Origin of the sequence: Streptomyces sp. NBC_00490 (genome assembly GCF_036013645.1) — a bacterium.
GTDB lineage: Bacteria > Actinomycetota > Actinomycetes > Streptomycetales > Streptomycetaceae > Streptomyces > Streptomyces canus_F.
In genome coordinates, this window is record NZ_CP107869.1 from 1,531,319 (window position 1) to 1,588,989 (window position 57,671).

48 protein-coding genes (2 of these 48 running past the window's edge) are annotated in these 57,671 nt (G+C 71.6%); 18 read left to right on the top strand and 30 right to left on the bottom strand.

Features of this window, described 5'->3' with window-relative positions:
• Both OG381_RS06940 and OG381_RS06945 read right to left on the bottom strand, forming a co-directional pair.
• Positions 1-438 carry the 5' portion of an arginine deiminase gene (locus tag OG381_RS06940; protein ID WP_327715222.1) on the bottom strand. It extends 819 nt beyond the left edge of the window, so 438 of the gene's 1,257 nt are visible here — the first part of the coding sequence; it begins with the start codon at positions 436-438; its stop codon lies beyond the left edge, outside the window.
• A gap of 30 nt (positions 439-468) precedes the next feature.
• Positions 469-1,887: a basic amino acid/polyamine antiporter gene (locus tag OG381_RS06945; RefSeq protein ID WP_327715223.1), complete on the bottom strand. Its 1,419-nt coding sequence runs from the start codon at positions 1,885-1,887 to the stop codon at positions 469-471.
• Positions 1,888-2,058: 171 nt separating this feature from the next.
• Here OG381_RS06945 and OG381_RS06950 point away from each other — a divergent pair, with 171 nt between their 5' ends.
• Complete coding sequence (locus OG381_RS06950; RefSeq protein WP_327715224.1) at positions 2,059-3,156, top strand: baeRF3 domain-containing protein; 1,098 nt, start codon at positions 2,059-2,061, stop codon at positions 3,154-3,156.
• 14 nt (positions 3,157-3,170) lie between these two features.
• On the opposite strand, the gene OG381_RS06955 is transcribed toward OG381_RS06950, so the two are convergent.
• On the bottom strand, positions 3,171-3,584 hold the full coding sequence (locus OG381_RS06955) for an SsgA family sporulation/cell division regulator (protein ID WP_327715225.1): 414 nt from the start codon (positions 3,582-3,584) through the stop codon (positions 3,171-3,173).
• A gap of 480 nt (positions 3,585-4,064) precedes the next feature.
• Here OG381_RS06955 and OG381_RS06960 point away from each other — a divergent pair, with 480 nt between their 5' ends.
• A complete protein-coding gene (locus tag OG381_RS06960) occupies positions 4,065-5,492 on the top strand; it encodes a PP2C family protein-serine/threonine phosphatase (protein ID WP_327715226.1) in 1,428 nt (475 codons plus the stop codon).
• Between the two features lie 43 nt (positions 5,493-5,535).
• Here OG381_RS06960 and OG381_RS06965 read toward each other — a convergent pair whose 3' ends face one another.
• A complete protein-coding gene (locus tag OG381_RS06965; protein ID WP_327715227.1) occupies positions 5,536-7,026 on the bottom strand; it encodes a DNA-binding protein NsdB in 1,491 nt (496 codons plus the stop codon).
• A 253-nt stretch (positions 7,027-7,279) separates the two neighbouring features.
• Here OG381_RS06965 and OG381_RS06970 point away from each other — a divergent pair, with 253 nt between their 5' ends.
• Together OG381_RS06970 and OG381_RS06975 are read left to right on the top strand one after the other, a co-directional pair.
• A complete protein-coding gene (locus OG381_RS06970; RefSeq protein ID WP_327715228.1) occupies positions 7,280-8,419 on the top strand; it encodes an aminoglycoside phosphotransferase family protein in 1,140 nt (379 codons plus the stop codon).
• Between the two features lie 274 nt (positions 8,420-8,693).
• Complete coding sequence (locus tag OG381_RS06975; protein WP_327715229.1) at positions 8,694-10,649, top strand: N-acetylmuramoyl-L-alanine amidase; 1,956 nt, start codon at positions 8,694-8,696, stop codon at positions 10,647-10,649.
• Positions 10,650-10,703: 54 nt separating this feature from the next.
• Here OG381_RS06975 and OG381_RS06980 read toward each other — a convergent pair whose 3' ends face one another.
• The 10 genes from OG381_RS06980 to OG381_RS07025 all read right to left on the bottom strand — a co-directional run bounded on the left by OG381_RS06980 (position 10,704) and on the right by OG381_RS07025 (position 22,948).
• The gene (locus OG381_RS06980) at positions 10,704-12,932 is read right to left on the bottom strand and encodes a glycoside hydrolase family 95 protein (protein WP_327715230.1); all 2,229 of its coding nucleotides are present in this window, start codon (positions 12,930-12,932) and stop codon (positions 10,704-10,706) included.
• A 208-nt stretch (positions 12,933-13,140) separates the two neighbouring features.
• Complete coding sequence (locus tag OG381_RS06985) at positions 13,141-13,638, bottom strand: hypothetical protein (RefSeq protein ID WP_327715231.1); 498 nt, start codon at positions 13,636-13,638, stop codon at positions 13,141-13,143.
• 150 nt (positions 13,639-13,788) lie between these two features.
• On the bottom strand, positions 13,789-16,671 hold the full coding sequence (locus OG381_RS06990; protein ID WP_327715232.1) for a helix-turn-helix transcriptional regulator: 2,883 nt from the start codon (positions 16,669-16,671) through the stop codon (positions 13,789-13,791).
• Between the two features lie 172 nt (positions 16,672-16,843).
• Complete coding sequence (locus OG381_RS06995) at positions 16,844-17,443, bottom strand: CGNR zinc finger domain-containing protein (protein WP_327715233.1); 600 nt, start codon at positions 17,441-17,443, stop codon at positions 16,844-16,846.
• A 30-nt stretch (positions 17,444-17,473) separates the two neighbouring features.
• Positions 17,474-18,409 carry a universal stress protein gene (locus tag OG381_RS07000; RefSeq protein WP_327715234.1) on the bottom strand — a complete coding sequence of 312 codons (936 nt, stop codon included), beginning with the start codon at positions 18,407-18,409 and terminating at the stop codon, positions 17,474-17,476.
• 129 nt (positions 18,410-18,538) lie between these two features.
• Complete coding sequence (locus OG381_RS07005; RefSeq protein WP_307034554.1) at positions 18,539-18,781, bottom strand: DUF397 domain-containing protein; 243 nt, start codon at positions 18,779-18,781, stop codon at positions 18,539-18,541.
• Between the two features lie 106 nt (positions 18,782-18,887).
• Complete coding sequence (locus OG381_RS07010) at positions 18,888-20,054, bottom strand: thiolase domain-containing protein (protein ID WP_307034552.1); 1,167 nt, start codon at positions 20,052-20,054, stop codon at positions 18,888-18,890.
• Complete coding sequence (locus OG381_RS07015; RefSeq protein ID WP_327715235.1) at positions 20,051-21,094, bottom strand: thiolase domain-containing protein; 1,044 nt, start codon at positions 21,092-21,094, stop codon at positions 20,051-20,053. The genes OG381_RS07010 and OG381_RS07015 overlap by 4 nt, the downstream gene beginning before the upstream one ends.
• Positions 21,091-22,032: a Zn-ribbon domain-containing OB-fold protein gene (locus tag OG381_RS07020; protein ID WP_327715236.1), complete on the bottom strand. Its 942-nt coding sequence runs from the start codon at positions 22,030-22,032 to the stop codon at positions 21,091-21,093. The genes OG381_RS07015 and OG381_RS07020 overlap by 4 nt, the downstream gene beginning before the upstream one ends.
• Positions 22,033-22,147: 115 nt before the next feature.
• The gene (locus OG381_RS07025) at positions 22,148-22,948 is read right to left on the bottom strand and encodes a crotonase/enoyl-CoA hydratase family protein (RefSeq protein ID WP_327715237.1); all 801 of its coding nucleotides are present in this window, start codon (positions 22,946-22,948) and stop codon (positions 22,148-22,150) included.
• A 165-nt stretch (positions 22,949-23,113) separates the two neighbouring features.
• Between OG381_RS07025 and OG381_RS07030 the strand changes: the two genes are divergently transcribed.
• Complete coding sequence (locus OG381_RS07030) at positions 23,114-24,724, top strand: acyl-CoA synthetase (protein WP_327715238.1); 1,611 nt, start codon at positions 23,114-23,116, stop codon at positions 24,722-24,724.
• Positions 24,725-24,881: 157 nt separating this feature from the next.
• Positions 24,882-26,636 carry a sulfatase gene (locus tag OG381_RS07035; protein WP_327715239.1) on the top strand — a complete coding sequence of 585 codons (1,755 nt, stop codon included), beginning with the start codon at positions 24,882-24,884 and terminating at the stop codon, positions 26,634-26,636.
• Here the strand turns inward: OG381_RS07035 and OG381_RS07040 are convergent.
• The gene (locus OG381_RS07040; RefSeq protein WP_327715240.1) at positions 26,614-27,330 is read right to left on the bottom strand and encodes an alpha/beta fold hydrolase; all 717 of its coding nucleotides are present in this window, start codon (positions 27,328-27,330) and stop codon (positions 26,614-26,616) included. The two genes, OG381_RS07035 and OG381_RS07040, sit on opposite strands and share 23 nt — an antisense overlap.
• A gap of 37 nt (positions 27,331-27,367) precedes the next feature.
• On the bottom strand, positions 27,368-28,222 hold the full coding sequence (locus tag OG381_RS07045; RefSeq protein ID WP_327715241.1) for an alpha/beta fold hydrolase: 855 nt from the start codon (positions 28,220-28,222) through the stop codon (positions 27,368-27,370).
• 197 nt (positions 28,223-28,419) lie between these two features.
• On the opposite strand from OG381_RS07045, the gene paaK reads away from it, so the two are divergent.
• The gene (paaK, locus tag OG381_RS07050) at positions 28,420-29,715 is read left to right on the top strand and encodes a phenylacetate--CoA ligase PaaK (protein WP_327715242.1); all 1,296 of its coding nucleotides are present in this window, start codon (positions 28,420-28,422) and stop codon (positions 29,713-29,715) included.
• A 10-nt stretch (positions 29,716-29,725) separates the two neighbouring features.
• Here paaK and OG381_RS07055 read toward each other — a convergent pair whose 3' ends face one another.
• Positions 29,726-31,225: an acyl-CoA synthetase gene (locus OG381_RS07055; RefSeq protein ID WP_327715243.1), complete on the bottom strand. Its 1,500-nt coding sequence runs from the start codon at positions 31,223-31,225 to the stop codon at positions 29,726-29,728.
• 107 nt (positions 31,226-31,332) lie between these two features.
• Here OG381_RS07055 and OG381_RS07060 point away from each other — a divergent pair, with 107 nt between their 5' ends.
• Positions 31,333-33,726 carry a penicillin acylase family protein gene (locus tag OG381_RS07060; RefSeq protein WP_327715244.1) on the top strand — a complete coding sequence of 798 codons (2,394 nt, stop codon included), beginning with the start codon at positions 31,333-31,335 and terminating at the stop codon, positions 33,724-33,726.
• Between the two features lie 99 nt (positions 33,727-33,825).
• Here OG381_RS07060 and OG381_RS07065 read toward each other — a convergent pair whose 3' ends face one another.
• Together OG381_RS07065 and OG381_RS07070 are read right to left on the bottom strand one after the other, a co-directional pair.
• Entirely contained in the window at positions 33,826-35,379 is a 1,554-nt protein-coding gene (locus OG381_RS07065; RefSeq protein ID WP_327715245.1) for an acyl-CoA synthetase, read from the bottom strand.
• A complete protein-coding gene (locus OG381_RS07070; protein WP_327715246.1) occupies positions 35,376-36,485 on the bottom strand; it encodes an NAD(P)H-dependent flavin oxidoreductase in 1,110 nt (369 codons plus the stop codon). Before OG381_RS07070 ends, OG381_RS07065 begins: the two co-directional genes overlap by 4 nt.
• Positions 36,486-36,570: 85 nt before the next feature.
• On the opposite strand from OG381_RS07070, the gene OG381_RS07075 reads away from it, so the two are divergent.
• A complete protein-coding gene (locus OG381_RS07075; protein WP_327715247.1) occupies positions 36,571-38,328 on the top strand; it encodes a serine hydrolase in 1,758 nt (585 codons plus the stop codon).
• A 194-nt stretch (positions 38,329-38,522) separates the two neighbouring features.
• Here the strand turns inward: OG381_RS07075 and OG381_RS07080 are convergent, their stop codons facing one another.
• The 6 genes from OG381_RS07080 to OG381_RS07105 all read right to left on the bottom strand — a co-directional run bounded on the left by OG381_RS07080 (position 38,523) and on the right by OG381_RS07105 (position 45,629).
• Positions 38,523-40,091, bottom strand: a complete 1,569-nt coding sequence (locus OG381_RS07080; RefSeq protein ID WP_327715248.1) for a phytoene desaturase family protein — start codon at positions 40,089-40,091, stop codon at positions 38,523-38,525.
• A 62-nt stretch (positions 40,092-40,153) separates the two neighbouring features.
• The gene (locus OG381_RS07085; RefSeq protein WP_327715249.1) at positions 40,154-42,391 is read right to left on the bottom strand and encodes a serine/threonine-protein kinase; all 2,238 of its coding nucleotides are present in this window, start codon (positions 42,389-42,391) and stop codon (positions 40,154-40,156) included.
• A gap of 57 nt (positions 42,392-42,448) precedes the next feature.
• Entirely contained in the window at positions 42,449-43,291 is an 843-nt protein-coding gene (locus OG381_RS07090; protein ID WP_327715250.1) for an oxygenase MpaB family protein, read from the bottom strand.
• A gap of 10 nt (positions 43,292-43,301) precedes the next feature.
• Positions 43,302-44,480 (bottom strand): acyl-CoA dehydrogenase family protein, encoded by a 1,179-nt coding sequence (locus tag OG381_RS07095; RefSeq protein WP_327715251.1) that lies wholly within the window; start codon positions 44,478-44,480, stop codon positions 43,302-43,304.
• A 140-nt stretch (positions 44,481-44,620) separates the two neighbouring features.
• Complete coding sequence (locus OG381_RS07100) at positions 44,621-45,382, bottom strand: CbtA family protein (protein ID WP_307034516.1); 762 nt, start codon at positions 45,380-45,382, stop codon at positions 44,621-44,623.
• A 25-nt stretch (positions 45,383-45,407) separates the two neighbouring features.
• A complete protein-coding gene (locus OG381_RS07105) occupies positions 45,408-45,629 on the bottom strand; it encodes a CbtB domain-containing protein (protein ID WP_327715252.1) in 222 nt (73 codons plus the stop codon).
• A 287-nt stretch (positions 45,630-45,916) separates the two neighbouring features.
• Here OG381_RS07105 and OG381_RS07110 point away from each other — a divergent pair, with 287 nt between their 5' ends.
• Complete coding sequence (locus OG381_RS07110) at positions 45,917-46,495, top strand: histidine phosphatase family protein (protein ID WP_327715253.1); 579 nt, start codon at positions 45,917-45,919, stop codon at positions 46,493-46,495.
• A 12-nt stretch (positions 46,496-46,507) separates the two neighbouring features.
• On the opposite strand, the gene OG381_RS07115 is transcribed toward OG381_RS07110, so the two are convergent.
• Positions 46,508-46,882, bottom strand: coding sequence for a ferredoxin (locus OG381_RS07115; protein WP_266896596.1), 375 nt, complete (start codon positions 46,880-46,882; stop codon positions 46,508-46,510).
• Positions 46,883-46,988: 106 nt separating this feature from the next.
• Here OG381_RS07115 and OG381_RS07120 point away from each other — a divergent pair, with 106 nt between their 5' ends.
• The 4 genes from OG381_RS07120 (at position 46,989) to OG381_RS07135 (ending at position 49,507) form a co-directional block, all read left to right on the top strand.
• Positions 46,989-47,354, top strand: coding sequence for a DUF6479 family protein (locus tag OG381_RS07120; protein WP_327715254.1), 366 nt, complete (start codon positions 46,989-46,991; stop codon positions 47,352-47,354).
• A gap of 110 nt (positions 47,355-47,464) precedes the next feature.
• Entirely contained in the window at positions 47,465-48,457 is a 993-nt protein-coding gene (gene dhaK, locus OG381_RS07125; RefSeq protein ID WP_327715255.1) for a dihydroxyacetone kinase subunit DhaK, read from the top strand.
• Between the two features lie 47 nt (positions 48,458-48,504).
• On the top strand, positions 48,505-49,104 hold the full coding sequence (gene dhaL / locus OG381_RS07130; RefSeq protein ID WP_327715256.1) for a dihydroxyacetone kinase subunit DhaL: 600 nt from the start codon (positions 48,505-48,507) through the stop codon (positions 49,102-49,104).
• A complete protein-coding gene (locus OG381_RS07135; protein WP_327715257.1) occupies positions 49,097-49,507 on the top strand; it encodes a PTS-dependent dihydroxyacetone kinase phosphotransferase subunit DhaM in 411 nt (136 codons plus the stop codon). The genes dhaL and OG381_RS07135 overlap by 8 nt, the downstream gene beginning before the upstream one ends.
• Before the next feature lie 2 nt (positions 49,508-49,509).
• On the opposite strand, the gene OG381_RS07140 is transcribed toward OG381_RS07135, so the two are convergent.
• Positions 49,510-50,211 (bottom strand): glycoside hydrolase family 75 protein, encoded by a 702-nt coding sequence (locus tag OG381_RS07140; protein WP_327715258.1) that lies wholly within the window; start codon positions 50,209-50,211, stop codon positions 49,510-49,512.
• A 431-nt stretch (positions 50,212-50,642) separates the two neighbouring features.
• Here OG381_RS07140 and OG381_RS07145 point away from each other — a divergent pair, with 431 nt between their 5' ends.
• On the top strand, positions 50,643-51,593 hold the full coding sequence (locus OG381_RS07145) for a fibronectin type III domain-containing protein (protein ID WP_327722406.1): 951 nt from the start codon (positions 50,643-50,645) through the stop codon (positions 51,591-51,593).
• Between the two features lie 166 nt (positions 51,594-51,759).
• Positions 51,760-52,284 (top strand): hypothetical protein, encoded by a 525-nt coding sequence (locus tag OG381_RS07150; protein ID WP_327715259.1) that lies wholly within the window; start codon positions 51,760-51,762, stop codon positions 52,282-52,284.
• On the opposite strand, the gene OG381_RS07155 is transcribed toward OG381_RS07150, so the two are convergent.
• Positions 52,272-52,820: a PadR family transcriptional regulator gene (locus OG381_RS07155; protein WP_327715260.1), complete on the bottom strand. Its 549-nt coding sequence runs from the start codon at positions 52,818-52,820 to the stop codon at positions 52,272-52,274. The genes OG381_RS07150 and OG381_RS07155 overlap by 13 nt on opposite strands.
• Before the next feature lie 23 nt (positions 52,821-52,843).
• Positions 52,844-54,859 carry an NADPH-dependent 2,4-dienoyl-CoA reductase gene (locus tag OG381_RS07160; RefSeq protein ID WP_327715261.1) on the bottom strand — a complete coding sequence of 672 codons (2,016 nt, stop codon included), beginning with the start codon at positions 54,857-54,859 and terminating at the stop codon, positions 52,844-52,846.
• Between the two features lie 118 nt (positions 54,860-54,977).
• Between OG381_RS07160 and OG381_RS07165 the strand changes: the two genes are divergently transcribed.
• Positions 54,978-56,114 (top strand): M20 family metallopeptidase, encoded by a 1,137-nt coding sequence (locus OG381_RS07165; protein WP_327715262.1) that lies wholly within the window; start codon positions 54,978-54,980, stop codon positions 56,112-56,114.
• 28 nt (positions 56,115-56,142) lie between these two features.
• Here the strand turns inward: OG381_RS07165 and OG381_RS07170 are convergent, their stop codons facing one another.
• Positions 56,143-56,505: a hypothetical protein gene (locus OG381_RS07170; RefSeq protein ID WP_327715263.1), complete on the bottom strand. Its 363-nt coding sequence runs from the start codon at positions 56,503-56,505 to the stop codon at positions 56,143-56,145.
• 302 nt (positions 56,506-56,807) lie between these two features.
• Here OG381_RS07170 and OG381_RS07175 point away from each other — a divergent pair, with 302 nt between their 5' ends.
• Positions 56,808-57,671, top strand: partial view of a SpoIIE family protein phosphatase gene (locus OG381_RS07175; RefSeq protein WP_327715264.1) — the 5' end (the start) only. It continues 1,215 nt past the right edge of the window; the window shows 864 of its 2,079 coding nt (coding positions 1-864); it begins with the start codon at positions 56,808-56,810; its stop codon lies off the right edge, out of view.

Genomic DNA, 57,671 nt, shown 5'->3' on the forward strand with positions numbered 1-57,671 from the left:
GGCGAGTTCGAGGTAGGGCGTGCGGAAGTCGTCGGGCAGGTCGGTCGTCGCGAGACCGCCGATCAGGTACTTGGCCAGGCGCTCCGGTTCGAGGGACTCGAGGAACGCGCGCGTAGTGTCGACCAGGCCGAGGCCGACCTCGTTGGCGACGATCTTCCGGTCCAGGAGCCAGTCCCGAGCGCCCGGGACCGCCATGGTCTGGGCGAGCAGGTCGTGCAACTCGACCACGTCGACGTCGCGTTCGCGCAGTTTGTTGACGAAGTCGGCGTGGTCGCGCTGGGCGTTCTCCACCCACATGACGTCGTCGAAGAGCAGGTCGTCGGAGTTGGTGGGGGTGAGTCTGCGGTGGGCGAGCCCGGGCGCGCAGACCAGCACCTTGCGCAGTCTGCCGACCTCGGAGTGGACGCCATGGGCGGGACGGCTGTCTTGACTGGTCACGGTGGGGCACCTTTCCGGACGACTGGGAGGTCAGAGGCTGATCCAGCCGAGGGCCAGCGCGACGATCCCGAGGACCGCGCCGGCCACCGAGACGGCGAGGATGACGTACTCGCGCGGCGAGAACAGCGCTCTGCCCTGCTCCCTGCGCGCCATCACGAACAGCACGGTGGCGGGGGCGTAGATGATGAAGGAGACGAGGACGAACTTCAGCCCGGCCGCGTAGATGAGGAACGCGGTGTAGACCGTGGCGAGGGCGGCGATCATCAACTGCCCCCGCTGCCCGCCCCAGCCGATCTTCACCGCGAAGGCGGCCGCCAGCAGGAACGGGATCAGCGTCAGCGCACTGGTCAGATCGAGGGCGAAGTTGAACGCGTCGTCCGAGAACAGTGTGATGACGAGGAAGATCTGACTGAGCAGCGTGGACATCACGAGGGCCGGCACGGGCACGTCGGCCGGCGTCGCGCGCTTCAGGAACCGCGGCATGTCGTCGTCCTTGGCGGCCACGTACAGCACCTCGGCGGCCATCAGCGTCCAGGCGAGATACGCGCCGAGGACGGAGACGATCAGGCCGACGCTGACGAAGACCTGGCCCCAGTTGCCGACGGCGTGCTCCAGCACCCCCGCCATGGAGGGCTGACGCAGTTCGGCGATCTCGGCCATCGGCATCAGGCCGTACGACACGATGGTCACCGACGCGAAGACCGCGAAAACGCTGAGGAATCCGAGGATCGTGGCCCGGCCGACGTCCGCACGGCGTTTGGCGTGCCGGGAGTAGACGCTGGCGCCCTCGACGCCGAGGAAGACGAAGACGGTGGCCAGCATCGTGCCCTTGACCTGGTTGAACAGGGAACCCGCGTAGTCGGCGCCGCCGAAGTTGTCGGCGAAGACGCTCGGCTCGAGGTAGAAGAGCGCGAGGATGACGAAGACGATGATCGGCACGACCTTGGCGACCGTGACGATCCGGTTGATCGCCGCCGCCTCCTTCACGCCCCGGCTGATGAGCGCGAAGAACAGCCACAGCCCCACGGAGGAGAGCACCACCGCGAGCACGGTGTCGCCGTCGCCGAGCGCGGGTGCGATCGCCCCGACCGTCGACATGATCAGCACCCAGTACGTCACGTTGCCGACGCAGGCGCTCGCCCAGTAGCCGAACGCCGAGAAGAAGCCGAGGTATTCGCCGAAGCCCGCCTTGGCATAGGCGTACACGCCCGCGTCGAGGTCGGGTCTGCGCACCGCGAGCGTCTGGAAGACGAAGGCCAGCATCAGCATGCCGGTGCCGGCCACGGCCCACGCGATCAGGGCACCGGCGACTCCGGTCTCCTGCGCGAACCTGCGGGGCAGGGAGAAGACGCCGGCACCGACCATCGAGCCGACCACCATGGTGGTGAGCGTCGGGAGGGAGAGTTTCGCGGCGGGGGGAGCCTGGGTCTGTGTGTCGGCCTGGGTCATGTGCGTCCTACGACGGTGGGAGCACCACCGTCGTGCGCGGCACAGGGCCGTCCCTCGGTGATGCGGAGAACGTCATCCGGCGACTCAGGCGACGCTAACAGCGAATCACCCTGAATGCCCGACTTGGTTGCCCCTAATGCCCTATCCGGCAATCAGTCCTATCGTGCTGATATGGAGCACGCACTCAGTCCCACGACCCTCACAGAGCTGCGGCGCCCGCGCCCCTATCCGGCCGTGTCCGTGCTGACGCCGACACATCGCCGGGAGCCCGAGAACACCCAGGACCCGGTCCGGCTGCGCAATGTCGTGGCCGCGGCCAAGAAGCAGTTGGAGGCCGATCCCGCGGTCAGCCGGGAGCGGCGCGCCGATGTCGAACGACAGCTCGACCAGGCCCTCTCCGAGGTGGACCTGGCCCATGCCGAGGACGGCCTGGTGATCTTCGCCGCTCCGGGTGAGCACCAGGTGTGGTCGCTGGCCCGCGCCGTACCCGAACGCGTGGTCCTCTCGGACACCTTCCTGACCCGCAATCTCGTCTCCGCGCAGGCCTCCGAGCGGCCGTTCTGGGTGCTCTCGGTCTCCGCCGACCAGGTCACGCTGTGGAACGGCGGCACGGACCGGGTCACCGAGCACCGCGCCGGCGGCTTCCCGCTGACCAGGAGCCGGGAGAACTTCGACGCCGAGCGCCAGGAGCGGATCGGCGATCTGCCGAGCACCTTCCGCGACGAGGACACCCGTCACTTCCTGCGGGATGCCGACACCGCGATGGGCAGACTCCTGCGAGAGGACCCGCGGCCGCTCTACATCACGGGCGAGACCGCGGCGCTGTCCGCGCTGGACGAGGTCGGAAGCGCCACCAAGGACGCCGTCCACGTCCCGCACGGCGGCCTCGCGCACGGCACCCCGGACGCGGTGTGGCAGGCCGTACGACCGCTTCAGGAGGCCGAGGCCCGCAAGAACACCGCCGCCGTGACCCGCGAGCTGGAGACGGCACGCGGTCGCCGGGCCTTCGCGGCCGGCGTCGACGAGGTGTGGCAGAGCGCCCGGGAGGGCCGCGTCCGCTTGCTGGCCGTCGAGGAGAACTACCGGGTGACCGTCCGCGACGAGGGCGGCGACCATCTGGTCCCCGCGCTGAGCGGCGATCTCGACGCCCGCGAGGACATCGTGGACGAGATCGTCGAGCAGTGTCTGGAGACCGGCGCCGAGGTCCGCTTCGTACCGGACGGCACGCTGGGCGACGCGAGCGGGATCGCGGGGGTTCTGCGGTACTGAAGACCGGAGCGCCCTCACACACTTCCGAAGAGGGCGCTCAGACCGCGGTCCACCTCCGCACTCAGATCCTCCTCGCCGGCCGCGACCACGGCGTACGTCCGCAGCAGGAAGCGGTGCAGCGCGGAGGTGTCGAACTGCAGCAGGGCCAGCCCGTACGGCGAGTGGAGCTCCACGACCGTACGGGCGCGTCCGCACGGCCACAGGTGCACGTCCCCGGCGCCCGCCGGGCCGCGCAGCCCCGCCTCCAGCAGGGAGCGGGCGAAGGTCCAGCTGACCACCTCACCGTCGAGCGCGACCTCGGGCGGGAAGTCGAGGTGCACCGCGAGCGGGTCCGCGGAGGTGTAGCGGAGCGTCGTGGGGACGGGCAGTTCCTGCTCGTCGCCGGTGATCAGGCGGCCGTGGGCGGACTGTTCGAGGTCGATGTCCATGGTCGGTCTCCACTACGGGTCGGAGGTCGGCCGTATTTGCCGATGTCTGTACGAGCTCGCAGATGCCGTTTGCATTACGCCGAAGCCCGCATCAATTGATGTGACCTGCGTCACTCGCCAAGCGGTGTGAGCGGTTCTTCGCCCGCCGAACCCGCCCATCGGGACCCCTGCGCGCGACGCCCCGGCACCGTCCGGTCCCCGCCTGCCGACCCATAGAACAGGGGGCCGTCGAACACATAAATGAATGCTGACCCGGAGGCCCTCAGGATCCGTCAACTCACGTACCCTGACTACGACTTGCCCCATCGGGTGACGTACGCCAATCGCACGGGGAAACCCCTCCGTGAAGACTGTGGCATATGCCAGAAGCACCACCGTATCGTGTGTTGCCGAATCCCTTACAGGGCGTCGCGGGCTGTGCCACAGTCGTAACGGTCCCTCCGCCAGCCTTGGCCGTATCTCCCCGCATCGGAGCGCGTCATGCCGTCCCATCTCTCTGCGGACCGCCCACCCGCCCAGCCGCCGGGCGGCGGCTCGGTCGACGCGCTCATATCGCAGACGCGACGGCTCAAGGGCGACGTGCACGCCGTACGACGGGACGCCCAGGACGACGGATCGGACCCGCAGGGACGCTGGCAGCGCGCGCTGTACGACCTGGCGCTGCACCAACTCAACGACCTGGACGAGCACTTGGCCCAGCTGCGGGAGGGCCCACCCGCGCCCGCGGTGGTCGAGCCGGCCCCCGCCACCGGAACCGCGCCGACCGCTCCCCGGCGCGACTCCCTGCTCAGCAGGGTGGGCAGCGCGGAGTGGAACCTGCTGACGGACGAGGCCAGTTGGTCCGGCGAGCTCTACCAGATCCTGGGCCGCGATCCGCAGACTCCCCCGCTCACCCTCGACGAACTGCCGTCCCTGGTCCTCGACGAGGACCGGCCGAGGCTGACGTCGATGGTCACGGACTGCCTCGTCGACGCCAAGCCCATCGACGGGGAGTTCCGCGTCCTGCGCCCGGACGATGCCGTGCGCACCGTGCACATGATGGGCGAGCCCGTGCTCGACGCCGACGGCAGCACCGCGTCCATGTGGGCCGTGCTGCGGGACGTCAGCGAACTGCGCCGCAGCCAACGGGTGGTGAGCGAGACCCGTGACTCGCTGCAGCACCACCAGCACCGCGCGCAGACCGAGCACCGGCTCGCGGTCGAGCTGCAGGAGGCTGTGCTACCGCCGTGGCGCGGCTCCCTGCGGCTCCCGCGACGCAGCCCCGAGACCCTCGATCTGGCGGCGCGCTATCTGCCGTCCTCGACGAGCGCGATGATCGGCGGCGACTGGTACGACGCCCTCGAACTCGCCGACGGCGACATGCTGCTCAGCGTCGGCGACCTCACCGGCCACGGCGTCGCCGTGACCTCGGGCATGGCGACCCTGCTGGGTGCCGTGCGCGGCATGGCCATGGCGGGCACCCAGCCGGGACAACTGCTGTCCTGGCTCAACCAGTTACTCGACGCCACCGTGCAGCCCGCGCTCGGCAGCGCGATCTGCTGCCGCTACCGGCCCGAGACCCGCACCCTCGCCTGGGCGCAGGCCGGACACCCCGCCCCGCTGCTGTTCCGCGACGGGACGGGGCGCAGGCTGAGCGCACCGGACGGCGTCCTGCTCGGCGCGACCTCGGGCGCCTCCTACGAGCAGGCCGAAGAGCCCCTCGAACCCGGCGACCTGCTCGTGCTGCACACCGACGGGCTGGTGCCCGGGCACGACAGCATGGCGGCCGTGAACCGTCTCCTCGACCTGGCCCCGCGTTTCGACGAGGCGCGCACCGCACAGGACTGTGTACGGATGGTCGTGGAGGAGTTCGGCGGGACCGAGCGCGAGGACGACGCCTGCGTGCTCATCGCCAAGGTGACCGGCTGAGAATCGGCCGCCTGAGAATTCGGGGTTCCAGCGCACAAACCCCCTATGCCCGTGCGCTGTTGCCGCCCTTGGCCACCCTCGGCAGGGCCAGCTTGATCTCCTCCCTCAGCTCGTAGATCTTCGGGTAGCTGGAGTACTCGGCGGTGAGCCGGTACATCTGCCGCAGCCGGTCCCAGGTGCGGTGCGAGGAGTTGGATCCCATCGACACCAGAGCCAGCCGGGCGTACCGGTCCGCCTGTTCCGGGTCGTCCGCGATGAAGCAGGCCGAAGCCATCGACAGGAAGTCGAAGATCTTCGACCGCTGCCGTCCGTCGACCCGCAGCGCCAGGGCCTTCTCCGCGTAGTGCTGGGCGTGCACGGCCGCGGTCGGCTCGTGCTCCGCCAGCGTGCGGTAGGCCAGGGCCTGCATGCCGTACAGATCCTCCTCCTTGAAGGTCTGCATCCAGCTGGGCGGTGGCACGTCGCCCTGGTCCGAGACGAAGAGGTCCTCCGCCTGTCCGAGGGTGCGGCGCATCGCCTGCCCCTTGCCCATGGACGCCTGTGCCCAGGCCTCGATGGTGTAGAGCATCGCCCTGGTGCGCGGCAGCACCTGTTCCCCGGAGCCGGACTGGGCGAGCTTCATCAGGTCGAGTGCGTCGTCGGGCCGGCCCAGGTGCACCATCTGGCGAGCCGCTCGGGAGAGCGCCTCCCCGGCGCGGGGCCGGTCGCCGCCCTCACGGGCCGCATGGGCGGCGATGACGAAGTACTTCTGGGCCGTGGGCTCCAGGCCGACGTCGTGCGACATCCAGCCCGCGAGCACGGCGAGGTTGGCGGCGACGCCCCACAGGCGCCGCTGCAGATGATCGGGGTGTCGGTAGGCGAGCATGCCGCCCACCTCGTTGAGTTGGCCTACGACCGCCTTGCGCTGCAGCCCGCCGCCGCGAGCCGCGTCCCACGCCCGGAACACCTCGACGGAACGCTCCAGTTCCTCGATCTCCTGCGATCCGATGGGGGCGGCCTCGTAGCGGTCGAACCCAGCGGGGTCGGCGTGCAGGGGATCGTCGAATCTGGGGGCGTCGGCCGTCAGGGACGGATCGGAGTGCAGCCAGTCGTGCATGGCGCTGCTGAGTGCGGATCCTGCGGTGAGCGCGACGCCCGCACCCACCAAGCCGCGTCGGTTGAGCATGAGGTCCATTCCCGTGAATTCGGTGAGGACCGCCGCGGTCCGCTCGGGCGCCCACGGCACACCGTCGGGATGTTCCACACTCCCGGCGTCCTGCCGTTTCCCCGTACGCCCGTGCCGGACCAGACCGAGGTCCTCGATGGTCACGACACGGCCGAGACGCTCGGTGAACAGGGCAGCCAACACACGGGGCACCGGATCGCGCGGGATCTCTCCCGTGTCGATCCAACGCCGCACCCGTGAGGTGTCGGTCGACAGCTGGGGGTGACCCATGGCCGCCGCCTGCCGGTTGACCAGCCTCGCGAGTTCACCCTTGGACCAGCCGGCCAGGCCGAACAGGTCCGAAAGGCGGGTGTTGGGTTGTCCGCTCACGTCAAGCCCCCAGGTTCTCGGCTGAGTTGACAGTAGCCCGGTGGGAGGTGCCGAGCGACTATTCGCCAGGGTTCGCCAGGGTGCGCCAGATGGTGTGCCACTGGGCCATGGGTGTCAGGTAGGAACGCGCCACCCCGACCCGGCCGCTGCCATATGACGGGAGCACTCCCCAGGGTGCACCTCGGGCGGTCGGGCCGGGTCAGCGCACTGCGCAGACATGCACTGCAGGCACACGAAGGGATCTGTTTCGCCCATGTACGCAGCATCGTCCTCCGTGTCCGCCCCGCCCCGGCCGCTGCACCCCCGCCCGGCGGGCAGCGGTCCTTACCTCGACCCCGCTCGCCCGGCGGCCCCCGTGCTCGGTGCCGGCAGGACGCGGCGCGCTCCGGGGCTCGGCACCCAACCGCTCAGCGGGAGACTCGACTTGTCCGGCCCTCAGGGCGCGCAGCTGCGTACGGCGATCGCGTCGGTGCACCGGATCTGTCCGGAGTTCGCTCCGGTCCAGGTGTTGCGCCGCAGCGGTCGCTCCGTCCTCCTGGTGGGGACGACCGGGCGCAGCACGGCCGTCGCGAAGTGTTTACTGGACCACTCCCCCGCGTGGGCGGAGCGGATCCGCCACGAGATAGCGGCATACCGCTCGTTCGTCCGGCACCGCCCGCCCGTGCGGGTGCCCCGGTTGATCGCGGCGGACCCGGACAACTGCACCCTGGTGATCGAGCGGATGCCGGGACGCGTGGCGGCGCTGCACCGGCACCCGGCGGAGGCCCCGCCGCGGGCGGACATCCGGGCGGCGCTCGGCGCGATCTGCCGGCTGAACGCCTGGCGGCCGCCGGCGGGCACCTTCGACGCCCCGCTGGACTACGCGGCCCGTATCTCCCGCTACCACGAGCTGGGGCTGCTCACCGACCGGGACATGGGTGACCTGCAGAAGCTGCTGCACGGCATCGCGACGACCTCGGGCCGGCACGGCATGGGACAGTTCTGCCACGGCGACGCACTGCTCTCGAACATCCTTCTGTCACCGGCCGGTCCAGTGCTGGTGGACTGGGAGCACGCGGGCTGGTATCTGCCGGGGTACGACCTGGCGACGCTGTGGTCGGTGCTCGGGGACGCGCCGGTGGCCCGTCGTCAGATCAGCCAGATCGCGCAGTCGGCGGGCCCGGCCTCGCGCGACGCGTTCCTGGTGAACCTGATGCTCGTGCTGACCCGTGAGATCCGCACCTATGAAACGGCCGTGCAGCGTTCGATGCACGACACGACCCCGGCGGCACCGGGAGTGGCCCACCCCGGTGCTGCGCCGTCCGGCGAGGAGCAGCGCCTACTGCTGAGGCGGCTGCACGACGACTGCCAGCTGGCCCGACGGGCCGTACGCGCGGCGGTCGGCACTCGCTGACGGGGACGAGGGTCCGCGGTGCGCCCGAGACAGCGGCGCACCGCGGACCTTCGTATGTCCGCCCTCGCACGGCCGCTCGCAAACAGCCCATTGGTGTAAGCCACTGACGCCCCGCAGGCCCGCAAGGTGCCGCCACGAAACTCCCGGGACACCCGCTTGACAAGGGAATTCGTCTTTCCCTGGGCATGATTGACGGATCGTCGGCCAGCCGGTACCACTGACGCACGCCCGGCCCCGCACGGCTCATCGCGACCGACCGTCCCAGGAGGCTGCAATGCGAGGATCCGACCCGACCAGCGCCTCCGGGCACAGACATACGCGAGCCGCCGTCGGCGCGGTCGCCACCGCGGCACTGCTGCTGCCCCTGCTCGGCGCGACCCCCTCCGGCGCACAGAGCTCGGCGAACAGCCTCCAGCTGGCGTTCGCCTCGGCGGCCGCCCGGTACGAGGTCCCGCAGAGCGTCCTCCTCGGCGTCTCCTACCTTCAGTCCCGCTGGGACGCGCACGCCGGGGCACCGAGTGTGACCGGCGGCTACGGCCCGATGCACCTGACCGACGCCCGGACCGCGCTCGCCGAGGCCCCGCACCACAGCGAGGGCACGGAGGACGCGCGCGGCGACAGCGCCCGGGCGGCCCTGCTGCCCGAGACGGAGGTGCCGGCGCCGAAGGAGTTCCCGGCCCGGCTCACGACGTTGCCGAAGGCGGCGGAACTGACCGGGCTCAGCGCCGAGGAACTGCGGACCGATCCCGCGGCGAACATCGCCGGCGGCGCCGCACTCCTGGCCGACGCGCAGAAGGACCTGGGCGAACCGCTCAGCGATGACCCCGCGGATTGGTACGCGGCGGTGTCCCGCTTCTCGGGCGCCGACGACACCGCGACGGCGACGGCCTACGCCGACGACGTGTACGACGTGATCCGCACCGGCGAGGAACGCGCCACGGACGCCGGCCAGCTGGTCGCCCTGGCGGCCCAGCCGGACGTCACCCCCGACACCTCCGCCATGAAGCGGGCCGGTCTCCGCACGCTCGGCCGCGGGGCCACGCAGTGCCCGAAGTCGGTGTCCTGCGAGTGGATCCCGGCACCGTACGAGGAGTTCGGCGACAACGACTACGGCAACCACGACCTGGGCGACCGCCCGACGTCACAGAGCATCAAGTACATCGTCATCCACGACACCGAAGGCACCTGGGAAGGCGTCCTCAACCTCGTCCAGGACCCCACCTACGTCTCCTGGCAGTACACACTGCGCTCCACCGACGGGCACATCGCCCAGCATGTGAAGGCCAAGGACGTGGCCTGGCACGCGGGCAACTGGTACGTCAACGCCAAGTCGATCGGTCTGGAGCACGAGGGCTTCCTGGCCAATCCGGACGCCTGGTACACGGAGGCGATGTACCGCTCCTCGGCGCGGCTGGTGAAGTACCTCGCCAAGAAGTACGACATCCCGCTGGACCGGCAGCACATCCTCGGCCACGACAATGTGCCGGGCCCGACCACGGCCACCGTCGGCGGCATGCACACCGACCCCGGGCCGTACTGGGACTGGCGGCACTACTTCGAGCTGCTCGGCCACCCCTTCAAGGCCGCCGGCGGCAAGGAGGCCGCGCTGGTGACGATCCGGCCCGACTACGCGACCAACCAGCCGGAGTACACGGGCTGCGTCACCAAGGGCGAGCCGTGCGCGGCGCACGGCTCCAGCGAGGTACGCCTGTACTCCGGGCCGGGCAGGAGCTACCCCCTGATCAAGGACATCGGTCTGGGCACGGTGCCGGGCACCGGGGTGAACGACATCTCCTCGCGGGTCTCCACCGGTCAGCAGTACGCGGTCGCCGGGCGCGACGGAGACTGGACGGCGATCTGGTACCTGGGCCAGAAGGCCTGGTTCGAGAACCCGAGCAAGGACCCGGCCGCGGTCAGCGCGAAGGGCCAGGTGGTGACGCCCAAGGCCGGCGTGGAGAGCGTCCCGGTGTACGGGCGCGCGTACCCCGAGGCCTCCGCGTACCCGGCGGGAGTGCCCGCGCAGGCGGTGTCGCCGCTGCCGTACAAACTGCCCAAGGGCCAGAAGTACGTGGTCGGCGACAAGGTGCCGGGTGAGTACTACTATGCGGTCACGTTCACCACGGACTCGCACCAGGTCGTGGTCGGCAAGGATCTCTACTACGAGATCCAGTTCGGTCACCGGGTGGCGTTCGTGCGGGCGGCCGACGTCGACGTGCAGGTCTCCCGGTAGGGAACGTCCGGCGGTTGGCGGCGCCACTCCTCGGTGAGAGGCGGTCGCGGAGGTTCAGGCCTTCCAGGTGTAGTGGCGGCCCGCGACCGCCTTGAACGTCAGCTCGCCGCTTGCGAACAGGTCACTGCGCAGGGTCAGTTCACGTGTCCGTACCGCCGCCAGCGCGATCCGGGTCGCCCGGCCGCCGACCCACTCGACGTCGACGGTGGCACCGCCACGGGCCCGCAGTCCGCGGACCGAGCCGTCGGGCCAGGCGGCGGGCAGGGCGGGCAGCACCTCGATCACGCCGTGCTGGCTCTGCAGGAGCATCTCCACGATCCCCGACGTGGCACCGAAGTTGCCGTCGATCTGGAACGGCGGGTGGGTGTCCCAGAGGTTGGGCAGGGTGGAGAGCCGGAGTTGTTCACCGAGCATGAGGTGGGCGTGGTCGCCGTCGCGCAGCCGGGCCCAGAAGTTGACCTTCCACGCCTTGGACCAGCCGGTACCGCCATCACCGCGGGCGGTGAGGGAGACCTTGGCCGCCTCGGCCCACCGGCTGCCGGGCTCGATCTGGCGTCCCGGGTGGAGGGCGAACAGGTGGGAGACATGGCGGTGTTCGTCGGTGGGATCGTCCAGGTCGGCCTTCCACTCCTGGAGTTGTCCCCAGGAACCGATGCGCAGGCCGGGGTCGAGCCGCCCGAGCGTCTCTTCCAGACGGCGGCGGAAGCCGGGTGAGTCACCGAGGATCCGGGCCGCTTCGAGGGTGTTGGTGAACAGGTCGTGGACGATCTGCTGCGACATGGCCGCACCGGCCGTGAAGTCCCCGTGCTCCGGCGAGTAGCTGGGCGTGACGACGAGGGTGCCGTCGCGCGGGTCGGTGCGCAGGTTGTCCAGCCAGAACTCGGCGGCCTCCTTCAGCACCGGGTAGGCGGTGGTGCGGAGGTAGGCCGTGGAGCCGCCGAACCGGTAGTGCTCGTAAAGCTGTTGGGTGAGCCAGGCCGCCGCCTCGGGGAACCAGAACGCGGTCGCCCAGTCGTGCACTCCGGTGAAGCCGTACGGATTGGTCTCGTTGTGCACGACCCAGCCGCGCGAGCCGAACATCTCCCGTGCGCTGCGGCGTCCCGGAGCGCGCAGCGCCTCGACGAAACGGTCGTAGGGCTCCGTCGTCTCGGCGAGGTTCGCGGCCTCGGCGAGCCAGTAGTTCATCTGCAGGTTGATGTTGACGTGGTAGTCGGCGGACCAGGGCGGCGAGGTGCTCTGGTTCCAGACGCCCTGGAGGTTGGAGGGCAGGGAGCCGGGGCGTGAGGAGGCGATGAGAAGGTAGCGGCCGTACTGGAAGAAGAGGGCTTCCAGGGCGCGGTCGGCCGCGGTCGGGCCGGCGGTGTAGGCGGACAGCAGCCGGTCCGTGGGGACGTCCGCGGGCGGTTCCTGGCCGATGTCGAGGGCGACCCGGCGGAACAGAGCGCGGTGGTCACGCAGATGGCGGCGCAGGAGCGCCCGGTGGTCGGTGCCCGCCTGCTGGACGGTCCGGGTGACGGTGGTGTGCGGGTCCGCGCCCCGGTAGTCGGGGTAGGTGTCGGCGTAGTCGGTGCCCGCGGCCAGGACGAACCAGGCGCTGTCGGCGCCGGTCACGGTGACGGTGCCGTCGGTGCGGGAGCTGAGGGTGCCGCCCTGGCTGTGGACCCGGATCCGCGCCTCGAAGCGCAGACCGTTGTCGGTGAGCGCGCCCCGCACGGTCAGGGTCCCGTCGGCCGCGGTGGTGGTGAAGTCGGCGCGCGGCGAGGTGTACCGGAGGGTGAAGGTGACGCTGCCGGGCCGGTCGGCGCTCAGCCGGCCCACGATCGCGCCGTCGGGGTGGGAGGCGAAGAACTCCCGCCGGTGGCGCACCCCTTGGTCGGTGTACGTGACGGACGCGACGGCCTTGTCGAGGTCGAGCTCGCGGCGGTAGTCGTCCGGGGTGGTGGCCGGTGCGCCGGGGAGGTCGAGGTGGAGGTCGCCGAAGGTCTGGTGGGCGCCGTAGCCGACGCGGCGCTGGCCGAGGCGGGCGGCGACCGCGTCGGGGTCGAGGGTGGTCCGGGCGTCGAGATCGTCCTGGACGGCGGTGACGGCGCCGGGGCGGGCGTCGCGCCAGTTGCCGTGGTCGTAGCCCTGGGCCGAACCGGGGCCGCCGGTCCACAGGGTCTTCTCGTTGAACTGGAGCCGTTCGGAGGCGAGGGTCCCGAAGATCATGGCGCCGAGTGCGCCGTTGCCGATGGGGAGGGCTTCGCGTTCCCAGTCGGTGGCGGGGGTGGCGTACCAGAGCACCAACGGCTGCCCCGATACATCGGAGGAATCGGCGGCCGCTTCTCCGACACCGGCCCCTAACGCGAGCGCACCGGCACCGCTTGCCGCGGCCTTTAACGTCGTTCTTCGAGTGATCTCATACGACATGACCTTGACGCTAGAGGTCCGATGACTTGGCGACAAGGGTCATGACAAGGCGTGCGGGATCCCGAACAGGGAGGGGTCGGGGTCAGCCCTGCTGGAAGAGCTCCGCCGGCAGCGGCTTCAGGAGGGCGTACAGATCGTCGGTGATCGGGCGGTCCCACGCGGCGATGGTCACCAGGACGTTGTCGCTGCGGTCGAACTGCACGCAGGAGATCCGGCCCTCGGAGAGCTTCAGGCGCCGCACCACCAGGAGGTTGTCGCCCTGCATCACCGGCACGTCCTCGGCGCCCACGACGGTCACCTCCTCCTCGTTCTCCAGCGCGATCAGCAGCTGGGCCACCTCGAAGGGGACCTCGCCCTCGGCGAGCTCCCGGGCCGGGGAGCCCTCGGGGAGGTTGCCGATGATCATCGCGGGGCCGCGGCCGCCGAACAGGTCGTAGCGCAGGAAGACACCCTGGCAGGTGCCGTCGGGAGCGGGCAGCAGACCGGCGCCGAGGTTGCCGGGCCAGTCGCCCGGGTCCATGGCCAGGACGTCGAAGTCGGGGCCGGCGGGAGTTGCGCTGCGGCGGCGGAGGAACGACATGCGCCCATGGTACGGGGTGCCGTTCGACGATGGGCACGTGCGGTCCTGGGGTGCTTCGGTCGATATCCGGGTGCGGGTGGGTGGGAGCTGGGCGCGCCCGCGCGGCGGAGCCGTCCATCGACACGGCCCCGCGCCCCTTGGTGGGTGGGGCTACGTCGGTTCGAGAGCCGACGCCAGTCCACTGTGGTCGGTGCCCAGCTTTCGGTAGACCGCCGAGAGCAGGCGGGTGACCGCCGGCTCGTCGATGCCGAGCCCGTCGGCGATCTCACGCTTGGTGCGGCCCTCGGCCGTCATGGTGGCTGCCGTGCGCTCGCGAGTCGTCAGCGTGTCCGTATCCGTGCTGTGGAGGCGACGCGGGCGCAACCCCGCCGCCGCGAGTTCGTCGCGGGCCGCCTCCACCAGGCCGTCCGCTCCGCACTGCACCGCCGCGTCCAGGCCTCGGTAGAGGTGCTCCGCCGCCTCCGTGGGGCGCCCCGTGCGCCGTAGCTCCGTCCCCAGCGCCACCAGCGCGCATGCCAGCTCGTAGGCGGCCGGGGAGCACTCCAGGTGGGCGACCGACTCCTCGAGGTACTTCACCCGGACCGTGCCCGAGGACACCTCGGCGGCCGTGCGCAGAGCCTGGCCGATGGCGGAGGGGGCGCCGAACTGGCGGGCGCGGGCCAGCGCTTCGAGGGCGGTGGAGACCGCGCGTTCGGGGGCGTCGTGGCTCTCGGCTCGGGCGAGGTGGAGCTGCCAGGGGCACCAGGCGGGGTTGCGGATGCCACGGGGGTCGAGACGGCGGCCCGCCGCCGCGAGCTCGGCGGCCGCTTCCTTGGTGAGGCCGCGGGCGAGCAGCAGTTCGCCGTGGACCGTCTGGACGTCGGGGAAGACCACGGCGGCCGGGAAGGGTTCGTTGAAGGAGTAGTCCTCGGCGGTCTGCGCGGCTTCCGTGACGCGCCCGCGGGCCAGCAGGACCTCGATCAGGATGCCGACGGCGTACCAGTGGGCGGGTGTGCCCGGCCCGACGCGTTCGGCCAGCCTCAGTCCCGCGCGCACGAAGTCCTCGGCCTCGGCGAGCCGGCCGCGGCGGAAGCGGAGGTAGGCGAGGAGCGTGTAGCCGAAGGAGAGGTGGGCGCCGCGCCAGCCCTGCCGTTCGAAGTCGGCGATCCCGGCGGCGAAGAGCTCTTCCGTACGGCCGGGGCGGTCCGCGTACATGAAGGCCATCGCCACCAGTACGGGCACCTCGAAACCGCGGTCGGGTTCGGCCCAGCCGAGACCGCCGACGAGGGCGCGTTCGGCGTGGTGGAGGACGACGTGGGCGGGTTCGCCGCGCAGCGTCGCGTCCCAGGCGCGCAGGCCGATGATGTACCGCTCGGTGAGGTCGCGGCCCTTGAGACGGTCGGCGAGTCTGGTGAGACGGCGGGAGCGGGAGGGGTGGTCGGGCTCGTCGGCACGGAAGGCGTCCCACATGAACTGCTCGGCGACCATGCGCAGTTTGACGCGCGCGTCCTCGGTGACGCGGATCTCCCGGGCGAGGGTGTCGGAGGCCTCGGCGAGCCGGTCGCTGTGGGCGAGGACCTGGGAGAGCCGGTAGACGATGTGATGCCGCAACTGTCGGTCGGCGATGGGCTCCTCCAGCGCGGCGCGCAGATGGTTCACCGTGGTCGCCGGTTCGGTGAGCAGGGACGCGCTGCCCAGTTCGTACAGCACGGCTGCCCGGTCCTCGAAGAGCGGGGGCTCGCGCAGGGCCCGGGCGAGGTAGCTGCGGGCGGCGTCGGGGGCTCCGGAGCGGACCGTCTCGCCTGCGGCGGCGCGCAGTTGCTGTACGACCCAGGTGTCGCCGTCGGGGTGGGTCTCCAGGAGATGGCGGGCGGCGGCCGAGGGGCCCTGTCCGTCGTCGATGACGCACCAGGCGGCCTGGCCGTGCAGGGCGACACGGACCCCCGGGGGGATGGCCCGGTAGACGGCGGTGGCGATGAGCGGGTGGACGAACTCCAGGGTGTCGGCACCGGTGAGGACACGGGCGCCGCGCAGGGCGTCCGCGGCGTCTGCGGCCTCCTCCTGGCCGAGCCCCGCGACGGCGGCGGCCAGCAGGGGGTGGATCTCGGTGCCGAGGACGGCGCAGGCCCAGGCGAAGCGGACGGTGGAGGTGCCGAGCCGTTCGAGCCGGGCGATCAGTCCGCTGCCCTTGACCGCGGCGGCGAGGTCGCGCAGCAGATGGGCACCGGCCTCGGTGGGGGTCAGGCCGCGGTCGCGCACCTTGGCCGTGAGTTCGACGGTCTCGAAGGGGTTGCCCGCGGTGACGGCCCAGCACTCGCGGCAGAACGCGTCGTCGGCGTAGGTGCCGAGTGCTTCGCGGACGAGACCGGCGACGGCGACCGCGCTGAGCGGCTCCAGGTCGAGGGGACGGCCCCCGGACCGGCCGGGCAGCACCCGGAACGACTCGGCGTGATCAGGGAGTTCGTCGGGCCGGTACCCGACGACGAGCAGCAGCGGGAGTTCCTCGGCGCGCGGCGCGAACGCGGCCAGCCAGCGCAGTGATTCAGGATCCGCCCAGTGGGCGTCGTCGAGGACCAGGACCATCGGCGCGCGCTGCACGGCGAGATGGGTGAGCACCCAGTCCAGTCCGTCCCGCAGACCCTGCTGATCGGGCGGGGCGCCGTCGGTGGGCGCGCACAGTCCGAGGGCCGGGCCGACGATGTCGTACCAACTGCCCAGCCGGGCCCGGAGATCGGTCTCCGCCGCGCCGGCGAACTGGGGTTGCAGAAGTTGCCGGGCCACGTGGAAGGCGACGCGCTGCTCCTGGTCCCCGCCGCGCGCGGAGAGCACGGTGCAGCCCCGTGCGGCGGCACGTCGGCGGACCTCGGCCAGCAGGGTCGTCTTGCCGATCCCGGCCCTTCCGGCGAAGGCGAGCAGCGCGCCGCGCGGCCGGCCGGACGACTCCGACCCGTCCGCGCGCAGACCGGTGAGCTCGCCCAGCGCCTCGTCCACGGCGGCGAGTTCACTCTCACGCTCGAAAAGCGTTTTGCTGCTCCTGGTGCTGCGCCGACCCATGGTGCACCCCCTGCCACGGTGGTACACCCACGCGGGGAGCGGGCGCGCACCGTGACCTACAGGCACCTCAGCGTACGCTTCCGGCGGGCGGCGCGAGCCCGTCTCGGCGGGCTCCGCCCAAGTCAACTCGAACAGGTCGGCCTTGATCGGTCCGACTCGTCACGGTGTGCGGCTAGGCGCTCCCCTTGTGCCGCTCATGATGCCGGGCCACCCGGGCCCGGTTCCCGCAAGCCGGCTTGCACCACTCCTGTCGCGGATGCTCCTTGACGAAGTACCGCACACAGCGCGGCGCGTGGCACGCGCGCAACCGCTCCCGGTCGGGGCCCGCGAGGAAGCCGATCACGGCCTGCGCGAGGACCGCCGTCAGTTCCCCCTCGCCGCGCACCGCCCGATGCCGTACGGAGGGTCCGGAGCCGTCGGGCCAGCGCAGAACCGGGACGGTGGGGGTGCGAGCGGCAGCCGCGTTGAGCAGTTCGACGGCTTGCGGTGCGGGCAGCAGCCGCGCGGCGTCGGCGGGGCTCGGCTCTCCGGGTCCTACCGCGCGGGCGAACAGGGCCCGGACGGCGGCGCGCAGCTCTCGTACGGCGGTCAGCTCCGCGTCTGCGGCCTCGTACGCGGCGGCGTCCGGCACCACGTCGGGGTGGGCCCGCACCCATGCGGTGAGCCCGGCGGGCTCGCCCAGGTCATCGGCCACGCCCCCGTGTCCGTCGTGGCGGACGGTGAGGGCGAGGTCGAGCGCGAGGCGGGTGTCCCTGTCGGTCGAGTCCTGCATGGACCTAATGATAGGCGGCCCTCTCACCCATTAGGCATTCCCGGGTTCCGGCGGGACCACCGCCACCGGGCTCGCCGCGTGCAGCAGTACCGCCTGTGTCACCGAGCCCATCATGCGGGCAGGCGCCAGCAGCCGGCGCCGGTGGCGGCCGACGACGACCAGCTCGGCGTCCTGGGAGGCCCCGACGAGATACCCGGCCGCGTCACCCGGGGCCACTTGGAGGTCGACCCGCACCTCGACATGGCGCTGGCGGTGCGGGGCGAGGAAGCCCTCGGCCAGCGTGCGGGCCTCTCTCTCGACGGCGTCCTGGTCGATCATCACGGGCACGAGCTCGCCCGGCATCGCCCACGACTGGAGCGGCCACTGGTAGGCGGTGACGACCTGGAGGCGGGCGCCCCGCAGGGCGGTCTCGGTGAAGGCGAAGGCGAGCGTGGTCTCGTCGGGGCTGTCGGCCTGGAGGCCGACGACCACGCGCGGTCCCGCTCCGGCAGGCGTCCGCGAGTCCTCCCCCACTGCCCCAAAGGCGTGGGAGGTGCCCCCATCACGACCCGGCCGCGGCACCACGACCACCGGGCACTCCGCGTCGCGTGCGGCGGCCATGCCGTTGGAGCCGAGCAACAGGCTCGCGAAACCGCCCCGCCCCCGCGAACCGAGCACCAGCAGCTGCGCGGTCGAGCCCAGTTCGGGCAGCAGCGCGGGCGGTGCGCCCTCCAGCGCGAGGTATTCGGTCGTAGGCGGGTCGGCGATCTGCGCCACCCGGGTGCGCGCCTCGTCCAGCACCGAGTCCCGGTCCGGCTCCGGCGGAGCTGCGGTCAGGACGTCGGGCCGGGCCCACGCGGCGTACTGCCGGACATGGACCACCCGCAACGGTGCCCGGCGCCTGCGGGCGGCGTCGAGGGCCCAGTCCAGGGCGCGCAGGCTGTCGTCCGAACCGTCGACCGCCGCGATGACCGGCAGAGTGCTCATGGGTTCCTCACCTCCGGGGTACGACCTGTCCCCCGGCAGCCAGCGTCGCTCAGACGCCGGCCCCGGCGGGCTGCTCAAGGTCGCGTGTCCGGAAAAACAGGTGGAACACCGCCGGATCGGCCCGTCACCTCATGTGAGGTCGAACTCCCCTTCCCGCGCGCCCGACACGAACGCGCCCCACTCGGCAGGCGTGAAGATCAGGGAAGGGCTCTCCGGGCGGCCGCTGTTGCGCATCGCGATGAAACCCTCGACAAAGGCGATCTGGACATCCCCCAGGCCACGGCTGCTGGAGTGCCAGTCGGCGCTGGTGAGGTCCAGCTCGGGCTTGTCCCAGCCCATGAGCGGCTGTTGCTGGATGGTGGTCTCGGCCACGTCCGTGCTCCTCCCGATTGCGTCGTCCGCGGTCAGCCTAGCGATCGACTCCGAGTGCCGACAGGCCACGTGAGGGGGACCTTTCGGTGACCTTCCGGGAGGCAATTCACGCATCAGGGGGTTCGGACCCCACCAGCCACATCGAGAAGAACTGCGATCCGCCGCCGTAAGCGTGTCCCAGCGCCCTGCGGGCGCCTTCCACCTGGTGCTCCCCGGCCTGCCCGCGCACCTGCAGAGCCGCCTCCGCGAAGCGGATCATTCCGGAGGCGCCGATGGGATTGGTGGACAGGACGCCGCCCGACATGTTGACGGGCAGATCGCCGTCCAGCTCCGTCACTCCCGCCTCGGTGAGCTTCCAGCCCTCGCCCTCGTCGGCGAAGCCGAGGTTCTCCAGCCACATGGGCTCGTACCAGGAGAACGGCACGTACATCTCCACGGCGTCGATGTCCCGGCGCGGATCGGCGATGCCCGCCTGCCGGTACACATCGGCCGCGCAGTCCTTTCCGGCCTGTGGCGAGACCGCGTCCTTGCCCGCGAAGAGGGTCGGCTCGCTGCGCATGGCGCCGCCGAGCATCCACGCGGGCGGGCGCGGGGCGCGGGCCGCCCCCGCCCGGTCGGAGAGCACCATCGCGCAGGCGCCGTCGGAGGACGGGCAGGTCTCGGAGTAGCGGATCGGGTCCCAGAGCATGGGCGAGGCCTGGACCTTCTCCAGGGTGATGTCGTGCTCGTGGAGATGCGCGTACGGGTTCTTCAGCGCGTTGCGCCGGTCCTTGTACGCCACCAGCGAGCCGACCGTGTCAGGCGCACCGCTGCGCCGCATGTACGCGCGTACGTGCGGGGCGAAGAAGCCGCCCGCCCCGGCCAGCAGGGGCTGCTGGAAGGGGATCGGCAGGGACAGGCCCCACATGGCGTTGGACTCGGACTGCTTCTCGAAGGCCAGCGTCAGGACGGTGCCGTGCACGCGGGCCGCGACGAGCCCCGCGGCGACCAGTGCCGTCGAACCGCCCACCGAGCCCGCCGTGTGCACCCGCAGCATCGGCTTGCCCACCGCGCCGAGCGCGTCCGCGAGATACAGCTCCGGCATCATGACGCCCTCGAAGAAGTCGGGCGCCTTGCCGATGACGACGGCGTCGATGTCGGCCCAGTCCAACTCGGCGTCGTCCAGGGCCCGTCGCGCCGCCTCCCGTACGAGCCCGGCGATCGACACGTCCCGCCGGGCGGCGACATGCTTGGTCTGACCGATGCCTATGACGGCCACGGGCTCCTTGCTCATCGCGGATCCCCTTCCAGTACGGCGACCAGGTTCTGTTGCAGACAGGGGCCGGAGGTGGCGTGTGCGAGGGCCCGGTCGGACTCCCCGCGATGGATGCGGGCGGCGGCCTCGCCGATGCGGATCAGTCCGGCGGCCATCATCGGGTTGGCGGCGAGCGCCCCGCCGGACGGGTTGACCCGGACGTCGGCGTCCAGCCTCAGTGCCTTGCGCAGCACGATCTCCTGGGAGCTGAACGGCGCGTGCAACTCGGCGGTTTCGACGGGCCGTTCGAAGGCGCCCGCCTTCTCGGCGGCGAGGCGGGTGGAGGGCGAGTCGGTCAGGTCGCGGACGCCGAGGGAGTGTGCCTCGATGCGGTGGTCGATGCCGCGGATCCAGGCGGGGCGCGTGCACAGGTCGCGGGCCCGCTCCCCGGCGGCGAGCACCACCGCGGCCGCTCCGTCGCCGATCGGCGGGCAGTCGCCGGTGCGCAACGGCCGTACGACGTACTCCCCTTGCGGGACGTCTCCCTTGAGCTGGGCGCGCGGGTTGTCGACGGCACGGCTGCGGGCGCCGATCGCGGCCAGCGCCGGTTCGTCGGTGGCGCCCGCGTCGATGAGTGCCTGCGCCTGGAGGGCGGCGAGGGCGACCGAGTCGGGCCACAGGGGGGCCACGTAGTACGGGTCGAGCTGGCGGGTCAGCACGTCGCGCAGCGACCCGGGTGAGGACTTGCCGTAGGAGTAGACGAGCGCGGTGTCCGCGTCCCCGGTGAGCAGTTTGGTCCAGGCCTCGTACAGCGCCCACGCGCCGTCCATCTCGACGTGCGACTCCGAGATCGGCGGCCAGGCGCCGACGCCGTCGAGGGCGAGGGTGAAGGAGAAGGCGCGGCCGGCGAGGTAGTCGCTGGAGCCGGAGCAGGTGAAGTCGATGTCCGCGGTCTTCAGGCCGGTCCGGTCCAGGACGTCGTGCAGGACCGGCATGAGCATCTCCACCTCGGACTGTTCCTCGGTGGTGCGCAGGACGTCGGACTGTGCGAAGGCGACGACGGCGATGTCCCTGGTCACAGCAGCTCCTTGTACGTCTCGTAGTCCGCGTCGGGTTCTCCGGTGGGCCGGTAGTGGTCGGGGAAGCGGCCCCCTTCCGTCCACACCGGTTCGACGCGCAGGCCCATCCGGACCTGGTCGTACGGGATGCCGCCGATGCGTCCGTGCAGCGCGAGCCCGGCTCCGTCGAGGGCGATGTGGCCGTAGACGTAGGGCACTTCGATGTCGAGGTTCTTCGCCTTGATGTTGACGATGCAGAACGTGGTGACCGTGCCGCCCGGTCCCACCTCCACCTGTTCCGAGGTGGCGACGCCGCAGGTGGGGCACGCGCCCCTGGGCGGCACGTACACCTTGCGGCAGGACGGGCAGCGTTCGCCGACGTTGCGTCGTTCGGAGAGGGCGTTGATGTAGGCGCTCTGGGCGCGTCCGGGTGAGTAGGTGTAGTCGAGGCGGGCGGCCGCGACGATGCCGGTGACCGGGTCCTCGAAGGCGCCGCTGTGGCCGCCCGGTTCGGCCGGGTCACCGTCGTACGGCTCGAAGCAGGCGATGTCGGTGATCGCGCCGACGCGGTCCTCGGCCCAGCGGACGCGGACGCGCAGGCCGGTGTGCACGGCGTCGGGGCCGGGCGCGTCGAGGGCGTGGAGGAGGGCGGTGTCGGCGCCGTCGAGGCGGACCAGGACCCAGGCGAAGGGCGAGGAGAGGGGCTGGCCGCGGCGGGGTTCGTGGTTCCAGGCCCAGGTGGTGACCGTGCCGGTGGGGGCGACCTCGACGAGGTCGCGGATCTCCTCGGCGGTGACGGGGTCGTACTCGACGGGGGGTACGAGGGTGCGGCCGTCGCCGGTCTTCACACCGAGCACGACGCGGTCGCGCAGGCCGGAGAGGAACGCGCTCTGGACGGGGCCGAGGGAGCGGGTGAAGGGGAATTCGACGACGAGGGGCGCTTTGAGGACTGCGGGCATCGGGGTTGCCTCCTTCGGAGCGGGGTGGGCGGCTCGCACCCGGGAGGGGCGCGAGGAACGGCGCGGCCGGCCACTGACGGCCCGCGGTGTCCGGACCGCCGCAACCGGCCGGGCGCTACGCTCGCTTGTAGGTGGGCGGTCGTTTCTCCGCGAAGGCGCGGGCCCCTTCCTTGGCGTCGGCGGTGTCGAAGACGGGCCAGCCGCGCCCCAGTTCGGCGGCGAGGCCGTCGGTCTCGGTCATCTCGGCGGTCTCGTACACCGAGGCCTTGACGGCCTCGACCGCCAACGGGCCGCAGGCGTTGACCTGTTCGGCGATCTCCAGCGCCTTGGTCAGTGCCGTGCCGTCGGGGACCACGTGTCCGATCAGGCCGATGTCCAGGGCCTCGCGGGCGCTGTACGGGCGGCCGGTGAGCAGCATCTCCAGGGCGTGGGTGCGCGGGATCTGGCGCTGGAGGCGGACCGTGGAGCCGCCGATCGGGAACAGGCCCCGCCTGACCTCGAACAGGCCGAAGGTCGCCGACTCGCCCGCGACCCTGATGTCGGTGCCCTGGAGCATCTCGGTGCCGCCCGCCACGCAGTGGCCCTCGACGGCGGCGATCACCGGCTTGCGGGGGCGATGGTGGCGCAGCATCGCCTTCCAGTGCAGGTCGGGGTCGGCCTTGAGCCGGTCCCGGTACTGCTCTCCCTCCATGCCCTTGCCGGCCAGGGCCTTGAGGTCCATGCCGGCGCAGAACGAGCCGCCCGCGCCGGTGAACACGATCGAGCGGACCGAGTCGTCGGCGTCGGCCTCGACCCAGCCGTCGTACAGGCCGACGAGCATCGCCAGCGAGAGCGCGTTCTTGGCCTCCGGCCTGTTGAGTGTGAGCACCAGTGTGGCGCCTTCGCGCTGCACAGTGAGGTGTTCCGTGCCACCCATCGCCCATCTCCCCTCTGAAAGAACGAGAACAGGTTGCAGGAGCGGCCCGGGCTCTTCAAGAGTTTTCTGACAGTCAGTCAGATTTCTTCGCGCGGAGCCTTCACAGTTGGGGCGCCCTTTGCTCTGATGACCGGCAACCGGTGCGGAGCGAGGTCAGGAGGAGCGGTGGAGTACAACCTTGCCGACCTGTTCGAGTCGGTCGTCGACGTGGTCCCGGACCGCGAGGCGCTGGTGTACATCGACGTCCCCGGCACGGGCGCGGAGCGCCGGCTGACGTACGCGGAGCTGGACACGGCGGCCAACCGCATCGGTCACCATCTGATCGACAGCGGGATACGGCCGGGTGAGCACGTCGGACTGCACATGTACAACGGCATCGAGTACCTCCAGGTCGCGCTCGGCTGCCTGAAGGCCCGGGCCGTGCCGGTGAACGTCAACTACCGCTACGTCGAGGAAGAGTTGGTCTATCTCTACCGGGACGCCGATCTGGTGGGCCTGGTCTTCGACGCGGAGCTCACCGACCGGGTGGCCGCCGCGCTGCCGCTGACCGAGAAGCTGCGCCACCTGGTGCGCGTGGGCGACGCCGTGCCCGGCGTGGACGCCGTGGCCTTCACGGACGCGGAGGCCGCCGGGTCCCCCGGGCGCGGGTTCCCGCAGCGCTCCGGCGACGACCAGTTCATCATCTACACCGGCGGCACCACCGGGATGCCCAAGGGTGTGATGTGGCGCCAGGAGGACCTGTTCTTCTCGGGGATGGGCGGCGGGGCGCCGACCGGCGAGCCGGTGAAGAAGCCCGAGGAGCTCGCCGAGCGGGTCGCGGCCGGCGGCTCGGGGATCACCTTCTTCCCCACTCCCCCGCTGATGCACGGCACCTCCACGCTCACCGCCTTCATCGGCTTCAACTTCGGCCAACGGGTCGTACTGCACCGCAAGTTCTCGCCCGAGGACGTGCTGCGGACGATCGAGCGGGAGAAGGTCACCAGCATGTCCCTGGTCGGGGACGCGATGCTGCGGCCGCTGATCGACGCCCTCAAAGGCCCCATGAAGGGCACGGACACCTCGTCGATGTTCAGCGTGTCCTCGTCGGGGGCGATCATGTCGGACACCGTGCGCCGGCAGTTCCTGGAGCTCGTCCCGAACGTGATGCTGCTCAACAACTTCGGCTCCTCGGAGTCCGGCTTCAACGGCACGGCCACCGACGACGCCGGCCCCGAGCGCGGCTTCCGGGTGCGGGTCAACTCCCGTACGCAGGTCGTCGATCCGGCCACGCACGAGCCGGTCGCCGTGGGCGAGGTGGGCCGCGTCGCGCAGTGCGGCCATGTGCCGCTGGGCTACTACAACGACCCGCGCAAAACCGCGGAGACCTTCTTCGAGAAGGACGGTGAGCGCTGGGTGCTGCTCGGCGACATGGCGACCGTGGACGAGGACGGCGTCGTCATCGTCCTCGGCCGGGGCTCCCAGTGCATCAACACCGGCGGCGAGAAGGTGTACCCCGAAGAGGTGGAGCAGGCGCTCAAGTCCCACCCCGACGTGTACGACGCGCTGGTGGCCGGGGTGCCGGACACCACGTGGGGCCACCACGTGGCAGCCGTCGTACAGCTGCGCGACGGCGCGCCCCGGCCGTCCCTCGACGACATCCGGACGCACTGCCGCGGCCGGCTCGCCGGGTACAAGATCCCGCGTCAGCTGGTGATCGAGGACTCCATCCAGCGGTCCCCCAGCGGGAAGGCCGACTACCGGTGGGCGCGGGAGGTGGCGGTGCGGGCGGACGGGTGATTCCCCGGCCCCCTTCCTCGGCTTTTACTCGGTTTTTCCTCGGTTTTCGTCCCGTGGCATTGAACCGAAGGTGACGTGCGGACGTACTGGTGGTGGCAGGCTCGGCCACAGGGCCCTGTTGGCATGCCATCGCAAGACCGTACGGAAGGACCGCCGGGTGTCGCTCTTCACACCTCGCTCTCGTCAGCTGCCGGAAGCCACCGAGGGCGGTGCGGAGACGGACGACCAGGAGACGGGGCAGCGGACGGTCGAGGAGGTCGGGGAGAAGCCCGGCTGGTTCGGCTGGCGGACCCGCTTCCCCCGTACCGCGCGCGGCGTGACCATCGGCACGACCGTCCTGGCAGCCGCCCTGGTGCTCGGCGCGCTGCTCATGCCCAACCGTCTCGACCGGATGAACGCCCAGGCGTTCCTGCGCCTGCCCGTGGAGGCGATCCTCCTCGCGGGCCTGCTCCTCGCGCTGCCGAGGCGGGCACGGCGCATCACGGCCGTCGTCTCGGGCGTGCTCATCGGGCTGTTCACCATCATCAAGTTCCTCGACATGGGCTTCCGCCAGACCCTGGCCCGCCCCTTCGACCTGGTCTTCGACTGGATCCTGCTGGACGACGCGACCGATTTCGTCCGGGAGTCGTTCGGCCGCTCGGGGCAGGTGCTCGCGGTGACCGGCGCGATCGTGCTGGCCGTCGCCGTCCTCGCCCTGTGCACGCTCGCCGTGGTGCGGCTGACGAACCTCCTGGTCCGGCACCGTCCCGTCGCGCTGCGCAGCACGCTCGTCCTCGGCATCGTGTGGATCGTCTGCTTCACGCTGGGCGTGCAGTTCGGCGGGGTCCCCTTCGCCACCAAGGGCAACACGCAGTTCGTCGCCAACCGGGTGCAGCAGGTCCGCGACGGCATCTTCGACGCCCAGGAGTTCGAGAAGAAGGCCACCGTCGACGCCTTCGCCAAGACCCCGCCCGACCAGCTGCTGACCGGGCTGCGCGGCAAGGACGTCCTGTTCACCTTCATCGAGAGCTACGGCCGGGTCGCCATCGACGACCCGGCGATGGCCCCGCAGATCGACGCGGCCCTCCAGCAGGGCAACAGCAGGCTCAAGGCCGCCGGTTTCGCCTCGCGCAGCGGCTGGCTCCGCTCGCCCGTGACGGGCGCGGGCAGCTGGCTCGCCCATTCGACGTTCCTGTCCGGCCTGTGGGTCAAGAACCAGCAGCGCTACCGGAGCCTGACCGGTGGCGACCGCGCGACCCTGACCAGCTACTTCCAGAAGACCGGCGCCTGGCGCACGGTCGGTATCGTGCCGGGGGTGCGCAAGGCCTGGCCCGAGGGCAAGTACTTCGGCCTCGACCACATCTACGACTCCACGCACCTCGGCTACAACGGCCCCTACTTCAGCTGGACGCCGGTGCCCGACCAGTTCAGCCTGGAGGCCTTCGAGCGCCTGGAGCACGGCAAGGAGAACCGCGACCCGATCATGGCGGAGATCATCCTGGCCTCCAGCCACAACCCCTGGTCCCCCATCGCCCGCATGGTCGACTGGGACCAGCTCGGTGACGGCTCGGTCTTCGAGCAGATCAAGAAGGAGGGCACGGACCCCAAGGAGGTCTGGAAGAGCTCCAAGTCCGTGCGCACGGAGTATCGCAAGGCGATCGAGTACTCGCTGCAGAGCCTGACCGAGTGGGTCGAGCGCTACGGCGACGACGACACGGTCCTCGTCTTCCTCGGCGACCACCAGCCCGTCCCGACGGTCACCGGGGGCGACACCAACAAGGACGTGCCCATCACCATCGTCGCCCGCGACCCGAAGGTCCTCGACCGGATCGCCGACTGGGGCTGGACGGACGGACTCAAGCCCGCGGGGAACGCGCCGGTGTGGGGCATGGACACGTTCCGCGACCGGTTCATGACGGCGTACGCGAAGTAAGGTCCCGTCCGGCGAGGAAGGGTTCCACGACCGCCAGGAACTCCTCGGGCCGCGTCTCGTGCACGAGGTGCCCCGCGTCGACCGTCACCAGCCGCGCGTCGGGAAGTCGCTCGGCGACAGCGGCGACCTGCTCCTGAGGGATGGAACTGTTCGGCCCACCGCCCACCACCAGCGTGGGCATGGTGATCCGCCCCATGTGGTCCCACCACACAGGATCGGGGGCGTTGCGCCGGCCGTCGGTCGCCCGGATCATCGCCCAGTCGAACGGCAGATCGCCGTCGGGGCGCTCGGCGGGCGGCCGGGGCGGGTCGAGCGGGAGGGGCGCGGGTACGTCCTCCAGGACCAGGCGGCGTACGAGACCGGGCGTCTGCTGGGCGAGGAGGCAGGCGATGAGGCCGCCCAGGGAGTGGGCGATCAGGTCGGTGCGAGCGACACCGAGAGCGGTCAGGAACTCCCGGATGTCGTCGCGCATCTCCTCGAGCCCATAGGTGCCGGGCCAGTCACTGCGTCCGTGACCGCGCAGGTCGGGGGCGTACAGCCGGCGCGGATGCGGTCCTGCGGCGAGCCGCTCGGCGATCGGGGTCCAGTCCGCGCCGTCGGCGCCCCGGGAGTGCAGCAGGAGGACGGGCGGCGCGTCCGCGGGACCCCAGGTGCGGTACGCGAGGGTGATGCCGTTGGCCTTGAGGGTCTCCATGCCGGGCAACGTATCCGAGGCGCGGCGGACGACGCTTCTACTCTGCCGAGGGCAGAGGCGCCCCGAGGAACGTGGCGATCCGTCGTACGAACCACTCCGGGTCGTCCAGCCACGGATAGTGCCCGGCACCGGGCTGCACCACGAGCGCGGCGTGCGGGAACACGTCCGCGGCACGGCGGACGAGCTCGGGCCGGGGGGCGTTGTCGACCTCCCCCGCGAGCAGGAGCACCGGACGATCCAGCCGCCCGAGCGCCTCCCGGGTCGCGGGCGGGTCATAGGCGCCGGCCGATCCGTACACGTCTCCCGCCTCGTCGTTGAACTCCTCGTCCGCGCGCGCGTCGTGGGCCGCGGCCGCCTCGTCCCAGCGGCCGTAGAAGAAGGGCGCGAACACGGGGTCGTAGCCGCCCGTCCCGTCGAGCCAGGCCGCGAACGCGGGGAACGCCTCCTCGTACCACGGCTCGTCCTTGCGCAGTGGAGCCGCGGCCAGCCGGTCCTCGTCCGTCACCGGCATGCCCAGCGCCCACGGAATGGCCGTGACCAGCGCCAGCCGCCGTACCCGTGTCGGATACCGGGCGGCGTACAGCATGGCGAGGCTGCCGCCGGCCGAGTGCGCGAGCAGATCCATCTCCGCCAGCCCCAGGTGGACTCGCAGCGCCTCCACGTCGTCCACGAGCCGGTCGCAGCGGTAGGTCGCCGGATCAGCGGGGGTCGCGGAGGCTCCGGTGCCCCGCAGGTCGAGCAGGACGAGTCGCCGGTGCGCGCCGAGGCCGCCCAGGTCCCCGAGGTAGCCGGAGGCGCGCATGGGCCCGCCGGGCAGGACGACGAGGGGCGGCCCCTCACCTGTCAGGTGGTAGGCGAGTTCGGTCCCGTCGTACGAGGTGAAGGTCGGCATGGCGCTGATCCTCACGGTCCCGCGTCCCCGTCGCAACGGAGTTCCTTCCCGGAGCCCGGTCGACGCGGGACCGGCGCGTCGAGAAAGTGCGGGCCGACCCCTTGCTTGATCGCCGGTGGCCTGGATTACTGATCCTCAGCATCTCGACCGAATGATCGGTCGCCCGTATTGCCGTGGTTGGTGAAGGAGACGTTCCGGTGGCGGACGCGACGGAGCTGTGGGACGCGGGGGAACGGCTCGACGAGCAAGGGCTGAAGGCACTCCAGTTGGAGCGGCTGCGGACGTCTCTGCGGCACGCGTACGACCATGTGCCGTTCTACCGGGAGTCCTTCGACAAGGCGGGTGTCGGTCCCGACGACTGCCGGTCCCTCGCCGATCTCGCCCGCTTCCCCTTCACCACCAAGGCGGACCTGCGCGAGAACTACCCGTACGGGACGTTCGCCGTACCGCGGGACCGCGTCCGCCGTATCCACGCGTCGAGCGGCACCACCGGACGCCCGACGGTCGTCGGCTACACGGACGGCGACCTCTCCCTGTGGTCCGACATGGTGGCCCGCTCGCTGCGGGCGGCGGGCGCCCGGCCGGGCGACATCGTCCATGTCGCCTACGGCTACGGCCTGTTCACCGGCGGCCTCGGCGCCCACTACGGCGCCGAACGGCTCGGCTGTACGGTCGTCCCCGCGTCAGGCGGCATGACGGCCCGTCAAGTCCAGCTGATCCAGGACCTGAAGCCCGGCATCATCATGGTGACCCCGTCGTACATGCTGACGATCCTGGACGAGTTCGAGCGCCGGGGCATCGACCCGCGCGGCACCTCCCTCCGCGTCGGCGTCTTCGGTGCCGAGCCCTGGACGGAGCGGATGCGCCGGGAGATCGAGGAGCGGTTCGCGATCGACGCGGTCGACATATACGGGCTGTCCGAGGTGATCGGTCCGGGAGTGGCGCAGGAGTGCGTGGAGACCAAGGACGGGCTGCACATCTGGGAGGACCACTTCTTCCCGGAGGTCGTCGACCCGTTCACCGGTGAGGTGCTGCCGGACGGCGAGAAGGGCGAACTGGTCTTCACCTCGCTCACCAAGGAGGCGATGCCCGTCATCCGGTACCGGACCCGGGACCTGACGCGGCTGCTGCCGGGCACGGCACGCGTGTTCCGCCGGATGGAGAAGGTCACCGGCCGCAGCGACGACATGGTGATCCTGCGCGGCGTGAACCTCTTCCCCACCCAGATCGAGGAGATCGTCCTGCGGACGCCCGGTGTGGCGCCGCACTTCCAGCTCCGCCTCACCCGCGAAGGCCGCCTCGACGCCCTCACCGTACGTGCCGAGGCCCGCCCCGGCGCGACCCCCGAGGCGCGGGAAGCGGCCGCGTCGGCGATCACCGCCGCCGTGAAGGACGGCATCGGCGTCTCCGTCACCGTCGAGATCGTCGAACCCGAGTCGCTGGAACGGTCGGTGGGCAAGATCCGCCGGATCGTGGACCTGCGCCCCCGCTAGACGACAGGGCCTAGGCGAACCGGTCCCTGAGCTCCCGCTTGAGGATCTTCCCGCTCGCGTTCCGGGGCAGCTCGTCCACGAACAGCACCCGCTTCGGCGCCTTGAAGTGGGCGAGCTTCTCGCGTGCGTGGGCGATGAGTTCGGCCTCCTCGACCTCTTCCCCCGCGCGGGGGACGACGACGGCTGTCACGGCCTCGATCCAGCGCTCGTCCGGCAGACCGATGACCGCCACCTCGGCGACGGCGTCGTGGGTGTAGAGCGCGTCCTCGACCTGGCGTGAGGCGACCAGTACGCCCCCGGAGTTGATGACGTCCTTCACACGGTCGACGATGGTGAAGTAGCCGTGGGCGTCGCGGACCGCGAGGTCGCCGGAGTGGAACCAGCCGTCGCGGAAGGCGTCGGCGGTCTCCTCGGGCTTGTCCCAGTAGCCCTCGCACAACTGCGGTGAGCGGTAGACGATCTCGCCCGGCGTGCCGTCGGGGACCTCCTTGCCGTCCTCGTCGACCACGCGGGCGTCGACGAAGAGCACCGGGCGGCCGCACGAGTCCATCCGGCCCTTGTGCTCGTCCGGAGCCAGGACCGTGGCCAGCGGGCCGATCTCGCTCTGCCCGAAACAGTTGTAGAAGGCGAGCTTCGGGAGCCGTTCGCGCAGCCGCTCCAGGACGGGCACCGGCATGATCGAGGCGCCGTAGTAGGCCTTGCGCAGTCCGCCGAGATCGCGGGTGGTGAAGTCGGGGCGGTTAGACAGGCCGATCCACACCGTCGGCGGCGCGAAGAGGCTGTCCGCGCGGCCCTCCTCGATCAGGTCGAGGATCCGGTCGCCGTCGGGCGCGTCGAGGATGATGTTGGTCGCCCCGGCCGCCAGGTACGGCAGCAGGAACACATGCATCTGCGCCGAGTGGTAGAGCGGGAGGGCGTGCACGGGACGGTCGCCCGCGCTCAGGTCCAGTGCCGTGATGGCGCTCAGGTACTCGTGCACCAGGGCGCGGTGCGTCATCATCGCGCCCTTCGGGAGCGCCGTCGTGCCCGAGGTGTAGAGCAGCTGGACCAGGTCCTCGCCGCGCGGTTCGGGCCCGTCGTACACGGGCGCCGACTCCAGCCGGGCCGGCAGCGCGTCGTCCGCGTCACGCAAGGGCAGGGTGCGTACGCCGTCCGGGAGGCGGTCCGCAAGGTCCGGGTCCGCGAGGACCAGTGCGCTGCCCGACTGGCGGACGATGTACGCCAGATCCTCGCCGGTCAGGTGCTGGTTCACGGGGACGTGCACCAGGCCCGCGCGGGCGCAGGCGAGGAAGGCGATGAGGTAGGCGTCGGAGTTGCGGCCGAACGCGCCGACCCGGTCGCCCGGCGACAGGCCTTCGGCGAGCAGGACGCTCGCCGCGCGCGAGACGGCCTCGTCGAGTTCCTCGTAGGTCCATGAGCGGTCGCCGTACTCCACGGCGACCCGTGCCGGGGTGCGCCGGGCGCTGCGCCGCAGCACTCCGTCAACCGTGCTGCCGTGTCCAGGCGTCATGACACATGATCCTCGGTCCCGCACCGCGGGAGGTCAAGCACGGGTCCAGGACACATACCCGTTGGTACGCTCAACCGCCCCTTCCCTCAATGACGTTGGGAGGCACGATGCGCACCCGCCTCAGACGCATACTCGTCGCGGCAGTCGCCCTGCTCACCGCCACGGCCGCGCTGCCGGCAGCCGCGGCCGAAGGCCACAACCGTCAGCAACACCCCTCGCACGGCGGCCTGTCCGCCACGATCCGCTACACCGAGTACGGCATCCCGCACATCCTCGCGAAGAACTACACGGACCTCGGCTTCGGCACCGGCTGGGCACAGGCCGCCGACCAGGTGTGCACGCTCGCCGACGGCTTCGTGACCGTGCGCGGGGAACGCTCCCGGTTCTTCGGGCCCGACGCGGCGCCCGACTTCTCGCTCTCCTCGGCCGCCAGGAACCTCTCCAGCGACCTCTACTTCCAGGGTGTCCGGGAGGCGCGCACGGTCGAGAAGCTGCTCGCCGAACCGGCGCCGCGGGGGCCGAGCCGCCGGGCGAAGGACCTGATGCGGGGCTTCGCGGCCGGCTACAACACGTGGCTCGAGCAGAACCGCGTCACCGACCCCGCCTGCAAGGGCGCCGCCTGGGTCCGCCCGGTGACGGCCCTCGACGTGGCCGCGCGCGGCTTCGCGCTCGCCGTACTCGGCGGGCAGGGGCGCGGCGTGGACGGCATCACCGCCGCCCAGCCGCCCACGACCACCTCCACTGCGGCACCCGACGCCCAGGACACCGCCCGGGCGGCCCGGGAACTGCTGGCCGCCGACACCGCCGACATGGGCTCCAACGCCGTCGCCTTCAGCGGCACGACCACCGCGAACGGCCGCGGGCTGCTGCTCGGCAACCCCCACTACCCCTGGCAGGGCGGCCGCCGCTTCTGGCAGTCGCAGCAGACGATCCCCGGCGAACTCAACGTCTCCGGCGGCTCCCTGCTCGGCTCCGCGACGGTCTCCATCGGTCACAACGCGAAGGTGGCGTGGAGCCACACCGTCGCGACCGGCGTCCCCCTCAACCTCCATCAGCTGACGCTGGATCCGGCCGACCCCACGGCGTACCTCGTGGACGGCAAGCCGGAGAAGATGACCCAGCGCACGGTGACCGTCCGGGTCAAGGACGGCGCCCCGGTGACACGGACGCAGTGGTGGACCCGGTACGGGCCCGTGGTCACCTCGTTCGGCGCCTCGCTGCCCCTGCCCTGGTCCAGCACGACGGCGTACGCCCTCAACGACCCCAACTCCGCCAACCTGCGCGCCTCCGACACCGCCCTCGGCTTCAGCAAGGCCCGCTCCACGGCGGAGGTGCTCGGCTCGCTCCGGCGCACACAGGGCCTGCCGTGGGTGAACACGGTCGCCGCCGACTCGGGCGGCCACACCCTGTTCACCCAGTCCCAGGTGCTCCCCCGCATCACCGACGAGCTGGCCCAGCGCTGCTCCACGCCCCTGGGCAAGGTCACCTATCCCTCCGCCGGGCTGGCGATCCTCGACGGCTCGCGTGGCGACTGCGCGCCCGGCTCCGATCCCGACGCCGTGCAGCCGGGTGTCTTCGGTCCGGCGAAGATGCCGACCCTCACGGACGCCGCGTACGCGGAGAACTCCAACGACAGCGCCTGGCTCGCCAACGCCGACCGGCCGCTGACCGGGTACGAGCGGGTCTTCGGCACCATCGGCACACAGCGCTCGCTGCGGACCCGGGGCGCGATCGAGGACGTGTCGGCGATGGCACAGCGCGGTCGGCTGACCGTGCGGGATCTGCAGGCGCAGCAGTTCGCCAACCGGGTGCCCGCGGGCGACCTGGCCGCGGCCGACGCGGCGAAGGCGTGCGCGGCGCTGCCGGGAGGCACGGCAACGGGCAGTGACGGCAGAGCCGTTGATGTCGGCGAGGCCTGTGGGGTGCTCGCCGCATGGGACCGTACGGTGAACACCGACAGCCGGGGCGCCCTGCTCTTCGACCGGCTGTGGCGGAAGATCCCCGCGGCCCAGCTGTGGAAGGTGCCGTTCTCGGCCGCCGACCCGGTGCACACACCGAACACCCTCAACACGGCGTCGCCAGCCTTCGCCACGGCCCTCGCGGACGCGGTCTCCGAGTTGCGGGCGGCGGGTATCGCGCTGAACTCCCCGCTCGGACAGCACCAGTTCGTCGTACGCAACGGTCAGCGCATCGCGGTCTCGGGCGGCACCGAGTCCCTGGGCATCTGGAACAAGGTCGAGCCGGTGTGGGACCCGGCTCAGGGGGGCTACACGGAGGTCACCACCGGCTCCAGCTACATCCAGGCGGTCGGCTGGGACGGCAGCCGCTGCCCGGTGGCCCGCACCCTCCTGTCGTACTCCCAGTCCTCGAACCCGAACTCGCCCCACTACAGCGACCAGACCCGGCTGTACTCCCAGGAGAAGTGGGTGACGTCCCGCTTCTGCGAGAAGGACATCCTGACGTCGCCCGGACTGAAGGTGGTCCATGTGCGCGAACGCTGAGTCCCACGCCGTCAGGGCGTAGCCGGACCCGGTGTCGTCCAGCTCTCCGGTGAGAGCCGGACGACACCGTCGGGTTCGGGGAGCCCCTGCTGCAGGGGTTCACACCTGGCGGACGCGGCCCTCCCAGTACGGGTCCCGCAGCCGTCGCTTGTACAGCTTGCCGTTGGGGTCGCGGGGCATCTCGGTGATGAAGTCGACCGTCTTCGGACACTTGTAGCCGGCGAGCCGGCCCGCGCAGTGGGCGAGGACGTCGGCGGCCAGGTCCGGTCCGGGTTCGTGGCCCGGGGCCGGTTCCACGACCGCCTTGACCTCCTCGCCCCAGTCGTCGTGCGGGATGCCGAAGGCGGCGGCGTCGGCGACCGCGGGGTGCTGGAGCAGGACGGACTCGATCTCGGCGGGATAGATGTTGACCCCGCCCGAGATGATCATGTCGATCTTGCGGTCGCGGAGGAAGAGATAGCCGTCCTCGTCCAGGAGGCCGAGATCACCGACGGTGAAGAAGTCGCCTATGCGGTTCTTCTTCGTCTTCGTCTCGTCCTTGTGGTACGAGAACCCGCCGGTGTTCATCTTCAGGTACACGGTGCCCAGTTCACCGGGCGGCAGCCGGTTGCCGTCGTCGTCGAAGATCGCCAACTCGCTGATGGGCCAGGCCTTTCCGACCGTGCCCGGCTTCTTCAGCCAGTCCTCCGCGGTGGCGAAGGCGCCGCCGCCCTCGCTGGCCGCGTAGTACTCCTCCACACAGGGCCCCCACCAGTCGAGCATCGCCCGCTTCACATGGTCGGGGCAGGGCGCGGCGCCGTGGATGGCGTGCCGCATGGCGGAGACGTCGTAGCGCGCCCTGATGTCCTGCGGCAGCGCCAGCAGGCGGTGGAACTGGGTCGGGACCATGTGCGTGTGGGTGCATCGCTCCTGGTCGATCAGCCGGAGCATCTCCTCGGGCGTCCACTTGTCCATCAGCACCAGACGGTGGCCGATGTGCAGGGACGCGCTCGCGAACTGGAGCACCGCCGTGTGGTAGAGCGGCGAGCAGACGAGGTGCACGTTGTCGTCGTAGGGCCTGATGCCGAAGATGCCGAGGAAGCCGCCGAGGTAGGCCTCCTCGGGGAGCTTGCCGGGCAGCGGGCGACGGATGCCGCGGGGGCGTCCTGTGGTGCCCGACGTGTAGTTCATGACCCAGCCGAGGGTGCGGTCCTCGGGCGCCGACTCCGGCTGCCCTTCGAGGAGTTCGGCGTACGGGCGGAAGCCCTCGACCTCGCCGATCGCATACCGGTGGGTGGCGGGCAGGCCGGCCTCGTCGGCGGCCTGGCGGGCGGGGCCGGCGAAGCGCTCGTGGGCGAGGAAGACCTTGGCGCCGGAGTCGGCGACGATCCAGGCGATCTCCGGGCCCACGAAGTGGTGGTTGATCGGGACGAGGTAGAACCCGGCCTGGGTGGCGGCGAGATGGGCGGTGAAGAAGTCGACGCCGTTGGGCAGGACGACCGCGAAGGCGTCCCCGCGCTCCATGCCGGCGGCGCGCAGACCGTGGACGAGGCGGTTGGCGGCGGCGTGCAGCCGGCCGGCGGTCCATTTCTCGCCGTCGGGGGCGACGAGGACGGTGCGGTCGGGGTCGGCGGTGGCCTGGGCCCAGAAGCCGGGCGGGGGTGTGCTCGTCACTGGCCGCTCCTTCCGGCGATGCGGTTGACGTGGTCGACGGCCTGCTCGAAGCCGCGGGTGAGGTCGTCGAAGACGGCCTGGACACTGCGTTCGCTGTTCATCCGGCCGACGATCTGTCCGACGGGGGTGCCGAGCAGGGGCTCGACCTCGTATTTCTGGATGCGTGTGAGGGCATCGGCGACGAGCAGGCCCTGGAGGGGCATGGGCAGGGTGCCGGGGCCGTTCGGGTCGTCCCAGGCGTCCGTCCACTCGGTCCGCAGCTGGCGTGCGGGTTTCCCGGTCAGGGCGCGCGAGCGGACCGTGTCGCCGGAGCCCGCCTCCAGCAGCTTCCGCGTCACCGCGGGCGAGGACATCTCGGCCTCGGTGCAGGTGAGCCACAACGAGCCCAGCCACACACCCTGGGCGCCGAGCGCCAGCGCGGCCGCCACCTGCCGTCCGCTGCCGATGCCGCCCGCGGCCAGTACCGGCAGCGGGTCGACGGCGTCGACGACCTCGGGGGTCAGCACCATCGAGGCGATCTCGCCGGTGTGTCCGCCCGCCTCGTAGCCCTGCGCGACGACGATGTCGATGCCGCCTTCCTTGTGCTTGACGGCGTGCCGGGCGCTGCCCGCGAGCGCGGCGACGAGCACGCCCCGGTCATGTGCGCGGTCCACGACATCCGCGGGCGGCGAGCCGAGGGCGTTGGCGAGCAGCTTGATCGGATAGTCGAAGGCGACGTCGAGCTGGTTGCGGGCGACCTGCTCCATCCACCCGGTGATCCGCCAGCCGGACACGTCCCCCTCGGCCAGTTCGGGCACGCCGTACTTGGCGAGGGTGTCCTTGACGTACTGCCGGTGTCCCTCGGGGATCATGGCCTCGACCTCGGCCTCGGTCACCCCCTCGACCTTCTTGGCGGGCATGACGACGTCCAGCCCGTACGGCCTGCCCTCGACATGGGCCTCGATCCAGTCGAGGTCGCGTTTGAGGTCGTCGGGGGCGGTGTAGCGGACCGCGCCGAGCACGCCGAAGCCGCCGGCCCGGCTGATGGCCGCAGCGACGGCGGGGAACGGCGTGAAGCCGAAGATGGCGTGCTCGACTCCCAGTTTCTTGCTCAGCTCCGTCTGCATGGGCGCAGGATGCCGCAGTCCTCCGGAGGACGGAAGGGGTTTTCTGATGCTCCGTCAGATTCAGTCGCCGGGTTAGAGTTCCACGATGACTGATGAGGTGTCCACCGGACTGACCCGCCGTCACATCACCCGAAGAGCCCTTGCCTTGGGGGGCGCGCTGGCCATCGCCCCCTTCCCCGCCGGGCCCGCGGCCGCGTCCACCAGCCGCGGCACACTGCGCCACGGCACCCCGGCGCAGGCCGGCCTCCTCGCCGCCCACCTGCGCCAACTGGTCACCGACGCCGAGACGTTCCTCGCTCCCTCCCCCAAGCACCCCTGGTACGCGGGCGCCGTGCTGCTCGCCGGACGCGGCGACACCGTGGCGCTGCACCGGCCGATCGGCATGGCCGTGCGCTACTCGGCGTACGACGAGAAGACCGACACCGGCGTCGAGTTCCCGCCCGAGGACCGCATCCCCATGGCCGAGGACACCGTCTTCGACCTGGCCTCGGTGTCCAAGCTGTTCACCTCCATCCTCGCGGTGCAGCAGATCGAGCGGGGCGCGCTGGAGCTGGAGGGCAGGGTCGCCGCGTACCTCCCGGAGTTCGCCGGCGCGGGCAAGCAGGGCATCACGATCCGTCAGCTCCTCACGCACACCTCGGGGTTCCGCGCCTGGATCCCGCTCTACAACGCACCGACGTACGAGGAGAAGCTCCAGCTCATCTGGAACGAGGCACCGCTCAACCCGCCGGGCACGAAGTACCTCTACTCCGACCTCAACCTGATCTCCCTCCAACTGGTCCTGGAGAAGATCACCGGCCGCGCCCTGGACACACTCCTCCACGACGAGATCACCGCCCCGCTCGGCATGCGCCGCACCCGCTTCAACCCGCCCGCCTCCTGGAAACCGGGGATCGCGGCGACAGAAGACGCACGCAAGCCCTGGTCCGGCCTCGACCGAGGACTGGTGTGGGGTGAGGTGCACGACGAGAACGCGTTCAGCCTGGGCGGAGTCGCGGGCCACGCGGGCGTCTTCTCCTGCGCCTGGGACCTGGCGGTCCTCGGCAGGACGCTGCTCAACGGGGGCTCCTACGGCCGGGCCCGCATCCTGCGTCGCGAGTCCGTGGAGCTGATGTTCACCGACTTCAACACCGCGTTCCCGGGGGACGAACACGGGCTCGGCTTCGAGCTCTACCAGCACTGGTACATGGGCGCGATGGCGACACCGCGCACGGCCGGGCACACGGGCTTCACCGGCACGTCGCTGGTCCTGGACCCGACGACGGACTCGTTCCTGATCGTGCTGGGCAACTCGGTGCACCCGGTGCGGAGTTGGCGCTCCGGCTCCGCTCCCCGGGTGGCCGCCGCGAACCACCTGGCGCGCGCCGTTCCAGTACGCCCGCGGTACGGCCGCGACGCCTGGTTCTCCGGCATGGCGAGCGCCACGACGGCCACGCTCACCTTGCCGGCGCTCGACACGTCGTCCGGCGGCGCACGGCTGCGGTGCGCACTGTGGTGGGACACCGAACCCCAGGCGGACGCCCTCGCGTTGGAGGCGACGACGGACGACGGGGCGACCTGGCAGCCGGTCCCGTTCACGACCACACGGCCCGCCGAGACGCACCCGACGGGCACGGTCACCGGCTGGTCGGGCCGTGTGTGGCACCGGCTCACGGCGGATCTGCCGGCGCACCCTCGACTGGCCCTGCGCTGGCGGTACACGACCGACCGCTCGTACGTCGGCCGTGGAGCGTACGTCAACGGACTGCGCGTGGGCGCCGCCGACGGCCTCCTCTTCGACGAGACGCGCTCGAGCGACGCCGAACGGATCACCGCCGTGGGATGGGTTCCGGCCGCCGACTGAAGGCATCCGTCAGTAATCGGGGTGCTTACGCCCGCGAGCAGCACGCGCTCCGGCCGGGTGAGCCGGCCGGCTATCCCCACCTCGGCCCTGAGCGGAGCCACCCGGCCGATATGGCTACACCGCTCGGCGGGACGCCACCGTCAGCACCCCGCCCAGGGCCTGTCCGGCGGATCAGGCCGGCTGCAAGCAACGGCCTAGCCCCCGTCCGTCCCCTCCAGCACCACCATCGCCGCATTGTGCCCCGGCACCCCGCTGACCCCGCCGCCACGAACCGCACCCGCCCCGCACAGCAGCACGTTCCCATGTCGCGTCTCCACGCCCCATCGCCCGGCCCCCTCCTGGGCGTACGGCCAGGACAGGTCCCGGTGGAAGATGTTCCCCCGGGGCAGTCGCAGATCCCGTTCCAGATCGAGGGGCGTCTTCGCCTCGATGCAGGGCCGCCCCTCCGCGTCGACGGCCAGACAGTCGGCCAGCGGCTCGGCGAGCTGGGCGTCGAGCTGGGCGAGCGTCGACTTCACCAGCTCCTCGCGGACACCGTCGTTGTCCGCCTCGAAGAGCCGCGCAGGTGTGTGCAGGCCGAACAGCGTCAGCGTCTGGTAGCCCTGCTCCACCAGCTCCGGGCCGAGGATCGTCGGATCCGTGAGCGAGTGGCAGTAGATCTCGGACGGCGGGGCCGCGGGCAGTTCACCGGCCGCTGCCTGGGCGTGGGCAGCGGCGAGCTGTTCGTACCCCTCCGCGATGTGGAAGGTGCCGGAGAACGCCGCGCGCGGATCGACGGCGCTGTCCCGCAGCCGGGGCAGCCGCTTGAGCAGCATGTTCACCTTGAGCTGCGCGCCCTCCGCGGGGGCGGGCGGCTCATCGCCGGTCAGGTCCGCCAGTGCCTGCGGGGAGGCGTTCACCAGGACGTGCCGGGCGGCCACCGTCCCCTCCCCCTCGGCCGTCCGAAACGCGACCTCCGCCATACGACCGTCCGTGGCGATCCGCACCGCCTCGTGCCCGGTGGCGATGACGGCACCCGCGTCGCGCGCGGCGCCGGCCAGCGCGTCGGTGAGGGCGCCCATGCCACCGACGGGAACATCCCAGTCACCGGTGCCGCCGCCGATCACGTGGTAGAGGAAGCAGCGGTTCTGCTTCAGCGAGGGGTCGTGGGCGTCGGCGAAGGTGCCGATCAGGGCATCCGTGAGGACGACACCCCGGACCAGGTCATCGGCGAAACGGTCCTCCACCGTCACACCGATCGGCTCCTCGAACAGCGCCCGCCAGGCCTCCTCGTCGTCCACCCGGCGCCGCAGCTCGTCCCGCGTGGGCAGCGGTTCGGTGAGGGTCGGGAAGACCCGTTCGGCGACGCGGCCGGTCGTGGCGTAGAAGCGCTGCCAGGCCTCGTACTCCTGCTTCCCGCCCGTCAGGCGCTCGAAGGCCTCGCGGGTGCGTCGCTCGCCGCCGCCCACCAGGAGGCCGGTGGGCTGTCCGTCGCGTTCGACGGGGGTGTACGAGGAGATGGTGCGCTTGCGGACCCGGAAGGTCAGGCCGAGATCTCGGACGATCTTCTTCGGGAGCAGGCTGACCAGGTACGAGTAGCGCGACAGCCGTGCGTCGACGCCGGTGAAGGGCCGGCTGGAGATCGCGGCGCCGCCGGTGCGGTCGAGGCGTTCCAGGACCAGGACGGAGCGTCCGGCCCGGGCCAGGTAGGCGGCGGCGACGAGGCCGTTGTGACCGCCGCCGACGATCACGGCGTCGTACGTGTGTCCCTCGAGTGCAGGCATGTCTCTTCGTAACACGCGATGATCACCGGCGGCCAGGGGTGTACGGCGGTACGGCGGCGGGGTCAGGGTCCCTGGGACGCCCGCTGCTGTCGCAGCACCGCCACCCTCCGGTACAGCTCCACGGCCTCGGCGCCACGGCCGAGCTGTTCCAGGCAGTGGGCCTCGTCGTTGCGGCTGGCGAGGGTGTCGGGGTGGTCGGCGCCGAGGACGCGTTCGCGGGCGGCGGCGACTCTGCGGTACTCGGTGAGGGCGTCGGCCCAGCGGCCCAGCCAGCCCAGACCCACGGCGACCTCGCGGCGGCTGACCAGGGTGTCGGGGTGCTCCGGGCCCAGGACGCGCTCGCGGATGGCGCACACGTCGCGGGACTCGGCGAGGGCCTCCTCCCAGCGGCCGAGGCGGCCGAGGTTGACGCCGAGGCCGTGGCGGGCGCGGAGGGTCTCGGGGTGGGCGGGGCCGTGGACGCGGGTGCGGTCGTCGATCAGGTCACGGTAGAGCTGGAGCGCCTCCGTGCTGCGGCCGAGGCGGCCGAGGCTGATGCCGACCTCGTAGCGGGCTGCGAGGGTGTCGGGGTGGTCGGGGCCGAGCGCCTGGGCGCGGGCCTCGGCGACCTCGTGGTAGGTCTGCAGGGCTTCCGGCCAGCGCCCCAACTGGCCCAGCGCGTAAGCGACTTCGTAGCGGGTCACCAGAGTGTCGGGGTGAGTGGGGCCCAGCACGCGGGCGCGGGCCGCCGCGACGTCGCAGGCCATGCGGTAGGAGTCCTCCAGGCGGCCGAGCCGGCTGAGGTTGAAGGCGAGGTTGTGGCGGCAGCGCAGGGCGTCGGGGTGGTCGGCGCCCATCGTGCGCTCACGGGCGGCGAGGACGGACGTGTAGACCTGGTGGGCGTCGAAGTGGCGGCCCAACTGGCCCAGCACATAGGCCATTTCCTGGCGGGCGGCGAGGGTGTCGGGGTGGTCCGGGCCGAGGGAGAGACTGCGGCTGCGCGCGACGTGCTTGTACTCGCGCAGGGCGTCGGCGGCGCGGCCGGTGCGGCTGAGGGTGAAGGCGACCTCGTAGCGGCTGGCGAGGGTGTCCGGGTGGTCGGGGCCGAGCAGGTGCTCACGCTCGGCGGCCACCGCGCGGTGCACCTCGCCGGCCTCCGCCCAGCGGCCCAGCCGGCCCAGGCTGAGCCCCGCGTTGTGGCGCCCGGTCAGGGCGGTGAGGGCCTCCGGGGGCGGGGCGGCCGGGTCGTCGGGGCCGGATTCCCCGACCTGCCGTCCGGTGGCGGGCCGGGCGATCCACTCGCCGGTGAGCCCCGCCCCGGCGTCCGGTGGCGTGGCGGCGAGGCCGGCGCCGGTGGCCTTGTGGCCGGTGGTCATGCCACGGGTCCAGGACGGCAGCACGGCCGCGCGGGCGGCGGGTTCGGGCCTGAGCGTCGGCTGGGGTGTCACCACGGTGGGCACGTACGTCGGGGTCGTACGCCCCAGGCCGATGCGGCGCCCCACCTCGCGGGCGTCGTGCGGGCGTTGCTCGGGCAGCTTGGCCAGCAGGTCCAGGATGATCTTCTCGAGGTACGCCGGGACCTCCGCGCGGTGGCTGCGCGGCGGGCGGGGCGGGGTGTCGCGGTGGCCGACGAGGATCGCCCAGGCGTCGTCGAGGTCGAACGGCGGTACCCCGGTGGCGATCTCGTACAGCACGCACCCCAGCGAGTACAGGTCGCTGCGCTGGTCGACCTCGGAGCCGCCGATCTGCTCGGGCGACATGTAGTGCGGGGTGCCCATGGCGATGCCGGTGCCGGTGAGACGGGAGGTGAAGCCGATGTCGTGCCCGAGGCGGGCGATGCCGAAGTCGCAGATCTTCACCGTGCCGTCGGTGAGCCGCATGATGTTCGCGGGCTTCAGGTCGCGGTGCACGATGCCCTGTTGGTGGGTGTAGGCGAGGGCCGCCGCCACCTGGTCGGCGATCTCCACGACGTCCGCGACGGGCAGCGGGTGATGCTTGTTGTCCTCCAGGAGCTGGCTGAGGTTGCGGCCCTCCAGCAACTCCATGACGAGGTAGAGGATCCCGTCGGACTCCCCGAAGTCATGGACGACGGTGACCCCGCGGTGCTGGAGGGCGGCGGCCACCCGGGCCTCCCGGCGGAACCGCTCGCGCAGCACCCGGGTGAAGGACTGGTCTTGGGACGGACCCAGCGGCTTGAGGCACTTCACGGCGACACGACGGCCCAGCGACTCGTCGCGCGCGCGCCACACCTCGCCCATGCCGCCGCGCCCGATCAGGTCGAGCAGCCGGTAGCGGCCCTGGATCAGCTTGCTGTCCCCCATCTGCTGCGATCGCCCCCGATGGTCTCGCCCCGCCCCTGGCCCGTCCAGTATGGCGAGCTATCCACCCACTTTGTACGGGGCCGGGCGGGAGCCGGGGCCGAGCCGTGACATGGCCCGGAGGATGTGTTTGGGCGGGAGTTGCCAGCGTAGACGTGCGGGGACACAGCGCAGAAGGGTGCCTGTGGCACGCAACTGGCGGGTGACGGTGGCGGGTTTCGGGGCCGGTCTGCCGTACAGCTCGTGGGCGTACGGCGGCAGAGCGGCGTACGCCAGTTGTGCCACGCGCCGCCACAGCACCTCGCGCGCCGGGACGAGGAGGGGGTGCGTCGGCGGGCGGAGCAGGAAGTCGTCCACGGCGCGCGCCTCGGGTCCGACGGCGAGTTCGGGGCGCACCTTGTCGAAGTAGGCGGCCAGTTCGGCCTGGTCGGCGGGTACGGCGTCCGGGTCGAGGCCCACCAGGCGGGCGCTGACCCGCTGTTCGGCTATGTAGCGGTCGGCCAGTTCGTCGGTGAGCCGGAATCCGGAGCGGCGCGCGACCCCCAGATAGGAGTCGATCTCCGCGCAGTGCACCCACAGCAGCAGCTCGGGTTCGTCGACGCCGTACCGCTCCCCCGTGTCCGGGTCGACGGCCGACAGCATGGTGTGGATCTTCCGGACGCGGGCCCCCGCCTTCTCCGCCGCCTCGGTGGTGCCGTAGCTGATGGTGCCGACGAAGTTCGCGGTACGCAGCAGCCGGCCCCAGGCGTCCTTGCGGAAGTCGGAGTTCTGCATGACCCCGCGCACCGCACGCGGGTGCAGGGCCTGGAAATAGAGCGCGCGGACACCGGCGACCCACATCATCGGGTCGCCGTGCATCTGCCAGGTCACCGACTTCGGTGTGAACAGTCCGGGATCACCCATGCCACGAAGGCTAACGCCGTACCCTCGGCATCCCCAGACCGATCCACGAGATGATCTCCCGCTGGATCTCGTTGTTGCCGCCGCCGAAGGTGAAGATCACGGCCGAGCGGTAGCCGCGTTCCAGCTCCCCGTGGAGCACCGTGCCCGCGGAGCCCTCCTTCAGGGCGCCCGCCGCGCCGACGATCTCCATCAGCCAGGCGTAGGCGTCGCGGCGGGCCTCGGAGCCGTACACCTTGACCGCGGAGGCGTCCTGCGGGGTGAGGGTGCCGTCCTGGACCGCGCTGACCATCTGCCAGTTGAGGAGCTTGAGGGCGTCCAGCCTGGTGTGGGTCCGGGCGAGGAGGCGGCGCACCCAGGGCAGGTCGACGACGCGGCGGCCGTCGGCGAGCTTGGTCTCCGTGGCCCACCGCTGGACGTCGTGCAGGGCGCGGATCGCCATGGTGCCGTGGGCGGCGAGGGTGACGCGTTCGTGGTTGAGCTGGTTGGTGATCAGCCGCCAGCCCTGGTTCTCGGCGCCGACGCGGCGGGAGACGGGGACGCGGATGTCCTCGTAGTAGCTGGCCGTGGTGTCGTGACCGGCGAGGGTGTTGATGACGGTGCAGGAGTAGCCGGGCTCGGTGGTCGGCACCAGCAGCATGGTGATGCCCTTGTGGGGCGGGGCTGCCGGGTCGGTACGGGTCGCGAGCCAGACCCAGTCGGCGGTGTCGCCGTTGGTCGTCCAGATCTTCTGGCCGTTGACGACGTACTGGTCACCGTCGCGCACCGCGCGCGTCTTCAGCGAAGCCAGGTCGGTGCCCGCGTCGGGCTCGCTGTAGCCGATCGCGAAGTCGATCTCGCCGGAGAGGATCTTGGGCAGGAAGTACGCCTTCTGCTCGTCGGTGCCGAACTGCATGATGGTCGGCCCGACGGTGTTCAGTGCCATGAGCGGCAGCGGCACACCGGCCTGGGCGGCCTCGTCGAAGAAGATGAACTGCTCGATCGCGCTCAGCCCGCGTCCGCCGTACTCCTTGGGCCAGCCCACGCCGAGCCACTGGTCCGCGCCGAGCCGCCGGATGATGTCGCGGTAGTAGCGCTTCTGCTCCCGCCGGTCGCCGTGGCGGGCGAGCGAGTCCTCGGGCACCAGCTCGGCGAAGTAGGCGCGCAGTTCGGTGCGCAGCCGCTGCTGCTCGGGCGTGTATTCGAGATGCACGGCGCCTCCAGGCTCCCCGGGACCGGTCCTGTCGGCGCACACGGTAGAACGTGTTCCAGAAATTGGGAATGGCGAGGGCACACGAAAGGGCCCCCGGAGTACCGGGGGCCCTTTCGTCGGTGCGGTGACGCCTGAACCGCTCAGTGGGCCACGGGAGCCGGCCGCGCGCCGGCGGCCTTCTCCGCAGCCGTCCTCGGAGCCAGCAGCCGCTCCGCCAGCAGCCCGAAGACCAGCCCGAAGGAGGTCCACAGGGTCACCTGGACGGCGAGGGCGGCAAGCCGGTACTGCCACAGGAGGCCGGCCGGGAAGTGCTCCGGGACCTCGCTGAACGACGGCAGGAAGGCATACGCCAGACCGACCGCGAGGACGAAGAACGCGCCCGCCGCGACGGTGGCGTTCCAGTTGCCCAGGCGCGGCGCGAGGCGCTTGCCCAGGATGACCGTCCCGATCGCCAGCAGCACGCTGAGCACGATCATCAGGAAGAACAGCGCGGTGCGCTGGTCGAGGGTGTCGGGGTCGCCCACGGCCGGCGGGTTGGCCGGGTACTTCAGGAACGGGACGACGTAGACGCAGACCAGTCCGGCGGCCGCCAGGAGCAGCGCGCTCGCACGCGGCCCGAAGCGACCGATCCGGCCCAGCGCGAAGCAGTACGCGAGCGCCGCGATGCCGCCGAAGGCGACCCCGTAGACGAGGACGCCGGTGGACAGGCCCGCGGTGGACTGCAGGGTGCGGCTGACGAGTTCCTCGCCGCCGTGCTCGTGGGCGTGGGCCTCCTCGAAGGCGATGGCCCGGTCGACGCGCGGTTCGCCCAGGAAGTACGCGACGACGAGGGCGGCCAGGCCCGCGGCGAGGCCCGCGAGCATGCCGCGGACCAGTAGGTTTCTGACAGTTGCGGAGTTCATGCGCAGGAGGGCTTCCTCGTCGCTGTCAGTGGCAGGGGAAGCCGAGCAGGTGGCGGGCGTCGTGCACCCACTCATGGACCCCCTCACCGGAGATGAGGGAGGTGGCGCCCTGTTCGGCGCCGACGAAGTAGAGCAGGACCAGCATCAGCACGCCGAAGAAGACCGCCCAGGGGGCGATGGCGCCGATCGGGAGTTTCGCTGGTACCGCGGTGGAACCGGTGGTCGGCTGGGCGACGGACTGCGCCATGGCAGGTACCTCCTGGGGGAACTCGCGTCCCGTGTCAGTGGTGCACAGGACGACGGGGCGGGTCTGACTCACCCGGCCCGCACCCGAAGGGCGTTCCCGGCATACAGTGGCGCGACCGTGCCGGAATCCCACCGGCTTCCACCGAACCGTCGTCGATATCGACGAGACGGTACCGCGTGGGAGAGGTGCGGCCAAGAGCGCACGGGAGCACCCCGAGCGCTCACCGAGGGCCGTTCGGCCCGTCAAATACCGATCTTGGAGGGGCTGTTGAGCCGGGGAACGGGCATATGACGAGCCGAGTGACGTTGATCTCACCGGCGGTCACCAAGGCGCTGCGGGAGGCCCGATTCGATGACGGCTGCTCCCTCGACGCGTCCGGCCGACGCCTCGCCGAGGCCGCGGCGGGCTCGCTCCCGGTGGCGGAACGGATCGTCCGCTCCCCCACCGTGCGCTGCCGCGAGACGGCCGCCGCGCTCGGACTCGACGCCGCGGACGCCGTGTTGCTGGCGGCTCTGGACGCCGGACGGTGGCGCGGCTCGACGTTGGCCGCGGTGAGCGCCGAGGAGCCGCAGGCGCTGGCGCGTTGGCTGTCCGACCCCGACTCCGCGCCGCACGGCGGGGAATCGGTGCGCGCGGTGTGCGACCGGGTCGGCTCATGGCTGGAGACGGTGGCCCAGGCGGAGGGGCTCACCGTCGCCGTGGCCGAGCCCGAGATCGTGCGCGCGGCGGTCGTCCGGGCGCTCGGCGCACCGGAGTCGGCGTTCTGGCGTGCGGACGTCCCGCCGCTGACGGCCGTCGAGCTCAGCGGCCGGGCAGGGCGCTGGAACGTACGCCTGGGGCACCCCCTCGGCCGAGGCCGAGACTGAGGCCGGACCTGGTCAGTGCAGAGTGACCATGAAGTCCGTGCAGGCCTGCGCGCACGTCCGGCAGGCTTTCGCGCCCTCTTCACCGCCCGGCAGCCCGTCGAAGGCGTGCGCGGTCTCCAGGCACACCGTCCGGCACCACTCAAGCTGGACGCGGATGCCGTTCTCGTCCAGTCGGTTCTGCTCGGACAGCAGCCGGCAGGTCGCGTCGCAGACCTCCGCGCACATGATGCCCTTGCGTCGTACGAGTTCCTGTTGCTCGGTCCCGTCCGGATCCACGAGGCTCGCCCGCAGCGCGCACGCCCGGGCACACTCGGTGCACGCCTGCGCACACGCGAAGCGGTCCTCCAGGAATCGGAAGAGCTCCTGCTGCGTCGTCGTCGTTGTCACACCGCGCGGGTAGCCGCCGTGCATCGTGTCAAACCCGGTGTTCGCCAGGGGTGCGGCCGGATTTTCGGTTGTGGTTCATGCGGCACGCGAGGGGTACTCGCGTGCCATGACTACTGCATGGATGGACGTGGCCGCGGGCCGCGGCGCTGTCGGCGTCGGGCTGATCGTCGCTGGTGTCGTGGTCGTGACGTTGCTGATCGGTGCCTTCTGGCTGGGTTCCCGGCTACGTCGCCGCGAGCTCCCGCCGCCGACCCCCGAGGAGCAGCCACGGCTGCCGGAGGGCGGACCCGTCCGTGAGGTCGTGGAGAACCGGGAGCCCGACGAGGTGCCCCGGAGCGATCACCGGATGACCCCGCACGAGTCCCCCGCGTTCGGCAATTCCTCCAGCCGGACCGGCCCGGAGAAGGAACGGCCCCAGTGGAGCGAGGGCAGCGGCGGTTCCTTCGGCAGCGGCGGCCCCGGCGGCCGCTGACCCCCGCACCGCACGCCGTACGACGCACCCGGCCCCTTCGCCCCCGTGACCCGGGCCTTCTGAACACCGATACTGCCAGGAGCAGCCTTTCGGCCACCAGGAGGTCCTCCATGAAGATGTTGATCAACGTCCCGGAGAGCGTTGTCGCGGACGCCCTGCGAGGCCTGGCGGCCGCCCATCCCGAACTCACCGTGGATGTCGAGAACCGCGTGATCGTACGGCGGGACGCCCCCGTGGCCGGCAAGGTCGGCCTGATCTCCGGCGGCGGCTCCGGGCACGAGCCGCTGCACGGGGGTTTCGTGGGCCCCGGCATGCTGTCGGCGGCGTGCCCCGGTGAGGTGTTCACCTCCCCGGTCCCGGACCAGATGGTGCGGGCGGCGGCCGCCGTGGACAGCGGGGCCGGCGTGCTGTTCATCGTGAAGAACTACACGGGTGACGTCCTCAACTTCGACATGGCCGCCGAACTCGCCGAGGACGAGGGCGTCCAGGTCGCCAAGGTGCTGGTCAACGATGACGTGGCGGTCACCGACAGCCTCTACACGGCGGGTCGGCGCGGCACGGGCGCCACCCTGTTCGTGGAGAAGATCGCGGGCGCCGCGGCGGAGGAGGGCCAGCCGCTGGAGCGGGTGGAGTCGATCGCCCGTCAGGTCAACGAGAACTCCCGCAGCTTCGGCGTCGCGCTGAGCGCGTGCACCACGTACGCCAAGGGCAGCCCCACCTTCGACCTGCCCGACGGGGAGCTGGAGCTGGGCATCGGCATCCACGGCGAGCCGGGCCGGGAGCGGCGGTCGATGATGACCTCCGGCGAGATCGCCGACTTCGCGGTGAACGCGATCCTGGAGGACCTGAACCCGCGCAACCCGGTCCTGCTGCTGGTCAACGGCTTGGGAGCGACCCCGCTGCTGGAGCTGTACGGGTTCAACGCCGAGGTGATGCGGGTGCTCACCGCCCGGGGCGTGGCGGTGGCCCGCACGCTGGTCGGCAACTACGTCACCTCCCTCGACATGGCGGGCGCCTCGGTCAGCCTGTGCCAGATCGACGAGGAACTCCTGCGACTGTGGGACGAGCCGGTGAAGACCGCGGGGCTGCGCTGGGGCATGTGAGCCGACGGCACCGGGCAGTCAACGCACCTACCACGCAAGGAGATCCAGTGCTCGACGCCGACTTCTTCCGCCGCTGGATGACAGCGACCGCCGCGTCCGTCGAACGTGAGGCGGAACGGCTGACGGACCTCGACTCGCCCATCGGGGACGCCGATCACGGCAGCAATCTGCTGCGGGGGTTCCGCGCCGTGACGGCGGTGCTGGAGAAGGAGGCGCCGGACACGCCGGGTGCGGTGCTGACGCTCGCCGGACGGCAGCTCATCTCCACGGTGGGCGGGGCGTCCGGGCCGCTGTACGGCACGCTGCTGCGGCGGACCGGCAAGGCGCTCGGGGAGGACGCCGAGGTGAGTGAGGACCGGTTCGGCGAGGCGCTGCGGGCCGGGGTGGACGCGGTGATGGCGCTGGGTGGTGCCGCGCCCGGCGACAAGACCATGATCGACGCGCTTGTGCCGGCTGTGGACGCGCTCGGCGACGGCTTCGTCGCGGCACGGGCCGCCGCCGAGGAGGGCGCGCTGGCGACGACGCCGTTGCAGGCCCGCAAGGGGCGGGCGAGCTATCTCGGTGAGCGCAGCATCGGGCACCAGGATCCCGGGGCCACCTCGGCCGCTCTGCTGATCGCGGGGCTCGTGGAGGCCGACGGTGAGTGACGGCAAGCTCGTCGGGATCGTGCTGGTCTCGCACAGCGCGGACGTGGCCGCGTCGGTGGCGGAGCTCGCCAAGGGGCTGGCGGGCCCTGGTGTCGCGGTACCCGTCGCGCCGGCGGGCGGCACCGAGGGCGGCGGGCTGGGCACGAGCTCGGAACTCATCGCCGCGGCCGCCGCCTCGGTGGACCGCGGTGCCGGGGTCGCGATCCTGACCGATCTCGGCAGCGCGGTGCTCACCGTGAAGGCGCTGCTCGCCGAGGGCGACGAACTCCCGGACGACACCCGTCTGGTGGACGCGCCGTTCGTGGAGGGCGCGGTGGCGGCGGTGGTCACCGCGTCGACGGGCGCCGACCTGGCGGCGGTGGAGGCGGCGGCCGCGGAGGCCTACACCTACCGCAAGACCTGAGGTCAGCCCCCGCGCACGAAGAGGCGGGCCAGCCGCTCCCCCGTCGCGATGGCGGCGGCATGGTCCTGGATGGGTTTCACCTGCGAATCCTTGAAGACGATGTAGGTGACCCCGGAGGCCGTGCCGCCGACGCGCGGGTCGGGATCGATGCCGAGCGCCTCGGCGCTGGCGTAGGAGGCCTCGCCGATGATGTCGCGCGGGCCCACGTCGCCGACCACCGCGTACTGCACCCGGTTCCGGTGGATGACGGCGGCGACCGAGCCGCCGCGCACGCCGCTCGCGCGGTAGTCCCAGATGGCGCTCGGGGTGGGCACGACGATGTACGGGAGGCGTTCGGCGTTCAGCTGGCGGCCGTCGGACTGCTGGTAGGCGGTGGCGGCGCTGAAGGACGGGTCGGTACTGCGGTTGCAGCGCAGGCCCGGCCGGCCGTCGCAGTCGATGTCCATGTCCGCCTTCCAGAAGACGGCCTCCCGGGTGCCGCAGACGCGGACGGTCGCGGGCCGGCCGTCGTCGCTGCGGTACCGGCCGCGCGAGACCTGGGCGCAGTCACGTACCTTGGCCAGCAGATCGGCGGCCCGGACGTCGCCCTCGTGCCGAGCGGCCACCGGCTCCTGCCGGGCCGTCGGCTCGACAGTGGGCGACATCGTCGGAGCGGCGAGCAGGGCGGCGCCAGCCGCGACCAGCGTCAGTGACTGCACACGCACGATGAGGGACCCTCTCCTGGGGGACATTGACGGACACTCAGCCAAATCTGCTGCTGTTCCGATCAAGCGGCCACCGATAGGGGGCCGGACGGTGCACATCCCCTGGTCGGTGGCGCGTGTCCCCGAACTGGCGACAGGGGCCGGGCGCCTGAGCCCGCGTCGGCTCCGGCCGCCCGGCCGCCCGCGTCCGGCGCGGGAACAGCGACGACAGCGGCCCGCGCCAACGGCACGAACTCCCGATCCCTCAAGGGGAGTTCGACCGCGAGGAGCTTCAGCATACGTAACCGTTCCCTCCGGTCACCCACGACGGCCCTCTTGATGTTCTCCCGCCGACGGCGCCATATTGGTCCGGACCAATACCGTCCCCGGGGAGGCCGCTCGTGCGCCGTGCTCTCGCACTCCCCGCAGCACTCCGCGGGGCACTGTGCGCAATGTTCTGCGGAGTGCTCACGCTCCTCGCCTCCTGCGCCTGGAGCGGCGACGGCGAGGCCCGCCGCCTCCCCGCGGCACCCGCGGGCATCACCGCCGTGGCCGGCAGCGCGACCAGCGTGCACGTCATGTGGAACGCGACCGACGGGGACGTCACGGCCTACGAGGTGTATCGCGGCACCACGAAGGTGAAGGAGGTACCGGGTTCCGCGCACATGGTGGACGTCACCAGGCTCAGGCCGTCCACCACATACGTCTTCACCGTGCGGGCCCGGGGCACCGACGGGCAGGTGGGCCCGAGCAGCCGGGAGGCCCGCGCCACCACACCGGCGGCCGTGACGGCGGACGGTTCGGCGCCGACAGCGCCCGGGAGGCCGCAGGGCCGGGTGATCGGCAGCCGGGCCGTACAGCTGTCCTGGTCCGCGTCCTCGGACGACCGGGGTGTGCTGTCGTACGACATCCACCAGGGCGCCGCGAAGATCCACAGCGTCGGGGGAAACCAGACGGCGACGGTGGTGACGGGGCTGCGGCCGGGCACCCGCTACGCCTTCACCGTGCGCGCCCGGGACGCGGCCGGCAACGTCTCCCCGGCGAGCGGCACCGTCCGCCTCACCACCGCCCCGGGCACCGACGACGGTCGCGGCACGGCGCCCACCGGCTTCCGCGCGAGGACGCGTCTCGGCGACGACGGGGCGTACTACCTCGACCTCTCCTGGGTCCCGCCGCGCGCGGACGGCGTGGTCACGGAGTACCAGGTCCACCTGGACGGCCGTCCGGCCACCTCCCTGGTGTTCGGCGGGAACCCGCCGAGCGGCCGGGCGACGTACAGCTTCTATGCGGGCCGGGACGCCGGGATCACCCAGCGGGTGCGGATCCGGGCCAGGCTGCCGGACGGGACCTGGGGCGGGTTCTCGGCGGAGCGGACGGTGACGACCGGCGCCGGGGAGCCGTGACGGCACCTCGCGTCTGGGCCGTACGAAGGAATCCGTCACCTGCCCGGAGGCGGTCAGGGTGCGCTCCGGCCCGCGGGCACGTTGGCTGCCCCTGAGGCGCACGGGCGATTCCCGACCTCGGCGGCGCTACGGATGTACCGCCAACCGTGCCGCCGGAGGGCAGTCCATGCGTACTACTCAGCTTCTCCTCCGCTCCGGCCTGACCGCTGCCGCCGCCGTCGCGCTGGCCGCCGTACCGGCGGCCGCGGCTTCGGGGATTTCCGTCAGCACCACCGGATCCACGGTGTCCGTCACGACCAGCGCCTGCAGCCAGGTGAACGGCAGCTGGGGCGCCGCCTCGCTCCTGAACAGCGGCCAGGCGAACTTCGCCCAGGGCCGTCAGGTGACGCTATCGGGGACGACGTCCCTGCAGTCGGCCGCCTGGTCGAACGTGAGCCCCGGCACCTACACCGTCATCGTGATGTGCGCGAACAACAGCACGGCGGGCACCCAGTCGGTCATCGTCTCGACGACGACCACCCCCACGATCTCCGCCACGGCCTCCCCGTCGCGCGGCGTCATGGGCGGCCTCGGCGGTGCCGCCGAGGACTACGGTCCGCTCACCCTGGGTGCAGGTGCCGCCCTCGTCGGGATCGGCGGGATCGCGGCGGCCTGGTTCCTGCGCCGTCGCGCCAAGCCCTACCGGCTCTGATCGGGCAGCTCGGCGAACTCCTCCAGCGCGTGGGTGAGCCACCGCGTCCAGAAGGTCTCCAGGTCGATACCCGCCCGCAGGATCAGGTGCTGCAACCGGTCCTGCGGGCTGTCCTTCCCGGGCGGGAAGTCCCGCTTCTCGATCTCCTCGTACTCGGCGAGCTGCCTGCCGTGCACCTCCAGATGGCGGCGCAGATCGGCCTCGATGCCCTCGGTGCCGACCACGGCCGCCGCCCGCAGCCGCAGGAACAGGCTGTCGCGGTACTGCTTGGGGTCCTGGGACGCGGCGGTCCAGCGGGCCAGTTCGTCGCGGCCCGCCGGCAGCACCTCGTACCGCTTCTTCTGCCCACGGGCCGGCTGCTCCGGCGCAAGAGCCCGGATGTGGCCCTCCGCCTCGAGTTTTCCCAGCTCGCGATAGATCTGCTGATGCGTCGCCGACCAGAAGTAGCCGATCGACTTGTCGAAACGGCGGGTCAGCTCCAGCCCCGAGGACGGCCTTTCCAGCAGGGCGGTGAGGATCGCGTGCGGGAGTGACATGGAGTCATCCTAGGGACGGCCCCCTAGAGGGCGGCCGCGACCTCGGTGCCCTGCTTGATGGCCCGCTTGGCGTCCAGTTCGGCGGCCACGTCGGCGCCGCCGATGAGGTGGGCGCTCACGCCGGCGGTGACCAGCGCCTCGTACAGGTCGCGGCGCGGCTCCTGTCCGGTGCACAGGACGATGGTGTCGACCTCCAGGACCGTGCTCTCCTCGCCGACGGTGACATGGAGACCGGCGTCGTCGATCCGGTCGTAGCGCACGCCCGGGACCATGGTGACGCCGCGGTGCTTGAGTTCGGTGCGGTGGATCCAGCCGGTGGTCTTGCCGAGCCCCGCGCCGACCTTGGTGGTCTTGCGCTGGAGCAGATGCACGGTGCGCGGCGGTGCGGGGCGCTCGGGGGCGGTGAGTCCGCCGGGGCCGGTGTGGTCCATGTCGACGCCCCAGAGGCGGAAGTACGTCGCCGGGTCCTCGTGCGCCTTGTCGCCGCCGTCGGTGAGGAACTCGGCGACGTCGAAGCCGATGCCGCCCGCGCCGAGGACGGCGACCCGCCGGCCGACGGGGACGCGGTCGCGCAGGACGTCGAGGTAGCCGACGACGCTCGGGTGGTCGACACCGGGGATGTCGGGGGTGCGGGGGGTGACGCCGGTGGCGACGACGACCTCGTCGAAGGCGGCGAGGTCCGCGGCGGCGGCCCAGGTGTTCAGCCGTACGTCGACGCCGTGCCGGTCGAGCTGGTGGCGGAAGTAGCGGATGGTCTCGTCGAACTCCTGCTTGCCGGGGACCTGGCGGGCGACGTTGAGCTGGCCGCCGATCTCGCTCGCGGCGTCGAAGAGCGTCACGTCGTGACCGCGTTCGGCGGCGCTCACGGCGCAGGCGAGTCCGGCCGGGCCCGCGCCGACGACCGCGACCCGCTTGCGCAGCCGGGTCGGCGACAGCACCAGCTCGGTCTCGTGGCAGGCGCGCGGGTTGACCAGGCAGGAGGTGATCTGACCGCTGAAGGTGTGGTCGAGGCAGGCCTGGTTGCAGCCGATGCAGGTGTTGATGGCCTCGGGCGTGCCCGCCGCGGCCTTGGTGACGAAGTCGGGGTCGGCGAGCATCGGGCGGGCCATCGACACCATGTCCGCGTACCCGTCGGCGAGCAGCTCCTCGGCGACCTCGGGGGTGTTGATGCGGTTGGTGGTGACGAGGGGGATGCCGACCTCGCCCATGAGTTTCTTGGTCACCCAGGTGTAGGCGCCGCGCGGCACCGACGTGGCGATGGTGGGGATGCGGGCCTCGTGCCAGCCGATACCGGTGTTGATGATGGTCGCGCCGGCCGCCTCGACGGCCTTGGCGAGCGTGACGACCTCGTCGTGGGTGGAGCCGCCGGGGACGAGATCCAGCATGGACAGGCGGTAGATGATGATGAAGTCCTCGCCGACGGCCTCGCGCACCCGCCGCACGATCTCCACGGGGAACCGCATGCGGTTCTCGTACGACCCGCCCCAGCGGTCGGTGCGGTGGTTGGTCTGCGTGGCGATGAACTCGTTGATGAGGTAACCCTCGGAGCCCATGATCTCGACACCGTCGTAACCGGCCCGCCTGGCCAGAGTGGCGGCGCGGGCGTAGTCGTCGATGGTCTGCTCGACCTCGGCGTCGGTGAGCTCGCGGGGCGGGAACCAGCTGATCGGCGCCTGGATCGGGCTCGGCGCGACGAGGCCCTCGTGGTAGGCGTACCGGCCGAAGTGCAGGATCTGCATCGCGATGCGGCCGCCCTCGCGGTGCACGGCCTCGGTGATCTCCCGGTGCTGCTCGGCCTCCGCCTCGGTGGTGAGCTTCGCGCCGCCGTCGTAGGGCCGTCCCGCCTCGTTGGGCGCGATGCCGCCGGTGACGATCAGGCCCACTCCGCCACGCGCGCGTGCCGCGTAGAACGCCGCCATCCGCTCGAAGCCGCGCTCGGCCTCCTCCAGACCGACGTGCATGGAGCCCATGAGGACCCGGTTGGGCAGCGTGGTGAAGCCCAGGTCCAGCGGGCTCAGCAGGTGCGGGTAACGGCTCATGGGGCCCCTCCGTGGGCGGGTGTCGTGGCTTCTGTTGTAGAGGACGACGGCCGCCTTTTGCAACTAGTTGCATAATCGGGGGTGCGTGACACGGGACACCCTCGGGCACAGTGGCCCCATGACCGCGGAGATCGTCGAACTCGCCCAGCAGCTGATCCGCCGCCCGAGCCGCGGCGGAATCGACGACTACGCCCCCGTCCTGGGCGTTCTGGAGGGCTGGCTGGCCACGCGGGAGCTGCCGCACCGACGCCTGTACGACGACGCGGGCAGCCTCACCGGCCTGCTGGTGGAGGTCCCGGGCGGCCTGCCCGGACCCTGGTGGGCGCTCGACGCCTGCGTGGACACCGCCCCCTACGGCGACGAGGGGGCCTGGTCGTTCCCGCCGGACTGCGGGGACGTGGTGGACGGCTGGCTGCGGGGGCGGGGAGCGGCCGACTCGAAGCTCGCGGCGGCGATGTTCTGCGCCATCGCGGCGGAGCTGCACGGCCGTACGTTCCGCGGCGGGCTCGCGGTCCTGCTGGACGTCGACGAGCACACCGGCGGCTTCGGCGGCGCCCGCGCCTATCTCGCCGATCCGGCGGCGGTGCGCCCGGCGGGGGTGATGATCGGCTACCCCGGGCCGGCCGAGGTGGTGGTCGGCGGGCGGGGGTTCTGGCGGGCGACGATCGCGGTGCACGCGGAGTCGGGGCACTCGGGATCGAGGCGTACGACGCCCGGTGCGGTGTCCCGTGCGGCGCGGCTCGTACGGCTCCTGGAGGAGAGCGAACTACCGGGCGCCCACGGGGAGTTCCCGCTTCCGCCGAAGCTGACGGTGACCTCGATCCGGGGCGGCGAGGGCTTCTCGGTGGTGCCGGACCGGTGCGAGGTGGGCGTGGACATCCGCACGACGCCCACCTTCGACGCCCGAGCGGCGGAGGCCCTGGTCCGCGCGCCGGCGGCGGAGCTGGGCACACCGGCCACGGTCACTCCGGTGGCCTCCTGGCCGCCCTTCCGTCTCGCCGCGGACGAGCAGCCCGCCGCCGCGCTCCTGGACGCGACCCGCAGTGCGGGGCTGACGGTCCGGGCGAAGACGGCGGGCCCTTCCAACATCGGCAACCTGCTCGCGGCGGAGGGAATCCCGGCCACGGCGGGGTTCGGCGTGCGGTACGAGGGTCTGCACGGCACGGACGAACGCGCGTGTCTCGCGGACCTGCCGACGGTGTTCGCCGTCTACCGCGAGACGGTGTCCGGCCTCCTGGCCGGCGGGCCGCGGTGAGACGACGACCCGTCCGCGGCTTTCCGGTTCAGCGGCTCTCCAGACGAACGTGCAGTTCCCGCTCCTGGTCCCCGGACGCCGAGGACAGTTCACGCACCGTGAACATGGAGTCCAGCGTGGTGCGCAACCGCTCGATGGCCCAGTAGCCGCCCTGCGCGTCGGCCTCCACGGAGGACGACAGCCTCGCGGGCGGCGGGCACGAGCGCGCGTCGGTGACCTCGAACGTCCCGAGCCACACCATGGGCCGTGACTCGTGCAGCTGCTGCGGCACCTCGTCGGCACCCCGGTCGGACTCGAAGCACGTGGACAGCGTGTCGAACACGATCCGGGCGTCCTCCTTGCTGCAACCGCTGATCTCGATGGAGACGGACTCCTCATGCGATCGGTCCATCACGATGGCTCCTCTCGTGGCGATGGCGCGGTAACCACGGGTTCCCCGCGAACCGCGCCACATCCCAGAAAAGCACCACTGCGTCGACGGGACCAGTGAGGACCTCGGCTCCCGGCGCATTGACCATGCGCAGACCAAGGGCGGAGGTGCCGCGCTGCTACCGTCGCCGGACGTTCTCCGGCGTGTTGAGGGATGGTGGAGGAGGGCGCCGCGGGCGCCCCGGCGACGGTTGAGCGCGGTACAACAGGGGAGTCGGCACGGGGGACGACGTGCCGTGTGGACGGTCGAAGGCGGTGCGTGCGATGAGTGCAACCGGGTCTCCGGTCGCCGAGGGCGACGGGCCGGTGCGCGGGGCCATACGGCCCAGCGGACTGCTCGACGTGCTGGGCGTGGCCTCGGTCGTCCTGGACGCCGAGGGCAGGATCGTGCTGTGGAGTCCGCAGGCCGAGGAGCTGTTCGGCTACTCGGCACGCGAGGCGCTGGGGCAGTTCGCCGCCCGGATCATGGTCCACGAGCAGTACCTCGACCTGGTCATCAAGCTGTTCGCCGACGTCATGGTCACGGGCGAGGGCTGGGCCGGTGCCTTTCCGATCCGGCGCAAGGACGGCAGCACGCGGCTGGTGGAGTTCCGCAACATGCGCCTCCTCGACGACCGCGGGGACGTGTACGCGCTGGGGCTCGCGGCCGACCAGAACACCGTGCGCGGCCTGGAACGGGACGTGGCGCTGTCGACGCGGATGATCTCCCAGTCCCCCATCGGGCTCGCCGTCCTGGACACCGATCTGCGGTACGTCACGGTCAACCCGGAACTCGAACGGCTCAACGGCGTCCCGGCCGAGGAACACATCGGCCGGACCATGGGCGAGGTCCTGCCGCAGATCGACGTCGAAGGCGTGGAGGCGGCGGCACGCGGGGTGCTGGAGACCGGTCGCCCGCTCGTCGACCAGCACACCCTGGGCCGTACCCCGGCCGACCCGGACGAGGACCATGCCTGGTCCGTCTCGCTGTACCGGCTGGAGGACACGGTCGGCACCGTGCTGGGCGTCGCCGTCTCGGTGGTGGACATCACCGAGCAGCACCGGGCGGCCGTCGCGGCGGAAGCGGCCCGGCGGCGTCTCGCCGTCATCGCGGACGCCTCCGTCCGTATCGGCACCACTCTGGAGCTG

Coding starts and splice junctions, on each gene's coding strand:
- OG381_RS06945 (WP_327715223.1), bottom strand. CDS start 1,887: ATGACCCAGGCCGACACACAGACCCAGGCTCCCCCCGCCGCGAAACTC.
- OG381_RS06950 (WP_327715224.1), top strand. CDS start 2,059: ATGGAGCACGCACTCAGTCCCACGACCCTCACAGAGCTGCGGCGCCCG.
- OG381_RS06955 (WP_327715225.1), bottom strand. CDS start 3,584: ATGGACATCGACCTCGAACAGTCCGCCCACGGCCGCCTGATCACCGGC.
- OG381_RS06960 (WP_327715226.1), top strand. CDS start 4,065: ATGCCGTCCCATCTCTCTGCGGACCGCCCACCCGCCCAGCCGCCGGGC.
- OG381_RS06970 (WP_327715228.1), top strand. CDS start 7,280: ATGTACGCAGCATCGTCCTCCGTGTCCGCCCCGCCCCGGCCGCTGCAC.
- OG381_RS06975 (WP_327715229.1), top strand. CDS start 8,694: ATGCGAGGATCCGACCCGACCAGCGCCTCCGGGCACAGACATACGCGA.
- OG381_RS06985 (WP_327715231.1), bottom strand. CDS start 13,638: ATGTCGTTCCTCCGCCGCCGCAGCGCAACTCCCGCCGGCCCCGACTTC.
- OG381_RS06990 (WP_327715232.1), bottom strand. CDS start 16,671: ATGGGTCGGCGCAGCACCAGGAGCAGCAAAACGCTTTTCGAGCGTGAG.
- OG381_RS06995 (WP_327715233.1), bottom strand. CDS start 17,443: ATGCAGGACTCGACCGACAGGGACACCCGCCTCGCGCTCGACCTCGCC.
- OG381_RS07000 (WP_327715234.1), bottom strand. CDS start 18,409: ATGAGCACTCTGCCGGTCATCGCGGCGGTCGACGGTTCGGACGACAGC.
- OG381_RS07010 (WP_307034552.1), bottom strand. CDS start 20,054: ATGAGCAAGGAGCCCGTGGCCGTCATAGGCATCGGTCAGACCAAGCAT.
- OG381_RS07020 (WP_327715236.1), bottom strand. CDS start 22,032: ATGCCCGCAGTCCTCAAAGCGCCCCTCGTCGTCGAATTCCCCTTCACC.
- OG381_RS07025 (WP_327715237.1), bottom strand. CDS start 22,948: ATGGGTGGCACGGAACACCTCACTGTGCAGCGCGAAGGCGCCACACTG.
- OG381_RS07040 (WP_327715240.1), bottom strand. CDS start 27,330: ATGGAGACCCTCAAGGCCAACGGCATCACCCTCGCGTACCGCACCTGG.
- OG381_RS07045 (WP_327715241.1), bottom strand. CDS start 28,222: ATGCCGACCTTCACCTCGTACGACGGGACCGAACTCGCCTACCACCTG.
- OG381_RS07055 (WP_327715243.1), bottom strand. CDS start 31,225: ATGACGCCTGGACACGGCAGCACGGTTGACGGAGTGCTGCGGCGCAGC.
- OG381_RS07060 (WP_327715244.1), top strand. CDS start 31,333: ATGCGCACCCGCCTCAGACGCATACTCGTCGCGGCAGTCGCCCTGCTC.
- OG381_RS07070 (WP_327715246.1), bottom strand. CDS start 36,485: ATGCAGACGGAGCTGAGCAAGAAACTGGGAGTCGAGCACGCCATCTTC.
- OG381_RS07075 (WP_327715247.1), top strand. CDS start 36,571: ATGACTGATGAGGTGTCCACCGGACTGACCCGCCGTCACATCACCCGA.
- OG381_RS07080 (WP_327715248.1), bottom strand. CDS start 40,091: ATGCCTGCACTCGAGGGACACACGTACGACGCCGTGATCGTCGGCGGC.
- OG381_RS07085 (WP_327715249.1), bottom strand. CDS start 42,391: ATGGGGGACAGCAAGCTGATCCAGGGCCGCTACCGGCTGCTCGACCTG.
- OG381_RS07090 (WP_327715250.1), bottom strand. CDS start 43,291: ATGGGTGATCCCGGACTGTTCACACCGAAGTCGGTGACCTGGCAGATG.
- OG381_RS07100 (WP_307034516.1), bottom strand. CDS start 45,382: ATGAACTCCGCAACTGTCAGAAACCTACTGGTCCGCGGCATGCTCGCG.
- OG381_RS07105 (WP_327715252.1), bottom strand. CDS start 45,629: ATGGCGCAGTCCGTCGCCCAGCCGACCACCGGTTCCACCGCGGTACCA.
- OG381_RS07110 (WP_327715253.1), top strand. CDS start 45,917: ATGACGAGCCGAGTGACGTTGATCTCACCGGCGGTCACCAAGGCGCTG.
- OG381_RS07120 (WP_327715254.1), top strand. CDS start 46,989: ATGACTACTGCATGGATGGACGTGGCCGCGGGCCGCGGCGCTGTCGGC.
- dhaK (WP_327715255.1), top strand. CDS start 47,465: ATGAAGATGTTGATCAACGTCCCGGAGAGCGTTGTCGCGGACGCCCTG.
- OG381_RS07145 (WP_327722406.1), top strand. CDS start 50,643: ATGTTCTGCGGAGTGCTCACGCTCCTCGCCTCCTGCGCCTGGAGCGGC.
- OG381_RS07150 (WP_327715259.1), top strand. CDS start 51,760: ATGCGTACTACTCAGCTTCTCCTCCGCTCCGGCCTGACCGCTGCCGCC.
- OG381_RS07155 (WP_327715260.1), bottom strand. CDS start 52,820: ATGTCACTCCCGCACGCGATCCTCACCGCCCTGCTGGAAAGGCCGTCC.
- OG381_RS07160 (WP_327715261.1), bottom strand. CDS start 54,859: ATGAGCCGTTACCCGCACCTGCTGAGCCCGCTGGACCTGGGCTTCACC.
- OG381_RS07165 (WP_327715262.1), top strand. CDS start 54,978: ATGACCGCGGAGATCGTCGAACTCGCCCAGCAGCTGATCCGCCGCCCG.
- OG381_RS07170 (WP_327715263.1), bottom strand. CDS start 56,505: ATGGACCGATCGCATGAGGAGTCCGTCTCCATCGAGATCAGCGGTTGC.